At 65.1% G+C, this 57671-nt stretch carries 46 protein-coding genes and 3 pseudogenes (1 of these 49 cut by a window edge); 22 read left to right on the top strand and 27 right to left on the bottom strand.

Annotated features, from left to right (window positions below; all coding sequences use genetic code 11):
- Positions 1–51 precede the first annotated feature (51 nt).
- The 3 genes from GGD65_RS01910 to GGD65_RS01900 are packed head-to-tail and all read right to left on the bottom strand — an operon-like array spanning position 52 to position 4659.
- A complete protein-coding gene (locus GGD65_RS01910; protein ID WP_183234270.1) occupies positions 52–1701 on the bottom strand; it encodes an acyl-CoA synthetase in 1650 nt (549 codons plus the stop codon).
- Between the two features lie 21 nt (positions 1702–1722).
- A complete protein-coding gene (locus GGD65_RS01905; protein WP_179730469.1) occupies positions 1723–3612 on the bottom strand; it encodes a TRAP transporter large permease subunit in 1890 nt (629 codons plus the stop codon).
- A gap of 15 nt (positions 3613–3627) precedes the next feature.
- Positions 3628–4659 (bottom strand): TRAP transporter substrate-binding protein, encoded by a 1032-nt coding sequence (locus GGD65_RS01900; RefSeq protein WP_183234269.1) that lies wholly within the window; start codon positions 4657–4659, stop codon positions 3628–3630.
- A gap of 413 nt (positions 4660–5072) precedes the next feature.
- Between GGD65_RS01900 and GGD65_RS01895 the strand changes: the two are divergent.
- The 7 genes and pseudogenes from GGD65_RS01895 to GGD65_RS01865 all read left to right on the top strand — a co-directional run.
- Positions 5073–6080: pseudogene (locus tag GGD65_RS01895) on the top strand (4Fe-4S binding protein); the annotation flags it as partial.
- 22 nt (positions 6081–6102) lie between these two features.
- The gene (gene nosZ, locus GGD65_RS01890; RefSeq protein WP_183234268.1) at positions 6103–8049 is read left to right on the top strand and encodes a TAT-dependent nitrous-oxide reductase; all 1947 of its coding nucleotides are present in this window, start codon (positions 6103–6105) and stop codon (positions 8047–8049) included.
- 42 nt (positions 8050–8091) lie between these two features.
- Positions 8092–9429 (top strand): nitrous oxide reductase family maturation protein NosD, encoded by a 1338-nt coding sequence (locus tag GGD65_RS01885; RefSeq protein WP_210316870.1) that lies wholly within the window; start codon positions 8092–8094, stop codon positions 9427–9429.
- Positions 9426–10346 carry an ABC transporter ATP-binding protein gene (locus tag GGD65_RS01880; RefSeq protein WP_183234266.1) on the top strand — a complete coding sequence of 307 codons (921 nt, stop codon included), beginning with the start codon at positions 9426–9428 and terminating at the stop codon, positions 10344–10346. Before GGD65_RS01885 ends, GGD65_RS01880 begins: the two co-directional genes overlap by 4 nt.
- Positions 10343–11170, top strand: coding sequence for an ABC transporter permease (locus GGD65_RS01875; protein WP_092258191.1), 828 nt, complete (start codon positions 10343–10345; stop codon positions 11168–11170). Before GGD65_RS01880 ends, GGD65_RS01875 begins: the two co-directional genes overlap by 4 nt.
- A complete protein-coding gene (locus tag GGD65_RS01870; RefSeq protein ID WP_018320461.1) occupies positions 11167–11739 on the top strand; it encodes a nitrous oxide reductase accessory protein NosL in 573 nt (190 codons plus the stop codon). Before GGD65_RS01875 ends, GGD65_RS01870 begins: the two co-directional genes overlap by 4 nt.
- Complete coding sequence (locus tag GGD65_RS01865) at positions 11736–12731, top strand: FAD:protein FMN transferase (protein WP_183234265.1); 996 nt, start codon at positions 11736–11738, stop codon at positions 12729–12731. The genes GGD65_RS01870 and GGD65_RS01865 overlap by 4 nt, the downstream gene beginning before the upstream one ends.
- A 9-nt stretch (positions 12732–12740) precedes the next feature.
- Here the strand turns inward: GGD65_RS01865 and GGD65_RS01860 are convergent, their stop codons facing one another.
- The 5 genes from GGD65_RS01860 to GGD65_RS01840 form a co-directional block, all read right to left on the bottom strand.
- Positions 12741–13568 (bottom strand): hypothetical protein, encoded by an 828-nt coding sequence (locus GGD65_RS01860; RefSeq protein WP_183234264.1) that lies wholly within the window; start codon positions 13566–13568, stop codon positions 12741–12743.
- A gap of 85 nt (positions 13569–13653) precedes the next feature.
- Complete coding sequence (fsrB, locus tag GGD65_RS01855) at positions 13654–14943, bottom strand: siderophore utilization protein FsrB (protein WP_183234263.1); 1290 nt, start codon at positions 14941–14943, stop codon at positions 13654–13656.
- 56 nt (positions 14944–14999) lie between these two features.
- On the bottom strand, positions 15000–16994 hold the full coding sequence (locus GGD65_RS01850; protein ID WP_183234262.1) for a TonB-dependent siderophore receptor: 1995 nt from the start codon (positions 16992–16994) through the stop codon (positions 15000–15002).
- 626 nt (positions 16995–17620) lie between these two features.
- On the bottom strand, positions 17621–19618 hold the full coding sequence (locus GGD65_RS01845) for a primary-amine oxidase (RefSeq protein ID WP_183234261.1): 1998 nt from the start codon (positions 19616–19618) through the stop codon (positions 17621–17623).
- A gap of 15 nt (positions 19619–19633) precedes the next feature.
- Positions 19634–20824, bottom strand: a complete 1191-nt coding sequence (locus tag GGD65_RS01840) for a serine hydrolase (RefSeq protein WP_183234260.1) — start codon at positions 20822–20824, stop codon at positions 19634–19636.
- A gap of 181 nt (positions 20825–21005) precedes the next feature.
- Between GGD65_RS01840 and GGD65_RS01835 the strand changes: the two genes are divergently transcribed.
- Entirely contained in the window at positions 21006–21992 is a 987-nt protein-coding gene (locus GGD65_RS01835; protein WP_183234259.1) for a helix-turn-helix domain-containing protein, read from the top strand.
- Positions 21993–21998: 6 nt separating this feature from the next.
- Here GGD65_RS01835 and GGD65_RS01830 read toward each other — a convergent pair whose 3' ends face one another.
- From GGD65_RS01830 to GGD65_RS01815, 4 genes are all read right to left on the bottom strand, one after another.
- A complete protein-coding gene (locus GGD65_RS01830; protein ID WP_183234258.1) occupies positions 21999–22664 on the bottom strand; it encodes a methionine ABC transporter permease in 666 nt (221 codons plus the stop codon).
- The gene (locus GGD65_RS01825) at positions 22654–23805 is read right to left on the bottom strand and encodes a methionine ABC transporter ATP-binding protein (protein WP_183234257.1); all 1152 of its coding nucleotides are present in this window, start codon (positions 23803–23805) and stop codon (positions 22654–22656) included. The genes GGD65_RS01830 and GGD65_RS01825 overlap by 11 nt, the downstream gene beginning before the upstream one ends.
- A 238-nt stretch (positions 23806–24043) precedes the next feature.
- Positions 24044–25516 carry a DASS family sodium-coupled anion symporter gene (locus tag GGD65_RS01820; RefSeq protein WP_018320451.1) on the bottom strand — a complete coding sequence of 491 codons (1473 nt, stop codon included), beginning with the start codon at positions 25514–25516 and terminating at the stop codon, positions 24044–24046.
- A 111-nt stretch (positions 25517–25627) separates the two neighbouring features.
- The gene (locus GGD65_RS01815; RefSeq protein ID WP_183234256.1) at positions 25628–26434 is read right to left on the bottom strand and encodes an enoyl-CoA hydratase/isomerase family protein; all 807 of its coding nucleotides are present in this window, start codon (positions 26432–26434) and stop codon (positions 25628–25630) included.
- A gap of 121 nt (positions 26435–26555) precedes the next feature.
- Between GGD65_RS01815 and nthA the strand changes: the two genes are divergently transcribed.
- From nthA to GGD65_RS01800, 3 genes are read left to right on the top strand one after another with little or no spacing between them, the layout of a single operon-like run.
- Positions 26556–27191: a nitrile hydratase subunit alpha gene (nthA, locus tag GGD65_RS01810; protein WP_018320449.1), complete on the top strand. Its 636-nt coding sequence runs from the start codon at positions 26556–26558 to the stop codon at positions 27189–27191.
- On the top strand, positions 27188–27850 hold the full coding sequence (nthB, locus tag GGD65_RS01805; protein ID WP_018320448.1) for a nitrile hydratase subunit beta: 663 nt from the start codon (positions 27188–27190) through the stop codon (positions 27848–27850). The genes nthA and nthB overlap by 4 nt, the downstream gene beginning before the upstream one ends.
- Entirely contained in the window at positions 27847–28227 is a 381-nt protein-coding gene (locus GGD65_RS01800) for a nitrile hydratase accessory protein (RefSeq protein ID WP_183234255.1), read from the top strand. Before nthB ends, GGD65_RS01800 begins: the two co-directional genes overlap by 4 nt.
- A gap of 111 nt (positions 28228–28338) precedes the next feature.
- On the opposite strand, the gene queC is transcribed toward GGD65_RS01800, so the two are convergent.
- On the bottom strand, positions 28339–29049 hold the full coding sequence (queC, locus tag GGD65_RS01795) for a 7-cyano-7-deazaguanine synthase QueC (RefSeq protein WP_183234254.1): 711 nt from the start codon (positions 29047–29049) through the stop codon (positions 28339–28341).
- 163 nt (positions 29050–29212) lie between these two features.
- Between queC and GGD65_RS01790 the strand changes: the two genes are divergently transcribed.
- Together GGD65_RS01790 and mazG are read left to right on the top strand one after the other, a co-directional pair.
- Entirely contained in the window at positions 29213–29779 is a 567-nt protein-coding gene (locus tag GGD65_RS01790; RefSeq protein ID WP_183234253.1) for a hypothetical protein, read from the top strand.
- A 103-nt stretch (positions 29780–29882) separates the two neighbouring features.
- Positions 29883–30737, top strand: coding sequence for a nucleoside triphosphate pyrophosphohydrolase (mazG, locus tag GGD65_RS01785; protein ID WP_183234252.1), 855 nt, complete (start codon positions 29883–29885; stop codon positions 30735–30737).
- Positions 30738–30895: 158 nt separating this feature from the next.
- On the opposite strand, the gene hflX is transcribed toward mazG, so the two are convergent.
- The 4 genes from hflX to GGD65_RS01765 form a co-directional block, all read right to left on the bottom strand.
- Positions 30896–32278, bottom strand: a complete 1383-nt coding sequence (hflX, locus tag GGD65_RS01780) for a GTPase HflX (protein ID WP_183234251.1) — start codon at positions 32276–32278, stop codon at positions 30896–30898.
- Positions 32279–32289: 11 nt separating this feature from the next.
- Positions 32290–32538: an RNA chaperone Hfq gene (hfq, locus tag GGD65_RS01775; protein ID WP_007591126.1), complete on the bottom strand. Its 249-nt coding sequence runs from the start codon at positions 32536–32538 to the stop codon at positions 32290–32292.
- A gap of 312 nt (positions 32539–32850) precedes the next feature.
- A complete protein-coding gene (locus GGD65_RS01770) occupies positions 32851–34221 on the bottom strand; it encodes a sigma-54 dependent transcriptional regulator (RefSeq protein ID WP_018320442.1) in 1371 nt (456 codons plus the stop codon).
- Between the two features lie 18 nt (positions 34222–34239).
- Positions 34240–36636: a PAS domain-containing sensor histidine kinase gene (locus tag GGD65_RS01765; protein ID WP_179730487.1), complete on the bottom strand. Its 2397-nt coding sequence runs from the start codon at positions 36634–36636 to the stop codon at positions 34240–34242.
- A gap of 246 nt (positions 36637–36882) precedes the next feature.
- On the opposite strand from GGD65_RS01765, the pseudogene GGD65_RS40050 reads away from it, so the two are divergent.
- A pseudogene (locus tag GGD65_RS40050) lies at positions 36883–37484 on the top strand (CoA-transferase).
- Between the two features lie 59 nt (positions 37485–37543).
- Here GGD65_RS40050 and fabI read toward each other — a convergent pair.
- From fabI to GGD65_RS01735, 4 genes and pseudogenes are all read right to left on the bottom strand, one after another.
- Positions 37544–38332, bottom strand: a complete 789-nt coding sequence (gene fabI / locus GGD65_RS01750) for an enoyl-ACP reductase FabI (RefSeq protein ID WP_018320440.1) — start codon at positions 38330–38332, stop codon at positions 37544–37546.
- Positions 38329–39544: pseudogene (locus tag GGD65_RS01745) on the bottom strand (acetate/propionate family kinase). The gene fabI and the pseudogene GGD65_RS01745 overlap by 4 nt, the downstream one beginning before the upstream one ends.
- A gap of 5 nt (positions 39545–39549) precedes the next feature.
- Positions 39550–40509 (bottom strand): phosphate acetyltransferase, encoded by a 960-nt coding sequence (locus tag GGD65_RS01740; RefSeq protein ID WP_018320438.1) that lies wholly within the window; start codon positions 40507–40509, stop codon positions 39550–39552.
- Positions 40510–40537: 28 nt separating this feature from the next.
- On the bottom strand, positions 40538–42754 hold the full coding sequence (locus GGD65_RS01735; protein WP_183234250.1) for a DUF3141 domain-containing protein: 2217 nt from the start codon (positions 42752–42754) through the stop codon (positions 40538–40540).
- Between the two features lie 179 nt (positions 42755–42933).
- Between GGD65_RS01735 and GGD65_RS39935 the strand changes: the two genes are divergently transcribed.
- Complete coding sequence (locus GGD65_RS39935; protein WP_177237179.1) at positions 42934–43080, top strand: hypothetical protein; 147 nt, start codon at positions 42934–42936, stop codon at positions 43078–43080.
- Between the two features lie 206 nt (positions 43081–43286).
- Here the strand turns inward: GGD65_RS39935 and ntrC are convergent, their stop codons facing one another.
- The 3 genes from ntrC to dusB are packed head-to-tail and all read right to left on the bottom strand — an operon-like array spanning position 43287 to position 46906.
- Positions 43287–44729 carry a nitrogen regulation protein NR(I) gene (ntrC, locus tag GGD65_RS01730; protein ID WP_028144677.1) on the bottom strand — a complete coding sequence of 481 codons (1443 nt, stop codon included), beginning with the start codon at positions 44727–44729 and terminating at the stop codon, positions 43287–43289.
- Positions 44730–44738: 9 nt separating this feature from the next.
- Positions 44739–45908, bottom strand: coding sequence for a nitrogen regulation protein NR(II) (locus GGD65_RS01725; protein ID WP_092258633.1), 1170 nt, complete (start codon positions 45906–45908; stop codon positions 44739–44741).
- Positions 45905–46906, bottom strand: coding sequence for a tRNA dihydrouridine synthase DusB (gene dusB, locus GGD65_RS01720; RefSeq protein WP_183234918.1), 1002 nt, complete (start codon positions 46904–46906; stop codon positions 45905–45907). The genes GGD65_RS01725 and dusB overlap by 4 nt, the downstream gene beginning before the upstream one ends.
- Before the next feature lie 280 nt (positions 46907–47186).
- Between dusB and GGD65_RS01715 the strand changes: the two genes are divergently transcribed.
- Positions 47187–48368: a bifunctional 2-C-methyl-D-erythritol 4-phosphate cytidylyltransferase/2-C-methyl-D-erythritol 2,4-cyclodiphosphate synthase gene (locus GGD65_RS01715; RefSeq protein WP_183234249.1), complete on the top strand. Its 1182-nt coding sequence runs from the start codon at positions 47187–47189 to the stop codon at positions 48366–48368.
- A gap of 3 nt (positions 48369–48371) precedes the next feature.
- Complete coding sequence (locus GGD65_RS01710; RefSeq protein ID WP_018320432.1) at positions 48372–48980, top strand: CinA family protein; 609 nt, start codon at positions 48372–48374, stop codon at positions 48978–48980.
- A gap of 9 nt (positions 48981–48989) precedes the next feature.
- Here the strand turns inward: GGD65_RS01710 and GGD65_RS01705 are convergent, their stop codons facing one another.
- The 3 genes from GGD65_RS01705 to GGD65_RS01695 all read right to left on the bottom strand — a co-directional run bounded on the left by GGD65_RS01705 (position 48990) and on the right by GGD65_RS01695 (position 53154).
- Positions 48990–49808 carry a class I SAM-dependent methyltransferase gene (locus tag GGD65_RS01705; protein ID WP_246783179.1) on the bottom strand — a complete coding sequence of 273 codons (819 nt, stop codon included), beginning with the start codon at positions 49806–49808 and terminating at the stop codon, positions 48990–48992.
- 18 nt (positions 49809–49826) lie between these two features.
- Positions 49827–52217, bottom strand: coding sequence for a TonB-dependent receptor (locus GGD65_RS01700; RefSeq protein ID WP_183234248.1), 2391 nt, complete (start codon positions 52215–52217; stop codon positions 49827–49829).
- A gap of 160 nt (positions 52218–52377) precedes the next feature.
- Complete coding sequence (locus GGD65_RS01695) at positions 52378–53154, bottom strand: mechanosensitive ion channel family protein (protein ID WP_104463736.1); 777 nt, start codon at positions 53152–53154, stop codon at positions 52378–52380.
- A 945-nt stretch (positions 53155–54099) separates the two neighbouring features.
- Between GGD65_RS01695 and GGD65_RS01690 the strand changes: the two genes are divergently transcribed.
- The 5 genes in view from GGD65_RS01690 to GGD65_RS01670 are tightly spaced (at most 8 nt apart) and all read left to right on the top strand, a layout consistent with a single transcriptional unit that may run on beyond the window.
- Positions 54100–54807 (top strand): c-type cytochrome, encoded by a 708-nt coding sequence (locus tag GGD65_RS01690; protein ID WP_179730492.1) that lies wholly within the window; start codon positions 54100–54102, stop codon positions 54805–54807.
- Positions 54808–54815: 8 nt separating this feature from the next.
- Positions 54816–56072: a cytochrome c gene (locus GGD65_RS01685; protein WP_409333929.1), complete on the top strand. Its 1257-nt coding sequence runs from the start codon at positions 54816–54818 to the stop codon at positions 56070–56072.
- 7 nt (positions 56073–56079) lie between these two features.
- Entirely contained in the window at positions 56080–56256 is a 177-nt protein-coding gene (locus GGD65_RS01680) for a hypothetical protein (protein WP_018320427.1), read from the top strand.
- Entirely contained in the window at positions 56253–56819 is a 567-nt protein-coding gene (locus tag GGD65_RS01675) for a cytochrome C oxidase subunit II (RefSeq protein ID WP_183234247.1), read from the top strand. The genes GGD65_RS01680 and GGD65_RS01675 overlap by 4 nt, the downstream gene beginning before the upstream one ends.
- Positions 56806–57671, top strand: partial view of a b(o/a)3-type cytochrome-c oxidase subunit 1 gene (locus GGD65_RS01670; protein ID WP_183234246.1) — the 5' portion only. The gene runs 757 nt beyond the window's last position; 866 of the gene's 1623 nt are visible here — the first part of the coding sequence; it begins with the start codon at positions 56806–56808; its stop codon lies off the right edge, out of view. Before GGD65_RS01675 ends, GGD65_RS01670 begins: the two co-directional genes overlap by 14 nt.

The raw sequence follows: 57671 nt of genomic DNA, 5'->3' as shown, positions 1-57671 counted from the left end.
TGTCTTCCGCCCGCCACGTGCTCGTGCGGGCGGAAGACTCTCAGACGATGTTCAAGCCGTTATCGCCTTCACTGATCCCACTTCGTTGCGCAGCAGGAATTTTTGAATCTTGCCGGTCGAAGTCTTCGGGACCGGTCCGAACACGACGGCTTTCGGCGTCTTGAAGCCCGACATGTGGCTGCGGCAGAACGCGATGATGTCGGCTTCGCTCGCGCTGGCGCCGTCCTTCAGCTCGACGAAGGCGCAAGGCACTTCGCCCCACTTCGGATCGGGCTTTGCGACCACGGCGGCGAACAGCACGGCCGGGTGCTTGTAGAGGATGTCCTCGACCTCGACGGAGGAGATGTTCTCGCCGCCGGAAATGATGATGTCCTTGGAGCGGTCCTTGATGATGACATAGCCGCGCTCGTCGAGCACGCCGAGATCACCGGTGTGAAACCAGCCGCCCTCGAAAGCTTCCTTGGTCGCCTTCTCGTTCTTGAGATAGCCCTTCATCACGATGTTGCCGCGGAACATGACCTCGCCGATGGTCTCGCCGTCGCGCGGCACCTCTTGCATCGTCTTCGGATCGATGACGGTGACGCCTTCCTCGAGCGGGTAGGGCACGCCCTGCCGGCGCTTCATGCGTGCGCGTTCGGCGGGCGGAAGCTCGTCCCAGCCGGGCTGCTCGGCGCAGACGGAGGCGGGGCCGTAGACCTCGGTCAGGCCGTAGACATGGGTCAGCTTGATGCCGATGTTCTCGGCGCCTTCGAGCACCGCGACCGGCGGCGCGGCACCTGCGATCAGGCCGACGACCCGGCGCGCCGCGTTGCCTTTGGGCGCATCGGGTGCGTTGATCAGCGTGTTGTAGACGATCGGCGCGCCGCACATGTGGGTGACGCCGTGCTGCTTGATCAGCTCGAAGATCCTGGTCGGCTCGACCTTGCGCAGGCAGACATTGATGCCGGCGGATGCCGCGATGGTCCAGGGAAAGCACCAGCCGTTGCAGTGGAACATCGGCAGCGTCCAGAGATAGACCGGATGCTGGCCGAGATTGCCGGCAAGGATGTTGCTGACGGCGTTGAGATAGGCGCCGCGATGATGGGTGACGACGCCCTTGGGATTGCCGGTCGTGCCCGAGGTGTAGCTCAGCGCGATCGCGTCCCACTCGTCCTGCGGCAGGATCGCCGTGAACGCAGGATCGCCTTCCGCGACCGCGGCTTCATATTCGATCTCGCCGATGCGACTGCCGCCTTTGAATGATGCGTCGTCGACGTCGACGACGAATGGCTTTGGCCCGCTCATCTGCGCCAGCGCATCGCTGATCACGCCCGAAAACTCGGGATCGACCAGGATGATCTTGGCGCCGCCATGGTCGAGCTGGAATGCGATCGAAGGCGCATCGAGGCGGATGTTCAGCGCGTTGAGCACAGCGCCGGTCATCGGCACGGCAAAATGCGCTTCGTTCATCGCCGGGATGTTCGGCAGCATCGCCGCCACGGTATCGCCGACGCCAATGCCCTTGCGCGCGAGCCAGGACGCAAAACGCTTGCAGCGCTCATAGGTCTGCGCCCAGGTGAAGCTGCGGCCCTCATAGACCGTGCTGACATGATCGGGATAGACGGCGGCGCTGCGCGCTAGGAAGCTTAAGGGGCTCAGCGGCACGTAATTGGCGGGCGTCTTGTCGAGGCCGATATTGTACTGGTTCTGCCGCTCACTCATCGACACCCTCCGTCAAACGCCTCAAAGGAATCCGATCGAGATCCACGGGAAGATCGCGACGATGATCAATCCCACCAGCAGCGCCAGCAGATAGCCCCAGATCGGGCGGATGCCCTCGGCCGGATCGACGCGTCCGATGGCGCAGGCGGCATAATAGCCGACGCCGAAGGGCGGGGCGAATAGTCCGATTCCCATAGCGAGAATGATCACCATGGCGTAGTGCACCTCGTGCACGCCGACGGCCCGGGCGATCGGAAACAGCAGCGGCCCGAACAGCACGATCGCCGGGATGCCCTCCAGCACGCTGCCGAGGATGGTGAAGGCCAGGATCGAGACGGCGATGAAGGTCGCCGCTCCCCCGGGCAATCCGGTCATGGCCGCCGCCAGCGAGCGCGAGAAGCCTGATTGGGTCAGGCCCCAGGCCATGCCGGTCGCCGTGCCGATAATCAGCAGAATGGCGCCCGACAGCGCCGCGGTCTCGACCAGCATCGGAAACAGCCGCGACCAGTCGAAGCGGCGGTAGACGAGGAGGCCGACCAGGGCGCCATAGACGATGCCGATGGTGGAGACCTCGGTCGCGGTCGCGATGCCCTCGACCACGGCGTAGCGGATCACGAAGGGCAGTGCGAGCGCGGGCAGGGCGATGACGAAGGTCTTGCCGATCTCGCCACCGCTGGCGCGGCGGACGTGACTCATGTCCTCGTGGCGGTAGCGCCACCACACCAGCATGCAGAGCGTGATCGCAAGCACGACGCCGGGCAGGAGGCCGCCGGTGAACAGGGCGGCGATCGACACGCCGGTGACCGAGCCGATCGTGATCAGCACGAGGCTCGGCGGAATGGTTTCGGTCTGGGCTCCGGTGGCTGCAAGAAGCGCGACGAGATCGCCGGGCCTGGCGCCGCGCTGTTTCATCTCCGGAAACAGCACGGGCGCGACGGCCGCCATGTCCGCGGCCTTGGCGCCGGATATGCCCGAGACCAGGTACATGGCGCCGACCAGCACGTAGTGCAGGCCGCCGCGGACATGGCCGAGCAGGCTCGCCAGGAACGCCACCATGGCCCGCGCCATGCCGGTCATCTCGATCAGCAGCCCCAGGAACACGAACAACGGCACCGAGAGCAGGATGAGGTGGCTCATGCCCTCGTCCATCCGCCCGACCAGCACCATGACAGGCGTGCGCGTGGTCAGCGCGAGATAGCCGAAGATCGCAAGGCCGAACCCGAACGCAATGGGAACGCCGGCGAACACGCAGAAGCCGGCGACGCCGACGAAGAAGATGACGAGGTTGAGATTGCCGAGCGGCCGCAGCAACGGCTCCGCCAGCCAGAACAGGCCGATGATGACGGCAACGCTGACGACGGCAGCTGCGACCATCCGGTAATCGGCCGCGCGCAGCAGCCGCAGCAAGGCAAAGGCCGCCATCAGCCCGATGCCGGCCGGCAGCGCGGCGGCGCGCCACATATTGGAGATCTGCAGCGCCGGCGTCGTGATGTAGCTTTCCTCGTAGGCGTAGTCGCAGGCGGGCCAGACGATCAGGACCAGGAACGCCAGCGCCGCTGAGGTCGCGACCAGATCGAGATAGGCCCGCATCGCAGGCTTGGCGCTGGCGACGACCGCCGTCATGCGCATGTGCTCGGAGCGGCGGAACGCAACCGCCGCGCCCAGCATGGCCAGCCACAGGAACAGGATCGAGGCGAGCTCGTCCGACCAGATCAGCGGCCGGTGCAGGCCGTAGCGCGCGACCACGCCGGCAAACAGGATCACGATCTCGGCGACGACCAGGATCGCCGCCGGGATTTCGACGACGAGACCGAGCGCGCGCTCGACCGAACCCAGCACGGAAGGTCGGCGAGGGGACTGAAACGCCGCCTCGCCCGCCACTGCGGTCACCTCGACCTCGACATGAGCCATGATGGCCCCAACGCGTTACGACAGCTTGCCGACGGCCTTTTCCAGGAGGTCCCAGGCCTGGTCGCCATACTTCCCCTTCCACTCGGCATAGAAGCCGGCGGTCCGCAGCTTGTCGCGGAACGGCGCCACTGTGGGCTGATTGAAGGTCAGGCCCTTGGCCGCGAGCTCCTGCTGCAGATTGGCATTGAGCTTGGCGGTGTCCTCACGCTCCTTGACGGCAGCGGCATTGATGTTCTTGGCGACGATGGTGCGCACGTCCTGCGGCAGCTTCTCCCAGGCTCTGCGGTTCGCCAGGAACCAGAAGCCGTCCCACATGTGATTGGTCAGCGAGCAGTATTTCTGCACCTCGTAGAGCTTGGCGGTCGAGATGATCGCCAGCGGGTTCTCCTGGCCTTCGACGATCTTGGTCTGGAGCGCCGAATAGACCTCGCTGAAATTGATCGAGGCGGGCGCCGCGTCGAACGCCTTGAACATCGAGGTCCACAGCGGCGACACCGGCACGCGGATCTTGAAGCCCTTGAGGTCGTCAGGACCGGTGACCGGCTTGCTCGACGAGGTGGTCTGGCGGAACCCGTTGTCCCAGATCTTGTCCATCACCTCGAGGCCGGCCTTCTTGATCTCGCCGCGGACATGGGCGCCGAGGTCGCCGTCCATGGCCTTCCAGACCGTGTCGTAGTCCGGGAACGCGAAGCCGATGCCGTTGATGGACGCCGCCGGCACCAGGGTCGACAGGATCAGGCCGGACAGCGTGAAGAACTCGACGCCGCCCGAGCGGATCTGGCTCAGCATGTCGGTGTCGGACCCGAGCTGGTTGTTCGGGAAGATCTGGAGGTCGAACTTGCCGTTGGTCTCGGTCTTGATCGCCGCCGCCATCTCCTTGGCGCGTACGTTCAGCGGATGGGTGTCCGGTAGGTTATTGGCGTATTTGTAGGTGAACTCGGCGCTCTGGGCGCGGGCCACATGGGGCGCACCGATGCCGCCCAAGACCGCGGTCGCGGCGGAGGCCTTAAGAAGCGTGCGTCGGGAAAAGCGCGTTGAAAAGACCATGGGTCTGCTTCCTCGGAAGGTTTGTTGTTGTTCTGAGATGCAAACCTATACGGACGGAAGGCCTGAAGGTCATCTGCGATCTCGCGAGGCCTCGCTTATTGCAGCCGGACAAGGTCCCGGCAATATCGGCTTTCGCAGAGATGGGCCGGATTCAAAATCTGAAAAACAACCCCATGCACAGTAGCCGCCGAGAACCGGGGCGGCGTCGAGGCCCGGACCGAAAAATGCACCTGGGCGAAGGTGCGGTGGCAGGAATTTCGGCTAAATATTTGATCTGATTGTATATAAATATATTCCATAATATACCTTATGCGAATTATGGATTAGGCCTTGAGATTCTTCTTCGATGATTTGTCGCCGCTGACGTGTCAAAGTCATCGCGCGTGCCCACATCTGTCAAGGCCAGCGAAAAGGAGGCGGACGAACCTCTGTGGATGCGGATCTGGCGGTCGAGCACCGTCTCGATCGGCATCACCGCGTTCATGCTGGCCGTCCTCACCGGCATCTTCTTCTTCCAGAACCTGCTGGTGCGCCGACCGGTGTTCTACACCTGGGTGCGGCGGGGATATCTCGCCCTCGTTCTGGTCTGGCTCGGCTGGTACGCCAACGCGCAGCTCTCCGTCGTCAACGTCGTCACCTTTACCAATGCGCTGGTGACGGGCTTCCGCTGGGAATTTTTCCTCGCCGCTCCATTGATCTTCATTCTGTGGGCTGCAACGGCCGGCGGGCTTCTGTTCTGGGGCCGAGGTCCGTTCTGCGGTTGGCTGTGTCCCTTTGGCGCGCTCCAGGAGCTCACCAACACGGCCGCGAAATGGCTGAAGGTGCCCCAGATAACGGTGCCGTGGGGGCTGCACGAACGGCTATGGCCGATCAAGTACATCATCTTCCTCGGTCTGTTCGGCCTGTCGCTCTATTCGGTCGACATGGCCGAGCGGTTCGCCGAGGTCGAGCCGTTCAAGACCGCGATCATCCTGAAGTTTTCGCGAAGCTGGCCGTTCGTCGCCTACGCAGTCGCCCTGCTCGTCATCGGCCTCTTCATCGAACGCTTCTTCTGCCGCTACCTCTGCCCGCTCGGCGCCGCGCTCGCGATCCCCGGCCGCATCCGGACGTTCGAATGGCTCCGCCGGTGGGAAGAATGTGGGTCACCCTGCCAACGCTGCGCCAAGGAATGCCCGGTGCAGTCGATCCATCCTGAGGGGCACATCAACGTCAATGAGTGCATCTACTGCATGCATTGTCAGGAACTCTATTACGACGATCACCGCTGCCCGCACATGATCCAGGTGCGGCTCAAGCGCGAGAAGTTCGCGGCGATGTCCTCGCCCGCGATGCGCCCAGGCGGCAAGGGTCCAGCGACTGTCATCACCGCCGGCGGCAAACCTGTCGGCGTTTCACCCGTCGCAACTCCACCCCCAAACTGAACCGAAAGCCGAGGAGGCAATCATGAGTGAAAACGAAAAGGCAAAGGGCGTCAGCCGACGAACCGTGCTGGGAACGACGGCGGCCGCAGCGGGCGTGGGCCTGGCTGGCGGAGCGGCGGTCAAGGACGGCGGCTTCGTCACGTCCGCGGACGCGCAGACCAAGAATGCTGCTCCGAAAGCGCCGGCGGCACGGCCGGCCGTGCAGAAGACCGAGGTCGCGCCCGGCGAGCTCGACGAATATTACGTGTTCTTCTCGAGCGGCCAGTCCGGCGAGATGCGAATCGTCGGCCTCCCCTCGATGCGCGAATTGATGCGTGTTCCGGTGTTCAACCGGTGCAGCGCGACCGGTTGGGGCCAGACCAATGAAAGCCTCAAGGTTCTGACCGAAGGCATGCAGCCCGCGACCCGCGAATTCCTCAAGAACCGCGGCGGCACGTTCATGAACGGCGACCTCCACCACCCCCATATTTCGTTCACGGACGGCACCTATGACGGTCGCTATGCCTACATGAACGACAAGGCCAACAGCCGCGTCGCGCGGGTGCGGCTCGACATCATGAAATGCGACAAGATTGTCGAACTGCCGAACCAGCACACGGTCCACGGCCTGCGTCTGCAGAAATATCCGCGCACGGGCTATGTGTTCGCCAACGGCGAGGACGGCGTGCCCTTGCCCAATGACGGCAAGGTCCTCGACGATCCCAAGCAGTATCACTCCATCTTCAGCGCGATCGACGGCGAAACGATGAAGGTGGCCTGGCAGGTGATCGTCAGCGGCAACCTCGACAATGTCGACGCCGACTACCAGGGCAAGTATTGCTTCGCGACCTGCTACAACGGCGAGGAAGGTGTCACGCTCGCGGAGATGACCGCCAGCGAGCAGGACTGGGTCGTCATCTTCAACATCAAGCGGATCGAAGAGGCCGTAAAGAAGGGCGACTTCAAGGAAATGAACGGCGTGCCCGTGATCGACGGCCGCAAGGGGTCGGCCTACACGCGCTACGTTCCGGTCTCGAACAATCCGCACGGCATGAACACGGCTCCGGACGGCATCCACATCGTGGCGGCCGGAAAGCTCTCCCCCACCGTGACCGTGATGGACGTGCGCCTGTTCGACCAGTTGTTCGACGACAAGATCAAGCCGCGCGACGTCGTCGTCGCCGAGCCTGAGCTTGGCCTCGGCCCGTTGCACACCGCCTACGACGGCAAGGGCAACGCCTACACGACCCTGTTCCTCGACAGCCAGGTCTGCAAGTGGAGCATCGACCTCGCCAAGCGGGCTTTCAAGGGTGAGAAGGTCAACCCCATCATCCAGAAGCTCGACGTCCATTATCAGCCGGGCCACAACCATAGCTCGATGGGCCAGACCAAGGAGGCCGATGGAAAATGGCTGATCTCGCTGAACAAGTTCTCGAAGGACCGCTTCCTGAACGTCGGGCCGCTCAAGCCTGAGAACGATCAGCTGATCGACATCTCCGGCGATCAGATGAAGCTGGTGCATGACGGCCCGAGCTTCGCCGAGCCGCATGACGCGACCATCGTCCACCGCTCCAAGATCAACCCGATCTCGATCTGGGATCGCGCGGATCCGATGTTTGCGGATGCGGTCAAGCAGGCCAAGGCGGACGGCATCAACCTGGAGGCCGATTCGAAGATCATTCGCGACGGCAACAAGGTGCGCGTCTACATGACGTCCACCGCGCCAGCGTTCGGCCTCGAACAGTTCCAGGTCAAGCAAGGCGAGGAAGTCACCGTCTTCATCACGAACATCGACGCAGTCGAGGATCTCACGCACGGCTTCTGTATCGTCAACTACGGTATCAACATGGAGATCGGGCCGATGGCCACCTCGTCGGTGACCTTCACGGCCGACAAGCCGGGAGTCTACTGGTACTACTGCTCCTGGTTCTGCCACGCCATGCACATGGAGATGAAAGGCCGGATGTTCGTCGAGCCCAAATCGGTTTGAAGTCGGTCTGATCGGAGCGACCTCGTGGGTCTGTTGTCACGCATGTTTCCGGCGGCGCTGGTCGCCGCCGGATTGTCCGGCTTCGCCGATGCGGAGACCTTGACGGCTGCGCCTGGGCAGCCGCTGCAAGCGGTGCTGGATGGCGCGCGCGCCGGCGACGTCATCGAGCTTGCTCCCGGCGAATATCACGGCTCGATCCGGATCGACCGTCCCCTGGAGCTGGTCGGGAGCCGAGGCGCGGTGCTCGACGGCGACGGCTCCGGCAACGTCATCACCGTCAGCGCGCCCGACGTCACAATCCGCGGCGTGACCATCCGGGCATCCGGCCGCGATCTGCAGCAGATGAATTCCGGGATCTTCCTGCAAAAGACCGCGGAGCGCGCCAAGATCGAGGACAACCACCTGGTGGGAAACCTGTTCGGCGTCTACGTGCACGGCGCAAGGGGCTCCCGGGTCGTCCGCAACGAGATCGAGGGACTGCGCGGCGGGCGCCTCAGCGAGGCAGGCAACGGCATCTCACTGTGGAACGCGCCCGACGTCACCATCGCGAACAACATGTTCCGCTACGGCCGCGACGGCATCTTCTCGATCTCCAGCAGCAAGGACCGCTTCATCGACAATCGCTTCGAGCAGGTTCGTTTCGCCGTCCACTACATGTACACCAACGACAGCGAGATCAGCGGCAACGTTTCGATAGGCAACCATGTCGGTTACGCCATCATGTATTCGAACCGTCTGGTGATCCGCGGCAACTCCTCAGATCACGACCGCGACTATGGGCTGCTCTTCAACTACGCGAACTATGCCCAGATCGAGGGCAACCGGGTCACGGGCGGCCCGCTCGGCTCGATGACACAGAGGGCGGAGGACGGTCCCGCCGACGAGCGAGGAATGCTTCCGCGGCAGGCACGGGACACCACTCTTAAGAGTGGCCCGGAGAAATGCGTGTTCATCTACAACACCAATCACAACAAATTCCGCAACAACTGGTTCGAACGCTGCGCCATCGGCGTGCACTTCACGGCGGGCTCCGAAGGCAACGAAATCACCGGCAATTCCTTCGTCAGCAATGCCAACCAGGTGAAATATGTCGGCACCCGGCACCTCGACTGGTCGACCGGAGGGCGCGGCAACTATTGGAGCGATAATCCGGCATTCGACCTGAATGGCGACGGCATCGCCGACACGGCGTACCGGCCGAACGACCTCATCGACCGCGTGCTGTGGACGGCGCCGGCTGCGAAGGTCCTGATCAACAGTCCCGCCGTCCAGGTGATCCGCTGGGCGCAGGCACAGTTTCCCGCGCTGCTGCCGGGCGGCGTGGTCGACAGCCATCCGCTGGTGTCGCCGCCGCGGACCCCGGTGAAGGAGGCACGATGACCAGCACGGTACGTGTCAGCGACGTCACCAAGGTGTTTGGCCGGGTCGAGGCCGTGCGCGGTGCGTCGTTCACGCTTGGCCAGGGCGAGCTGGTGGCCTTGATCGGGCACAACGGCGCCGGCAAGACCACGCTCATGAAGCTCATGCTCGGGTTGATCCGGCCGACCAGAGGCGCCATCGAGGTTCTCGGAGACAATCCCGCCGCCGGCGAATTCGCAGGCCGACGGCAGCTCGGCTACCTCCCCGAAAACGTCTCCTTCGACCCCGCCCTCACCGGCCGCGAGACGCAGGCCTTCTACGCCAGGCTGAAACGAGAGCCGGTTGCCAAGGCGCTGGAGCTGCTCGACGCGGTCGGACTCGGAGCCGCCAGCCGCCGCCGGGTCAACACCTATTCGAAGGGCATGCGCCAGCGGCTGGGGCTCGCGCAGGCGCTGCTTGGCGAGCCGCGCGTGCTGCTGCTGGACGAGCCGACCACTGGTCTCGATCCGGAGCTGCGGCAGACCTTCTACGACATCATCGCGCGGCTCGCGGCGCGCGGCGCGACCGTGCTGCTGTCGTCGCATGCGCTGACCGAGCTGGAGGAGCGCGCCGGGCGCGTCATCATCATGAACCGCGGCAACAAGGTCGCGGACGGTTCGATCGACGAGCTGCGTCGTCTCGCCCGGCTCCCGACCCGGATCCGTCTCAAGGTGGCTGGCCTCGCGCCCAGCGAGATGCCGGGCTGGGCTCCGCAAGACGCCACCTGCCGCCGGCTGAACGGCCACATCGTCGAGATCGACGCCGCGCCGGAGCGGAAGATCGAGCTGCTGCATCGCGCGACGGCCGCCGGCAATTCGGTCGAGGACGTCGACGTGGTCCCGCCCACCCTCGACGAGCTCTATGCTCATTTCCTCCGGCAATCGGAGCAGGCGCCATGAATGTCCTGATCATCGCCGCCAAGGAAGTCCACCAGGCCATCCGCAATCGCTGGGTGCTTGCCGCAACGCTCCTGCTCGCCGGGCTTGCCCTGTCGCTGACCTTTCTCGGCAGCGCGCCGACCGGAAACGTGGGTGTTCGCACCCTGGATGTGGTCATCGTCAGCCTGTCGAGCCTGACGATCTTTCTCGTTCCGCTCATCGCGCTTCTGATTTCCCATGACGCCATCGTCGGCGAGATGGAACGCGGAACGATGCTGTTGCTGCTGAGCTATCCGGTCGCGCGATGGCAGGTGCTGCTCGGCAAGTTCTTAGGCCACCTCGCCGTCCTCGCTTTTGCGACCTGCCTCGGCTACGGCGCGGCGGTCGGAGCGCTGGCGGCGACGGGCAGCCAGATCGATGGCGACAGTTTCCTGGCGTTCGCGGCGATGGTGGGCTCCTCGGTGCTGCTCGGCGCCGCTTTCGTCGCCATCGGATATCTGGTCAGCGCGCTCGTGCGCGACCGCGGAACGGCAGCCGGCATCTGCATCGGATTATGGCTGCTGCTGGTGCTGATCTACGACATGGCGCTGCTGGGCGTGCTCGCGCTCGATCAGGGGCGCAGCATCTCGGCGAGCGTGCTCAACGCCATGCTGCTGTCGAATCCGACCGACGCCTACCGGCTGATCAACCTGACCGGGTTCGCCAATGTCAGCACCTTCGCCGGCATGGCTGGCCTTGCCCAAACCACGTCCCTGACGATACCGGTCCTTCTGACCGCCCTGCTCTGCTGGACGCTGCTGCCGCTGGGGCTGGCCGCGCTCGCCTTCTCGCGGAGGGAGCTATGAGGCGCCGAACGATCCTCCTCGCCTTGCTCGTGCCGCTCGTGCTCGCCGGCTGCAACGAGAAGCAGGCCGCGAAGATCCCGCCGCCGCATCGGATGACCGCGGAGGACATCGGCCATTACTGCGGCATGAACGTGCTCGAGCACCCGGGACCGAAGGGCCATGTCTTTGCCGCGAGCCTGATCGAGCCCGTCTGGTTCTCGTCGGTGCGCGACACGATCGCCTTCACCATGCTGCCCGACGAGCCCAAGGACATTCAGGCGATCTACGTGTCCGACATGGGCAAGGCGCCTGAGTGGGACAAGCCCGGCGCCGACAACTGGATCGAGGCACGCAAGGCGCTCTACGTGATCGAGAGCCGGGTCAAAAGCGGCATGGGCGGTGACGAGGCCGTTCCGTTCTCGGACCGGGCGGCGGCCGAGAAGTTCGCCGGAGAAAACGGCGGCAGGATCGTCGGCTTCGACGAGGTGCCCCGGGACTATGTCCTGACGTCGGCGAATGCCGCCGGCGCCGTTGCGGCCGACGAAGCGGCCGAAGGGCCGCCGGGCGAACGATCGAGGAGAACGCCATGACGCGAACACTGACGCGCCGACGCTTCATCCGGATCAGCGCGGCGGCCGCGGGCCTCGGCGCGCTGGCTCCGGGACACTCCCTTCGTGCAGAGATCGCGCCGGTCACCTGGCGTGGCACGATGCTGGGCGCGGTGGCCACGATGGAGATCCACGACGAAGACCGCAGCCGGGCGGAGCGACTGATCTCGCTGGCCTGCGCCGAGGCGCGGCGGCTCGAGCGGCTGTTCAGCCTTTACCTGAACGATTCCGCCCTGGTCGCGCTGAACCGGACCGGTGTCCTGATCGATCCCGCCGCCGAAATGGTCGATCTGCTATCGACCTCGCAGCACTATTCCACGCTGACGGGCGGTCTGTTCGATGTCACGGTGCAGCCGCTGTGGGAGCTCTACGCCAGCCATTTCGCGCAGGATGACGCGGATCCGGCAGGTCCTGCGGCGGCCGCGATCGAGGCCGCGCTCGCGCGCATCGGCAGCAGCCGGCTGTCGATCAGCCGCGACCGGATCGTGATGCCCAAGGGCATGGCCGTCACCCTGAACGGGATCGCGCAAGGCTACGTCACGGACAAGGTGGTCGACCTGCTGCGGGCGCACGGCATCTCTCGCAGCCTGGTCGACATGGGCGAGGCCCGCGCGATCGGCGCGCGTCCGGACGGACGGCCCTGGGAGATCGGCATCGCCGATCCCGACATTGCGGGTCACACGAAAGCGGTGCTGCCGATCGTCGACCGCGCCGTGTCCACCTCCGGCGGCTACGGCTTCCAGTTCGATTCCAGCGCGCGCTTCAACCATCTGTTCGATCCGCGATCGGGCGGCTGCGCTCTCCGCTATCGGAGCGTGACGACGGTGTCCCGCTGCGCGACCGCGGCGGACGCATTGTCGACGGCGTTCAGCCTGATGCCGGAAGATAAGATTCGATCGCTCTTGCCGCATGTCGACATCGACCGCGTGCATCTGATCAATGGTGCCGGCCAATCGATCGAATTGTCGGCGTAACCTTGCGCGCTACTGCAGTGGCAGCAGCTCCAACTGGCTCTGCGCCTTCTTGACGGCCGCGGCGTACCAGCTCTGGCTCGGCGCTTCCCTGGCGAAGCATTTCGTGTAGGCGTCCATGGCCTGATCCTCGCGGGCCATGTCGCCGCGCGGGTCCTTCTTGTTGACGGGCTTCGCCATCATCTGCTTCCACACGCGCTCGCATGCCGGGATTTCGGCCGTCTTCACCGCGTTCGATGTGGCGAGGAAGTAGACCCTGTCGCCCTTGGTCGCGACGACGTCGATTTCATCCGGCGGTCCCTTGAGCCCGCCATTGCCGCGCAAGCCGAGCACGGCAACTGCAGCGCTCGCGGATGCGGGCTTTGTGATCGGCAGCTCGGCATATTTGGCGAAGGCGGCGTCCTGGATCGCATGATAATAGAAGCGGTCGGACTTGAACGCGGCGCCGCTCTCCTGCGGCATGCCGTCCTCGCGATGCTCGCGCAGCCAGTGCGCCAGAAGCGTACTCGTGGTTACGACGGCTTGCGTCTTGTAGCCTTCCGAGGCGAAGCTTAGCCCATCGAGATGGCCGAAGCCGATATCACTCTTGAAGAGCGTGTCGACGTTCGACTTGCCGTCTGCGGGGAGCCCCTTGATCGTGACCGGCCCCACCAGGCCGCGCAGCACGCCCGCCAGCTCCTTGAGCCCCGCATCATGCTGCTTGTAGATCTCGTCGCTCTCCTTGGCACTCGAGAACTTTGCGATGTAGCGGTCGCGCAGGTCGAGATAGTGCTGCTCGGGCGTGGCCGCATGGACGGGCGTCGCCAGGACGAGCAGGCAGAGCAAGGCAAACGATTTCATTCGATGTCCGCGCACTGGGAGCGATCTCCAGTCTTTGTGCCGGCTGGAGGCGGGAAGGTTCATCCGCAACGACCGTGCGGGGGCCCTACTCCGCCGGCGTCAACTGCCGGGTCAGACGCACCGCCGCGGTCTCGCGCACGCGGATGCGGGCGCGGCGCTTGCGCCACCAGATCACGACGCCGGTAACCGACAGCGCGGCGACCACGAGCCCCATGATCGAGATCAGGATGCGGCCGAACAGTCCGACGATGCGGCCCGAATGCAGCGGAAATTGCGCCTGGACGAAGATGTCGGCGGCGGTACCGACCCAGGGCAGCCGCTCGCCGATCGGGCGGCCGTCCTCGCTGTCGTAATAAAGCTGCGCCGGGCCGACGCCGCCGGCGCCGTGGTCGTCGCCGGGGTGGAAGAAGGCGGCGGCATAGACGCCATGGGCCGGGCCGTAATTGACCGAGCCGACCGGGATCGTCCACCCCCGCGCCTTGCCGTCGGCGGCGGCGCGGGCGGCGATGTCGGCGAAAGTCACCTTGGGCTCGATGGGATCGTCGAGATCGCGATAAGGCCGCTGCTCATAGGGTGTCGGCGTGTAGTTCGACACCATCTTCATCAGCGGCGAGAACACCTCGAAATAGAGGTTCAGCGAGAACGCCGTGAAGGCGATGATGAACAGCACGCCCCAGGTCCAGAGACTGAAGGCGCGGTGGATGTCGAAATTGATCCGGTAGGCGCTGCCGGAGGTCTTGATGGTCCAGGCCGGCGCCCATCGCGCCCAGAAGCCGCGCTCGAGCTGGCGCGTGACGGCTGGCGCTCGCGCCGCCTTGGCGCGTCTGCGCGAGGGTAGTGTCAGGTAGAAGCCGACGAAGCAATCGATGGTCCAGATGATCGCGATCACGCCGAGCACGCGCATGCCCCAGCGATCGCTGCCCCAGAACTCCGGAATGTGCATCGTATAGTGCAGCTTGTAGAGAAACGAGACGAAATTCTCCCGCGTGACGGGCCACACCGCGCCCCAATAGCGCCGGCCCAGCTCCGCGCCGGTGTTAGGATCAAGGAAGACCTGATTGTAGTCGAGAGCGAAACGCTTGCCGGTCGCCGGATCGATCCGCGGCATGACGAAGAACCACAGCGAGTGGCCCTCCTCCGGCGTCATGAAGAGGTAGACGACGCGCGCGCGGGGATCGCGCTGCTCGATCATCTTGGCGAGCTCGATCGATGGGATCGCCGGGCCCTTGGTCGAGACGTCGAACAGATGGCTGTTCAAGACGTCGTCGATCTCGTGATCCCAGGAGATGATCGCCCCGGTGATGCCGGAGAAGAAAAGGAATCCGGCCGTGAGCAGTCCCGCCCAGCGATGCAGCTTGCCGAATATCGCTCTCATCGTCTTGCACTCTCATCCAGCAGGTCCGGCCCGCCATCGTCGGACCGTCTTCGATTTCACCAGCGATAAGTCAGCTTGCCGATGGCTTTCCGTCCCTCGGCATACATGCAGCCCGAAAGGCCGTAGCACGCCGCGACATAGCGCGTGTCCGCAAGGTTGGTGACGTTCAGCGACAGCCGCCAATTGTCACGGGTATAGGCAAGAAGCGCATCTAGCACTGTGGCCGATCCCACCTTGAAGGTGTTGGCATCATCGCCCCAGGTCGCGCCGACATAGCGAACGCCGCCGCCGAACTGCAAGCCCGCCAGCATGCCGTTCTGAAGGGTGTAGTCGCTCCACAGCGAGGCGCGGTTGAGCGGCACGGTGACCGGCGCCTTGCCGACATTGACCGGATCTTGCGTGACCATGGCATCGATATAGGCGTAGGCCGCCCGCAGATTCCAGCCGTCGGCGAGCGACATCGAGCCTTCGAGCTCGATACCGCGCGACTTCACCTGCCCGATCTGTTCGTAAAAGGTGGTTGCAGGCACGTACACAGCGACGTTGTCACGCGTCAGGTCGAAGGCGGCGAAGGTGAACAGCGCATTCCAGCCGACCGGTTGATACTTGACGCCCACCTCGTACTGCACGCCGGTCTCGGGATCGAGCATCTGTCCGGAAGGACTGGTCGCGAGCTGCGGCAGAAACGACTCGGAATAGCTGAAATAGGGCGCGATGCCGTTGTCGAAATTGTACATGACGGCAGCGCGGCCGGTGAAGGCCGAGGCGTCCTTCGATGTCGAAGTATCGGCCGGGGGCAGATTGGTGTCGAGCTGCGTCGTCACGAAGTCCTGGCGGCCGCCGAGCTGGAACGATAGCCGGCCGAGCTTGATCTGGTCCTGCGCATAGAGGCCGACCTGCGACTGCTTGATGCCCTTGTTGTCGTACATGCTGCCGAGGGCCCAGTCGTAACTGTAGACCGGGTTGAAGACGTTGATCTCCGGCGCTGACGTTGTGACGGCGAAGGCCGTATCGCGGAACGTGGTGTTGCGATAGTCGAGCCCGACCAGGGTGGTGTGGCTGAGGATGCCGGTATTGAACTTGCCCTGGAGCTGGTTATCCACTGCAAAGGAGTTGATGTAGGAGTTGCTATAGCTGCCGAAACGCCCCAGCTGCCCCGCCGCCTCGTCGGTGTATCCGGTGCCGTAGAAGGTCTTTTCCTCGTTGTGCTGATAGGCGTATCGCAGGTTCTGCCGGAACGTGATGTTGTCGGTGAAATTGTGCGAAAGCTGATAGCCGGCGGTCGCAATCTCGGTGTTGAACGCATTGAAGCCCGGCACGCCCGCGAAGAACGAGACCGGGATGGTGCGGCCGTTGTTCGGCCACACCGTGCCCGAGGCCGGCAGGAACTGAAGGCCCCACCCTGCCCGGTCGCGCTGGTAGTTGGCCAGCAGCGTGATGGTGGTGTCCTCGTTCGGCTTGAAGGTGACGGCGGGCGCGATGAAGACGCGGTTGTCCTTGGTGAAGTCGACCTGGGTCTGGCCGTCGCGGACGACGCCGGTGAGGCGCCACAGCACGGTGCCTTCCTTGTTGGCGGGGCCGCCCATGTCGAACTGGCCCTGGTAGCGGTTGAAGCTGCCGCCGGAGATCGAGACCTCGCCGAACTGCTGCGCCGTCGGCAGTTTTGTCACGTAGTTGAGAATGCCGCCGGTGCCGCTGCCGCCATACATCGCCGATGACGGTCCCTTGAGCACCTCCAGGCGCTCGGCCCCGTAGGGATCGAGGCCATTGAAGTGCACGTAGTTGCTCGAGGGGATCCGCAGGCCGTCGACGTAGAGACCCGACATGGTCGTGTCGAAGCCGCGGATCTGGAGAGCGCCGAAGCGGGTGTCCGAGCCGCCATTGACGTCGCCGCTGACACCGGCGGTATAGCGCAGCGCCTCGCCGATCGAGACCGCGCCCTGATTCCTGACCTGGTCGGTGGTGACGACGGAAACCGACTGCGGAGTTTCGATCAGCGGTGTATCGGTTTTGGTGGCCGTACCGCTCCGCGTGGCGACGAAACCGCGCACCGGACCATTGGCACGTTCGCCCGTTGCGCCGTTCGATGATGCCGACTGGGTCGGCGCGGCGGCTTGCGCAGGCGAGCGACGATTGGCGCGAGAGGTGCGTGTCGCCGCCCTTCGCGACGAAGCAACCCCCGCAGGACGGGCGCGCTGAACCGGCGCGTCGACGGTGACAGCGGGAATTTGGGTCTGCGCCTCCACGGAACCAAAGGGAACCACGAGCGAGAATGTGCTGACTGCCCCGAGCAGCAGCACACGAATCTGTCGACGACGCGCGCGTTCACGCGAAGAAAGTTGGTAGTCGGTCACGTCTTTCGAGGCCCCACGCACTGCCGGCTTTGCCGGTATCATTTTTGGTGCCCCGCCCTAACTCAGGCGGTTTCGGAGTGCGATAGGAACGAGGTTAGAATCTCTCCAGAGGCGTGCGCGGCGCGTGCGACGAATGCGCTCATGCCGAATTGCCGCGTCCGGTGCCACGCAGCCGTCGTGCCCCACAGATTTGGAATGCTTCTAGATCGAAACGCTCCCTCACCATTCGGCAATGGCTGGAAACGATCAGCCTGCTACCGCGCGAGAATCGCCAACTACGACGGTCGGCGCTGCCGGGAAATCCGATCGAGCTCGATCCGGCTCTATGACTTGCCGGCGCGACAACACGATTCGTCGGCAGTGTTGCTCGTGTGTGCCAGCACGCTGCGGCTGTTGCGGTCCGGCGGGATGTCGCCGGCCGCATTGGCGGCGAAAAAGCCGGTCGGCTTCAGCAGGAAGCCGGCATATTCCACTGGCATGATCGGGAAGTCCTCGGGCTTGCAGACATGGGTGTGGCCGAAAGAGTGCCACACCACGATATCGGCATTCTCGATGTTGCGGTCCTTCGCGGCATAACGCGGCAGGCCATCGCCGCCGGCATGGACGTTGGGATAATCGCCGCTTGCGTATTTCTCGGCCGGATCGAATGCTGTCACCCAGACATGCTTGGTGGCGAAGCCGCCGCGCTTGCGCACGTAACTGCCCTCCTGCGCCAGCATCAGCGGGCTCGGATTGACGACGAGCTTGTAGGCGGGAGCATTGCCGACCGAGTTGGTCTCATTGGGATTGCTGATCTTCCAGAACCGGCCGGTTTGGCCATTGGCGATGCCCGCCGCGTCATGCTCGCGCGACAACACCCGCGTCGTGGTGTCGAAGACGTTGCCGTGCGGATTGTCGTCACCCCAGGGCCGCGGCACGAAATCGTGCTCAGTGACGGTGTTGCCGCCGCCGTCGAGATCCATGTGCAGGCGCACGTTGAAGAAGTGCTGGTGCGTCGGTCCGCCCAGATTGTCGTCGACCATGCCGCCCCATTTGTACGTCTCGCCAGATCGCACCGCGGCGGTCTGGATGATGCCGGTCAGCTTGGTCTCCAACTGGATCGTGCCGTCCTGGTAGAGATACCAGTAGAAGCCGTAATCGTAATTGCCGACGGTCGCGAAAAACGAGATCACAAGCCGCCGCGAGCGGCGGACCTCGAACAGGCCGTTGCGGAACTCATAGTGCTTCCAGGCGATCCCATAGTCTTCCTCATGCATGCAGATGGCGTTCTGCATGACAAAGGGCTCGCCCTTGCTGTCGGCGGCCGGCACGTCGAAATAGCGGATGTTGCCGAGACAGTCGCAGCCGAGCTCGAGCGCGTTGGCAAGCATGCCGAGGCCATATTCGCCGGCATCGAACGCCGATTTCCAGAAATGGTTCGCGGTCGGATCAGCATAAGGCACCACCATCTCGGTAACGCTGGCGCGATGGATCAGGGAGCGCTTGCGCGCGCCGTCCTGGTAGGCGAGCTGATGCAGCACGAGGCCCTCGCGCGGCGTGAAGCCGATGCGAAAGCTCCATTTTTGCCAGTCGACCTTCCAGCCATCGACGCGAAAGCTCGCGCCCTCGGGCTGCTCGATATGCAGCGGCTTGATGTCGGTGCGCGGGTTCTTGACCTCGTGCGCGCCATAATTTCGCTTCTTGCGCGGAATCGGCACAATCGGATCCTCATCGGTGAGGTCGATGACCTTGCCGCCGATCAGGTCAACGACAGCGACCACGCCCTCGATCGGGTGCGCATAGCCGTTGTCCTGCAAGTGCTCGCGAAAATAGCTGACGGCACGCACGATACGGGCACCACGCTCGAACTCCTTGTCGAAGAAACCCGACGAGAACGGATCGACCTGGACCAGTTCGATGTCCTTGTCGGAAAGCCCGCGCCGCACCATCGCCGCCCGCCAGCCCGGATCGGCCTTGACCACGGCCTCGCACTTGAAGAATTCCTCCAGCATCACCGGCGGCTGCCCATAGGGCGCCTCGCGGTTCGGGACGACCTTGCGCCCGACGATCTCGCCACGGCCGAGATCGACGATATGCTCGATGGTCTCGCCCGTGGCGACGTCGAGCGTCAACGCAAAGGCACGGCGCCCTGCCCCACCCGCGGCCAGCTCCTGCTTGGTCGGCTCCTCCAGCCGCACCGCCGGGAAGCGGCAGTTCTCCGGCGAGGCCACGGCGGCGCGCACCAGCGTGCAGGCGGCGGTGATCTCCTCGGCCGTCAGCGGATCGAGCGGATGCGGCTCCGCGGTCTCTGTTTGCGATTTGGCTTTGACGGTATCGAGCATGGGGATGTCCAGAAATCAGGCGAGATGCGCGGTGATGGCGCTGAAGGCGGCGAACCAGCGCTGGTCAATCGGCACGTCCATCGCCTTGGGCTGGGTCGCGAGCTTGACGATGACGGTGTCCGAGTCGAGGTCGACATAGAGGTGCTGGCCGTGAATGCCGATCGCGGTGAGCGCGTTGCGCGACGGATCGATCGTGAACCATTTGCTGCGGTAGCGCGCGCCCGGGAAGAACTCGGCGAGGTCGCCGTCGGCCCAGGCTTTGGGATCGCCGTTCTCGCGGATGTCGTCGATCCACCAGCCCGGCACCACCTGCCGCCCCTCGACCACGCCGCGGCAGCGGATCATCTCGCCGAAACGGATGAGGTCACGCGCGGTGACCGAGATGCCGCCGGCGATGCGGCCCATGCCGTGGCTGTCGAGCGTGAGCGAGCCGTCGTCCTCCGCGCCCAGGGGCTGCCAGAGATATTCGGAGAGGATGCGATGGTAGGGCATCCCGCAGGCACGCTCATAGACCCAGCCGAGCACCTCGGTGTTGGGCGAGACGTAGTGGAACACCTTGCCGTGTGGCTTGCCGGTGCCGCGCAAGGTTGCGAGATAGGCGCGCTGGTGGCCTGCCTCGACGCCCGGCGGCGGCACGTCCCAGCCCGAGGAGAACCGATAGCGCGCAACGTCGCCGGCGGGGTCCTCGTAATCCTCCTCGAACTTGATGGCGACGGCCATGTCGAGCAGGTTGCGGACAGTGCAGCCGGCGTAGACCGACGTCTCCAGCTCCGGCACGTAGCGCACCACCCTCGCCTCGGGATCGAGCAGCCCGCGCGCGGCCAGCACGCCGCCGAGCGTGCCGGCGATCGCCTTGCTGATCGAGCAGATCAGATGCGGCGTGGTCACGCTCATGCCGTCGCCGTACCATTCGTGGATCAGCGTGCCCCGGTGCATGACGAGGAGCGTATCGGCAAACGTCTCGCGGAGCGTGGCTTCGATCGTGGTCTCTTTGCCATCAGGCGCGGTGAAAGCGAGTTTTGCCAGTTCGCGCGGCGCGCTTCGCATCAGCGTCGGCTGGGCCGAGCGGCGGATCTCTGCGGTCGGCAGCACTTCACGGGTGTGGGTAAAGCCCCAGCGGATCGCGGGAAAGCTGCGCCAATTGGCGCGCGTCACCTGCGCCTCGGGCGCGGGCGGGCTGCCGCGCATGATCTCGGTCGGTCGCATCTCGATCCCTCCGCAAAGCGCTGTCCCGGCTGCGATGTCGGAACGGCAGGACCGAAGCCTGCACCGCGGCGCCATCGGGCGTTATCGAGATCCGGCAATATTTTGCTGGACAGCGCCTATGGCCGTGCCAGTCTGGCGTGGTTCTTGCCCGCTGTCGGGTGGTGAATTTCGACGTGTCGTCATGCCCTTAGGCGCAACTCTTCCGACTCTGGACTCGGCTGTCGGCCTGTTTCAGGCCAGCAGTACCGATGTCGACGAGCATTGCGCTTCGCTCGGTCGCTGGCGGCTCAGCTACGACCAGATCAGCGCCGGAGCCTTCAGGGGCAGCTTCACCCAACTCTCCTTGCCCCAGCTTGACGTCTTCTGCGAGATCACCAGCCAGCAGGTCCGCCAATACGGCCAGCTGGGGGCCGACAGCTTCGGCATCGGTCTGCCCTGGCACGGTGACGGCGAGGTCAATTGCAACGGCGCCAGCGTTGCAGGCGCCCAGGTCATCGCCTGCATCGACGCCGAGGTCGATATGTGCACGCCGAAATCATTCGAGCTGCGCGGTGTCGTCGCCAGCGCGGCGCTGATCGAGGAGCTTGCCGCCCGGCTCGATATCGAGCTGCCGCGTGCGGTCTGGCACCAGTTGCGGGTGATCGAGATGGCGCAGGCACCGGTCGCGCGATTGCGCGCTCACCTTGCCGCGATCCACGAGACCATCTCGACTGCCCCCGAACGGTTCGACGATCCGGCCGTCGGGCAGGTGCTGGAAGACGCCCTTCTCGTCGAGATCATGGACATGCTGCCGACCGCACGCCCCAGCGATCCCGGCCGCAGCGCCGCGGCGCGCAAGCGCACGGTCGATCGTGCGCGGGCGCTGATGCATGGCAGCGGCGATCGCTCGCTCTCGCTGCTGGAGGTCTGCAAGGCGGTCGGCGCCAGCCCGCGCAAGCTCGGCTATTGCTTTCAGGAGGTGTTGGGCACGAGCCCGATGCACTATTGGCGGGCGATGCGGCTGAACCGCGTGCGGCGCGATCTCAAGCGCGCCGGCGGCACCGATGCCTCTGTCTACGACGTCGCCGTGCAGCACGGCTTCTGGCACTTCAGCCAGTTCTCGCTCGACTACAAGCGCCACTTCTCCGAAAAGCCCTCGGAGACACTGCGGCGCGCGAGGTGTACCTGATCCGGCTCAGCGATGCCGCAGCCGGCGATTGACCCGGCGCGCCAGATAATCGCCGGCGCTCTGGACGAGCTGCACCAGTGCGATCAGCACGACGACGACAGCCAGCATCATCTCCGGCATGAAGCGCTGATAGCCGTAGCGGATGCCGAGATCACCCAAGCCACCGCCACCGACCGCGCCGACCATCGCGGAGTAGCCGAGCAGACTGACCACCGCGAGCGTCAGTGCCAGCAGAAGTCCCGGCAGTGCCTCGGGGATCAGCACCTTGAACACGATCTGAAGCGGCGAGGCCCCGAACGAGGACGCCGTCTCGATCAGGCCGCCATCGACCTCGCGGATGGCACCTTCGACCAGACGCGCGATGAACGGCGCCGACGCGATCGTCAGCGGCACGATTGCGGCGGTCGATCCGATCGAGGTCCCCGCAACGAAGCGCGTGAACGGGATGATGGCGACGACGAGGATGATGAAGGGCGTGGACCGCGTCGCATTGACGACGATGCCGAGGACGCGATTGACGATGGGAGCCGCGAACAGCTCCCCTTTCCGGCTGGTTGCGAGGAAAACGCCGAGCGGAAGGCCGAAGGCGGTGCCGAGCAGCGCCGCGATGCCGACCATGTACAGGCTCTCGAAGGTGGCCTGGACGATCAGGTTGATGAGTTCAGGCGACATAGCCGAGATGCTCCGCCGGGAATTGATGTTGAGAGAGAAAGGCGAGCGTGCGCGCCGTCGCGTCCTCGCCGCCAGAAATACCGAGAGGAATGCCGAGAACGAGCGAGCCGACATGCTGGCCGCCGATCTCGTCGATGCGCGCCGCCAGCAGCGACACGTCGAGGCCGAGCTCGCGGGCGAGCCGCGCGACCAGGGTGTCGCCGGCCCCTGCCCCGCGCACCCCGAGGCGGATCACGGCCTGCCCGCCGGCGGACGGCTCCGCCACGATCCGGCTGGCAAGCGAGACGGGCAAGCTATCGCCGGTCACCTCGGCCAGGAAGGATTGCGTGATCGGATGCTTGGGGTGGGTGAAGATGTCCGCGACATGGCCGCTTTCGACCACATGGCCGGCGTCGAGCACCACGACGTCCCGGGAGAGCTGGCGCACCACGGACATTTCGTGGGTGATCAATACGATGGTCACCCCGAGCTCGCGGTTGATATTCGCGAGCAGATCGAGGATCGCGCGCGTGGTCTGCGGATCGAGTGCCGAAGTCGCCTCGTCCGACAGCAGCACGCTCGGCCGCGTCGCCAGCGCCCGCGCGATGCCGACGCGCTGCTTCTGGCCGCCGGAGAGCTCCGACGGATAGCGGTCATGCTTGTCGGCGATGCCGACAAGCGCGAGCAGCTCGGCAACGCGGGCCCTGATATCGGCCTTGGACCAGCCGGCGATCTCGAGCGGCAACGCGATGTTGTCCGCTGCCGTGCGCGACGACAGCAGGTTGAAATGCTGGAAGATCATGCCGATCGAGCGCTGCGCCAGCCGCAGCTCGCGCCCCGCCAACGCGGAGATGTCGCGGCCGTCGACGATCACGCGCCCCGTGGTCGGCTTCTCCAGCCCGTTGATGAGCCGCACCAGGCTCGACTTGCCGGCGCCGGAGCGGCCGATCACGCCGGTGATGGAACCGCGCGGGATCGCGAAGTCGATGTTTTGCAGCGCGTTGACGCCGGGCTTGCCGCGATAGGCCGGATAGGTCTTCGAGATGCCGGCGAAACGGACCATCGCGTCCGGCTCAGCTGCGGCAGGTGAAATCGCTTCACACCTCTCGATCGGCTGTCCGACCGCGAGCGATTGGTGGGCATTCATGGAAGCGGCCTTCATGCACAATAGTTCGCTTGCCCGCCGCCGTTGGGGCGTACGGGAACCGGGTCGCGTCGAGCGACGGGGGTGAAATCGCGGTGAGGGTTCGCGAGGAACGCGCTGCACCGCAGCACGCACCATCGCTCCTTTCAGGACTGTGTTGCAATGTCAGATATTTGGAAGGAGTTGGACGAAGTTTTCCCAAACCCTCCCCGGAGAAGAATATTCCTCCACCGGGGCTATCAGCGCCCCACCCGGCTCATCCCATCTGCAACCAGGGCAGCACGATCAGCAGGAGCCCGGCGAAATAGAGCAGTCCGAAGATCAGGCCAAAACCCCAGAATTGGCCCTTTCCGATATAGCCGCTGCCGAAATACATCGGCGCCGGTCCGGTCGCGTAAGGCGAGATCACGCCCATCAGGCCGAGCGAGTACATGCAGAGCATCGCGAGTGTCGTGACCGGCAGATCGGGGATGCCCGATCCGACCGCGAGCACGACGGGCAGCACGGCGGCGGCATGCGAGGTGATGCTCGAGAAGAAATAGTGGATCCAGAAGAACAGCGCGACCAGCAGCAGCATCGCGGTCGACGGCGACAGCCCGGCAAGCGGTTTTGCGTATTCGGTCGCGAACCATTTGATGAAGCCGATCTCGTTGAGGCCGGAGGCCAGCGTCAGCAGCGATGTGAAATAGAAGAACACCTCCCAGGCGCTCTTCTCGCTGACAATGTCGGCAAACTCGATCACGCCGGTCACCAGCATCAGGGAGATCACGATGAACACGACGGTGGTGGCATTGACGAAGTTCGAGCCGAGCACGGGAATGTGGATGTCCGGGCTGGAGCCCGCGATCCACAGGAACATCGCGAGCACGATCAAGCCGAGCATGATCCACTCGTTGCGCGACATCGGGCCCATGGCGCCGAGCTCTTTCGCGGCCCATTCGGAAATCTCAGGGCTGCTTTTCACCTCCGGCCGGCACACCAGATAGCTGAGCAGCGGCACGAGCACCATCAGCAGGATGCCGAGCGGCGCGAAGCCGAGAAACCACTGGCCCCAGCTGACCTCGACCCCGGCGGTCTTCTTGGCGATCGCCAGCGCCGCCGCGTTGGGCGCAAGCGCGGTGAAGAACAGCGAGCTCGTGACGGCGGTCGCGGCAAAGGCCGTCCACATCACATACGTGCCGATCCTGCCGGCGGTCGGCCCCGGCTCGGAGCCATAGATGCGCGGGATGTTGCTGATGATGGGATAGACGATGCCGCCGCTGCGCGCGGTGTTCGACGGCGTCGCCGGCGCGAGCAGGAAGTCGGACATCGCCACGGCATAGCCAAGGCCGAGCGTGTTGCGGCCAAGGCGCTGCACCAGCACCAATGCAATGCGCCGGCCGAGCTGGCTCTTGCGATAGCCGATCGAGAACACGAAGGCGCCGACGATGAGCCAGACCGTGCTCTCGGCAAAGCCCGCCAGCATCCAGCGCAGCGACTTGGTCGGATCGGGGTCGATATAGCCGGCAACGCCCGCGACCGTGAGACCGATGAAGCCGACCGCGCCCACCGGCATCGATTCCAGGATGAGCCCGGTGATGACGGCCGCGAACACGGCGAAATAGTGCCACTGATTGACGTTGAGCCCTGCAGGCACCGGCCACAGATAGATCACCAGCCACACCGCGAGCGGCGCGACCAGTTTCCAGCGAAAGCCTTTCGCCTCCGGCGCCTGCGAGCTAGCAGTCATGGACCCTCCCCTCGATCGTCGTTGCCTGTGCGGCCGGTGCGCCCAGCCTGCTCTTGTCCCTGCGCCGCGTATAGGGACTGCCGGTTGTGCGATCAATGGCCGGGCATAGATCTAGCGCCCCTTGAAGCGCGGCTTGCGGCGGCCCAGGAACGCCTCGACGCCCTCCTTGTGATCTTCGCTGAAGCCGGCGAGCGCGAACTGGTCGACGTCCATGTGGCTGGCGAGATCGTCCAGCGCATGCGCAAGCCGGTTGACGGTGAGTTTCGTCATCGCGACCGAGAGCGGCGGCTGCGCGGCGACCTTCCGGGCGAGATCCATGGCGGCCTCGAAGGCATGGCCGGGATCGACCACCTGCTCCACCAGGCGCCATTCATGGGCCTCATCCGCTGAGATGCGCTCATCAGCCAGGATCACCGCCTGCTTGGTGCGGGCGGGCCCCATCAGATGCAGCATGCGCGGTATGCTCTGCCAGCTCATGTTCATGCCGAGCCCGATTTCCGGCACGCGCAGATGTGCATCGCGGCCCATGATGCGGAAGTCGAGCGCGACGGCGAGGGCCACACCGCCGCCGACACAAAAACCCTCGATCGCCGCGATCGTGATCTGCTCCATCTCCTGCCAGGCGTGCGTTAGACGCGGCCCGAGCTTGAGGTGCCGCCGCAGCGTGCCGAGGTCCATCTCCTTGCGCGAGCGCCCCTCGGCGTCCTTGAGGTCGAAGCCGGCGCTGAATGCGCCCGAGCTGCCGGTCAATACGACGACCGACGTCGCGGCATCGTCCTCGAAGCTGCGCGCCGCCGCGGTCAGCTGCCGCAATGCCTCGGGTGACAGTGCATTGATGCCGTCACCCCGATCGAAACGCACCACCGCAATCCGCCCCTCGGGCCCGAGGCCCCTTTCGATCTTCACGTAGTCCGTCACCAACGTCTCCCCGTCTGCTCTGCCGCGATGCTAGCCTACATCCGGCCTCACGAATATGGGACCCGGATGCGCCGCAGCGGATACTCGACAGGCCTGGGCCGTTGCGCCTATCTTCGACGTCATGAGCCACGATCACGACCATCACCACCACCACGATCACGACCATTCCGAGCTGTCGGAGACCGAGCTGCGCGTGCGCGCGCTCGAGACGATCCTGACCGAAAAAGGCTATGTCGAGCCCGCCGCGCTCGACGCCATCATCCAGGCCTACGAGACCAAGATCGGCCCGCACAACGGCGCACGCGTCGTCGCCAAGGCCTGGACCGATCCGGCGTTCAAAAAAGCGCTGCTGGAGGACGGCTCCAAGGCGATCGGCACGCTCGGCCATGTCAGCCGCGTCGGCGATCATCTCGTCGTGGTCGAGAACACGCCCGCGCGTCACAACATGGTCGTGTGCACGCTTTGCTCCTGCTACCCCTGGGAAATGCTGGGCCTCCCGCCGGTCTGGTACAAGGCGGCGCCCTACCGCTCCCGCGCGGTGAAGGATCCGCGTGGCGTACTCGCCGATTTCGACGTCACCCTGCCGAAGGACATCGAGATCCGGGTGTGGGATTCCACCGCCGAGACGCGCTTCCTGGTGCTGCCGATGCGCCCCGCGGGCACGGAGGGCTGGAGCGAGGAGCAGCTCGCCGAGCTCGTCACGCGCGATTCCATGATCGGCACCGGCTTTCCCAAGACGCCCGGAGCGCCGTCATGAACGGCGTGCACGACATGGGCGGCATGGACGGTTTCGGCAAGGTCGAGCCGGAGCCGAACGAGCCGATGTTCCACGAGGAGTGGGAGTCCCGCGTACTGGCGATGGTGCGCGCGATGGGTGCGGCCGGCGCCTTCAACATCGACACCTCGCGCTTCTATCGCGAGACGCTGCCGCCGCACGTCTATCTGTCGAGCTCCTACTACAAGAAGTGGTTTCTCGGGCTCGAGGAGATGCTGGTCGAGAAGGGTTATCTCACCCGCGAGGAGGTCGCCGCCGGCCACGCGATGCAGCCGGCAAAGGCGCTCAAGCACGGCAGGTTCGATCTCGCCAATGTCGAGCGCGTGATGGTGCGCGGCAAGTTCGCTCGCCCCGCCCCGGCCCCGGCGAAGTTCAAGATCGGCGATCGCGTGCGCGCCAAGAACATCCATCCGGCCACGCACACGCGGCTGCCGCGCTATGTGCGCGGCCATGTCGGCGTGGTCGAATTGAACCATGGTTGCCACGTGTTTCCGGATTCGGCGGCGATGGAGCTCGGCGAGAACCCGCAATGGCTTTACACCGTGGTGTTCGAGGGCCGCGATCTCTGGGGCGAGGATGGTGATCCCACCCTGAAGGTCTCGATCGACGCGTTCGAGCCCTATCTGGATCCGGCGCAATGAGTGGTACCGCTGCTGCCGCAGCCACCGCGGCCATACCCAGCATTCCGCGCGATGACGACGGCCCGGTGTTCCGCGCGCCCTGGGAAGCCCATGCATTCGCGATGGCCTTGAGCCTGCACGAACGCGGCGTATTCACCTGGCCGGAATGGGCCGCGAGCCTGGCCGACGAGATCAAGCGCGCGCAGGCCGCCGGCGATCCTGATACGGGCGAGACTTACTATCTGCACTGGCTCGCCACGCTGGAAGGTCTGGTTGCGCGCAAGGGTGTCGCCTCGACGGAAACCCTGCACCGCTACCGCGATGCCTGGGACCACGCCGCGGATCGCACGCCCCACGGCAAGCCGATCGAGCTCAGGGACGAGGATTTTGCGGGGTAGTCACCTCACCCGTCATTGCGAGCGCAGCGAAGCAATCCAGAATAGTGCGACGACGGCAGTCTGGATTGCTTCGTCGCAAGGGCTCCTCGCAATAACGGCGGAGAAAGACGCCTACCTCCCCGCCACAAACTCCCGCCACCCCCTCGCCCGCAGGCTGCATGCCGGGCATTCCCCGCACCCATAACCCCACTCATGCTGCGCGCCGCGTTCACCGAGATAGCAGGTGTGGGAGTGCTCGCGGATGAGATCGACCAGCCCCTCGCCGCCGAGATCTTGCGCGAGCTGCCAGGTCGCGGCCTTGTCGATCCACATCAAGGGCGTATGCAGCTCGAATGGTCTGGCCATACCGAGCGAGAGCGCGGCCTGCATGGCGCGGATAGTGTCGTCGCGGCAATCGGGATAGCCGGAATAATCGGTCTCGCACATGCCCCCAACGATGTGCGTGATGCCGCGCCGATAGGCCAGCGCGGCGGCGAAGGTCAGGAACACGAGGTTGCGGCCCGGCACGAAGGTGTTGGGCAGACCGTCGGCGCCCATCGCTATCGCGACGTCGCGTGTCAGCGCCGTCTCGGAGACGGCCGCAAGCGTCGGGATCGACAGCGTGTGGCTCTGGCCGAGCTTCGTGGCCCAATCCGCGCGCAGCCCCTTGAGGCCGTCGAGCAGGCGGTCGCGGCAGGCAAGCTCGATGGCGTGGCGCTGGCCGTACTCGAACCCCAGCGTTTCCACGCGCGCAAAGCGGCTGAGCGCCCAGGCCAGGCAGGTCGTCGAGTCCTGGCCGCCGGAGAACAGCACCAGCGCGGTTTCGGAAGTAAACTCGTTCATTGGGCTTAACTAGTTCACTCCGTTCGCGCCAGCAATCCCGGGCTGCAATCGCCTGGACTGCGAGATTCGTTCCCCATCTTCGTAGAACCCTAGGACCCAATTGCCACGTGGCTCGCGTTACGGTAGTGTCGGTTGCTGCCGCACGCGCGAGACGATGTCAGACATGGGCTATTTGGACGGCTATTTCGAGAAGTGGAGCAGCGGTGGTTTCAAGACGACGGAAGACGGCCGCAGGCTGTTCTTCCCATGGGGCCCGAACCGCCGCGGCTACAGCATTGCCTCCGAGGAAGACTACCAGCGCCTCCGAGAGCAGATGAAGGCGTACCAGATCGCCGCCATGATCACCACGTTCTTCGCCATCCTGGTGCTGTACTACGTCGCCGGCTATGTTCTTTGGACGCTCATCGTCGCCGGCTTGATCTGCTCCCTCATAAACCTAACATCCTATCGCGTTTGGATGTGGCGACTCTTGCCTCGCCTGCAGGCCACGGAAGAGCAATTGTCCCGGCAAGAAAGCATGACATCCCTCGCGCGCGCCTATGGTGAGGAGGCGCTCTGGCGGCTTCAATTTGGGTCGATTGCCATGGCCGGGCTAAGCGCTTTGCTGCTCTTTGGCGAGCCAGCCAGCAAGATCCTCGCGCTGGTGGGGATCGCCTTCTTTGGATTTTGCGCGATCGTGTTTCGCCGCATGGTTATGCTTGAACAGCAGAGCCGAGCCCAGCAGGGCTGATCGGGGCCGACGGTCGGTGGAAATCGACAGACTTCATATCGTTTCGCTGGGATGAGCGACCGGGTTTTGGCATAAGGCCGGAAACTCGCAACTCCGGTGCCCAATGACCCCTTCCCGCGACATTTCCCGCCTGATCGAGATCATGGCGGCGCTGCGCACGCCGGTGACCGGCTGCCCCTGGGACCTCGAGCAGGATTTTGCGACCATCGCGCCCTACACGATCGAGGAGGCCTATGAGGTGGTGGACGCCATCAGCCGCCGCGATCTCGACGACCTCAGAGAAGAGCTCGGCGACCTCCTGCTGCAGGTGGTGTTCCACGCCCAGATGGCCTCGGAGCAGAACGCCTTTGCGTTCGGAGATGTGGTCGAGGCGATCACGCGAAAAATGATCCGGCGCCATCCGCACGTCTTCGCCGACAAGGACGGCAATCTCGCCTCCTCCCACGTCAAGGAAGTCTGGGACCGCATCAAGGCCGAGGAGAAAGCCGAGCGCGCCGCGCGCCGGCCGCCGGAGGACGCGCCATCTCACAAATCGCTGCTGTCAGGCGTGAAGGCCGGCCAGCCCGCGCTGACGCGCGCCATGGAGCTGCAGCGCAAGGCCTCCACCGTCGGCTTCGACTGGAACGACCCGCGCGCGGTGCTGCAAAAGATCCGCGAGGAAGCCGACGAGATCGAGGCTGCGCTCGACCGCAACGACAAGCAGGAGATTGCGGAAGAGACCGGCGACCTGATGTTCGCCCTCGTCAACCTCGCCCGCCATGTCGACGCCGATCCGGAGGCCGCCTTGCGTGCGACCAACGCAAAGTTCGAGCGGCGCTTTGCCTATATCGAGCGCGCGCTGGAAGCGCAGGGCCGGACGCTGGAGCAGGCCTCGCTGGCGGAGATGGACGCGCTGTGGAATGCGGCGAAGGGTGATGAGCAATCGGCGCAGGAACGGCGCAAGGAAGCGAGCCGCTAATTCTGCCGTCGTCTTGGCGAAGGACAATTCGTAGGGGCAAAGGCGCGCACTTCGCGCGCCGTGCCCACGCCTTTCAACAACGGGCAAATGGTGGGCACGGCGCACTCACGCGCCTTTGCCCACCCTACGAGGGCTGCGTTTGTCCGAGACGACAGCTGTTACGCAGGAAGGCGCGGCACCGCATCAAACCGCGACACCACGATGTCCCGCTTGGTCTCGTCTACCCGCACGGTCATATCAAAACGGCCGTCGTGCAGCTCTTTCGCCAGCACCTCGGCATTGCGGTGCAGCCAGCTGATACCGGCGCCATCGGCGGCGTCGATCGAGAGGTCGAGCGTGGTGCGTTTGGCCGCCAGCCGCTGCTCGATTGCGGCGAGCAGCGCGTCGACGCCCTCGCCTGACACGGCCGAGACCAGCATCGCCGGATGATCCTCCGGCCTGCGTGCGGCGATGTTCAGGAGCTCTTCGCGCTGCTCGGCATCGTAGCGGTCGATCTTGTTCCAGACCTCGATGATGCGGCCGGAATCATCGGGGTTGATGCCGAGCTGGCGCAGCACGGCGTCGACGTCGCTCTGCTGCGCCTCGGCATCCTCATGCGAGATATCGCGCACATGCAGGATGACGTCGGCCTCCAGCACCTCCTCCAGCGTGGCGCGGAAGGCGGCGACGAGCTGGGTCGGCAGGTTGGAGATGAAACCGACGGTGTCCGACAGCATCGCCTTGCCGCCATGCGGCAGGTTGAGGGCGCGCAGCGTCGGATCGAGCGTGGCGAACAGCATGTCCGCGGCCTGCACGTCGGCACGCGTCAGGCGGTTGAACAGCGTCGACTTGCCGGCATTGGTGTAGCCGACCAGCGCGACGACGCGATATGGCACGCGCTGGCGGCCGGCACGATGCAGTCGCCGCGTCGCCTGCACCTTCTTCAGCTCACCCTCGAGCTTGGAGATGCGCTCCTGGATCAGGCGGCGGTCGGCTTCGATCTGGGTCTCGCCGGGACCGCCCATGAAGCCGAAGCCGCCGCGCTGGCGCTCCAGATGGGTCCATGAGCGCACCAGGCGCGAGCGCTGGTAGTTGAGATGCGCGAGCTCGACCTGGAGCGAGCCTTCCTTGGTCTTGGCGCGGCGGCCGAAGATTTCCAGGATGAGGCCGGTGCGGTCGAGCACCTTGGCGTGCAGTTCCTTTTCGAGGTTGCGCTGCTGGATCGGTGCCAGCGCGCAGTCCATCACCACGAGCTCGACGTCGAGGCTCTTGGCCAGCGCCGCGATCTCCTCGACCTTGCCCTTGCCGATATAGGTCGCGGGCCTGATCTGGCTGATCGGCGTGATGATGGCGTCGGCAATGACGAGATCAATCGCACGCGCGAGGCCGGCGGCTTCATCGAGCCGGGCCTCGGCGTTGCGCTGGATATGAGTCTCCGATTGCGCGTCGGCACCGCCTGCGCGCACCCGCAAATAGGGGCCGATGACAAGCACCCGCCCCGTCTGCTTAGCCCCTGCCGACCGCGGACGGTCGGCATCCCCGTCGAAATTTCGGGGTTCCAATCAGATCACTCTCAAGCCGGCTGATCCTCGCCGCCTTCGAACAACTGGATCGGCGCACCCGGCATGATGGTCGAGATCGCATGCTTGTAGACGAGCTGCGAATGACCGTCGCGCCGAAGCAGTAGACAGAAATTGTCGAACCAGGTCACGATGCCCTGGAGCTTCACTCCGTTGACCAGAAAGATCGTCAGTGGCGTCTTGGTTTTGCGAACGTGATTAAGGAAGGTGTCCTGTAGGTTTTGTGCGCGGTCTGCCGCCATTGTTTTTTTCTCGCTTTGAGTTTCTTTTTATTGCGCCGGTTGCGGCCCTCTTTGTGAAGTTCGGAGCCTCTCCCGGTTGCCGTTCCTCATGAGATCCCCCTCGGAAGGAACAGCTGTGCAATTAGAGGACAGGTGGACCTATTAGGCAAGCCGCTTCACGCGGCAGCGGGCGCCGTATTGCCCCGAAAAACTACGGAAATCGATGAATTTCCTCGTTTTATTCAAAGGTGTCGCCGCAACGTCGCGGCGTTAGATCTTGTTCTGACGGCGTTTTCCCAATGCGAACCGGTACCCGCTTCGCACGAGCACGCGCTAGCCGACACCGAGCGCTTTCAACTTTCGATGCAGCGCCGACCGTTCCATGCCAACGAACTCGGCCGTGCGAGAAATATTTCCTGAAAAACGGCTGATCTGTGCAATCAAATAGTCGCGCTCGAACACCTCGCGCGCCTCGCGCAGCGGCAGGCCCATGATGTGCTCGCCATTGTTGCTGGTCGGCATCGCCGGCACCATGGAGCCGACGTCCTGCGGCAACATGTCGGCCGTGATGATGACCTCCGGCCCGCCGGCGGCGAGAATCATGACTCTTTCAACGTTGTTGCGGAGCTGGCGCACATTGCCCGGCCAGACATGCGATTGCAGCACCGCCATCGCGTCCTGGCCGATTTGCCGCTTGGGCAGGCCGCTACCGGCCGAGATCTGCTCCATGAAGTAGTCGATCAGTTCCGGGATGTCCTCGCGCCGCTCCGACAGCGCAGGCACGCGGATCGGCACCACCGAGAGGCGATGATAGAGGTCCTCGCGGAAATGGCCGGCCGCAATCTCCTCTTCGAGATTGCGCGCGGTCGAGGAGATGATGCGGACGTCGACCTGCACCTTGGCGGTGCCGCCGACGCGCTGGAACGATTGCTCCACCAGGACCCGCAGGATCTTGTTCTGGGTCTCGCGCGGCATGTCCGCGATCTCGTCGATGAACAGCGTGCCGCCATGGGCTTCCTCGAGCGCGCCGGGCTTGCGCGCCTGTTCGCCGTTGGACTGCTCCACGCCGAACAGCTCGTGCTCCATGCGCTCGGGCGTGATCGCGGCTGCGTTGATGACGACGAAGGGACCGTCGGCGCGGCCCGAGGCCGTATGCAACGTGCGCGCCGTCAATTCTTTGCCGGCGCCGGCGGGACCGACGATCAGGATGCGGCTGTTGGCCTTGGCCGCGCGCTCGATGGTCTGGCGCAACTGATTCATGCTCGGCGAGCGGCCGACGAGCTGGCTTGCGCTCGGCGCCAGCTGCTTCAGCTCCTTGACCTCGCGCTTGAGCCGCGAGTTCTCCAGCGCCCTGGTCGCGACCAGGATCAGCCGGTCGGCCTTGAACGGCTTCTCGATGAAGTCGTAGGCGCCGCGCTTGATCGCGGCCACCGCGGTCTCGATGTTGCCGTGGCCGGAGATCATCACGACCGGCAGGTCGGCATTGTCCTTTTTGACCTGCTCCAGGAGCTGCAAGCCGTCGAGCTTGGAGCCCTGCAGCCAGATGTCGAGGAACACCAGATGCGGCCGCCGGTTGGCGATTTCAGCCAGTGCAGAGTCGCTGTCGCGCGCAGTCCGCGTGACAAAACCCTCGTCCTCGAGAATGCCTGCGACGAGATCCCGAATATCGGCCTCATCATCGACAATCAGAATTTCACTTGCCATGGGTCGCGCCCTGTCTTGTCAGCTGCCTGTTGAGGCTTCGATTTTCGTTGAATCATTGGTCTTTTCAGCGGCCTCTTTGGTTTCGGCCGCCAGCTCTTTTGTTTCCTGCGCCGGGTCCTTGACAGGAGCGCCGGCCTCTTCGCCGGTTGCGTCCTTGACCGCGGCCGCCGGGGCCTGCTCGGCTCCCTCGGACTTCGCCGGCTGGCCGGAGACTGCGAAGCGCATCCGCATCCAGGCGCCGCGCTGGCCCTCGCGGAAGTCGGAAGCATCCTTCAGCTCGATGCGCCCGCCATGGTCTTCCAGCACGCGGCCGACGATCGCAAGGCCAAGGCCGGTGCCTTTGGCGCGCGTCGTGACATAGGGCTCGAGCAGCCGCGAGCGCGCGACCTTGGGCAGGCCGATGCCGTTGTCGATGACGTCGATCAGAACGTCCTCGCCCTCGCGCGACACGACCACGTCGATGCGGCCTTTGCCCAGTTCCTCCGGCGGGACCTGCTCGATCGCCTCGGTGGCGTTCTTGACGATGTTGGTGACGGCCTGCGAGATCAGCCGCCGGTCGAACTGGGCGCGGAGCGGATCGTCTTTGAATTCGGCCTCGATATCGATCTCGGGATGGGCGACCTTCATCAGGAACACGGCCTGCCGCACGGTGTCGGCGACGTCCTCGCCTTCCATCACCGGCTTCGGCATCCGTGCAAAGCGCGAGAACTCGTCGACCATGCGCCTGATGTCGTCGACCTGGCGCACGATGGTGTCGGTGCACTGCTCGAAGATCTGCTTGTCCTTGGCCTCGGTGATGCCCTTGCCGAATTTGCGGCGAATGCGCTCAGCCGAAAGCTGGATCGGCGTCAGCGGGTTCTTGATCTCATGCGCGATGCGGCGCGCCACGTCGCCCCAGGCCGAGGTGCGCTGCGCCGAGACCAGCTCGGTGATGTCGTCGAGCGTGATGATGTAGCTGTCATGCGGCTGGTTCTTCTCGGCGCTGACGCGGACCGAGAGATTGCGCTCGGTGCCGTCGCGGGTGATCGTGATCTGGCCCTGCACCAGACGCTGGCTCCCTTCCCGCGCCGCCTTCATCATCTCGTCCAGCTCGGGCAGCACGTCGGAAAGCGGATGACCAAGCGTCTCCGCCTCGGAGTGCCCGATCAGTTTCTCGGCCGAGCGGTTCAAAATGCCGACGCTGCCGGAAGCATCGACGCCGATGATGCCGGCGCTTGCGGAGGACAGCACCGCTTCGATGAAGCGACGGCGGCTGTCGATCAGGTCGCTGGCGTTGACGAGCTCATCGCGCTGGCTGCGCAATTCCTGCGTCATCTTGTTGAAGGTCTCGCCTAACTGCGCGAGATCGCCTTCCGACTGGTGCACCGGCACCTGGACATGGAGGTCGCCGGTCGAGACCGTGTGGGCCGCGTTCATCAGCCGCCGGATCGGCGAGACCAGTGAATTGGCGAAGTTCAGGCCGATCAGCACCGAGGCCATCAGGATGGTCAGCGCGATCACGGCGAACATCAGCGCAAATGCAACCTGGATGCCGAGCCGGCGCGACTCGATCTGGGCGTATTCGGCGACGCTGACCTCGGTCTGCTTGAGCTGATTGACGACGTTCGGATCAAGCGGACGGGCGACATAGAGGAAGGTGTCGCTGAAGGCGCGCAGCCGGATCACCGCGGCCACGAAGCTCGCATCGGGAAGGACCGCGATCTCGGGCTCTGACTCGTTGACGTTGCTGAGGAAGTCGGACGCGGGCGGCGAATAGGCGAGCCGCATGCCGGTGTCGGCGGATTCCAGGATATTGGTGTTCTTGTCGATGATCATCGCGCCCGGCAAATTGCGGGAACTGGCGCTGGCGCTCAGCATCTCCCGGAACGAGCGGCGATCCTGGTCGTAGAGCGGCCGGGCATGCGCGATGTCGTTGGCCATGCCGAGAATGTCGCCGCGGATCAGCTGCGCATGGTCCTGCATATAGGCCCGCGCGATCGTCAGCGAATTCTGGATCACCTCTTTGGTCGGGCCGGAGAACAGCCGGTCGAGGCCGCGTTCGATGGTGACGTTGGCGACGACGGCGACCAGCACCGCCGGCAGCACCGCCACGATCGAGAACAGGCTGACGACCTGGACATGGAGCCGCGCCGCCGCCCTGCCCCGCCGCCGCGCCAGGATCAGCTGCCAGAGCTCGCGGATGATGATCCCGACCAGCAACAGGATCGTGGCCGCGTTGGTCAGGTAGATCGAGCGGACCACCGCCGGCGTCGGCTCGATCGTGGTCAGGCCGGTCAGAACCAGAAAGGTCAGGAAGGCCGAGAGCAGCGCCAGCGCCACGGCAAAGGGCGCCAGCCAGCGCCGCGCCGACCAACGCCGGGGCTCTTCCGCTGGTGTCGTGTCAAAGTGTGCGGCCGAGGTGTCTGCGCTGGTCATTCCGGCAATGGTGGTGCTGAAAACGGGTCCGCGATGGGCGGATACTGATGTATTCGTACCACATTGTTGCCGAATTGCGACAATTCCGCGGCGCCCCCGCCGCGGCGGACCGGCGCATCCACAGCTCTGGCGCTGCGCGTGGCACCGGCATCGTCATTCGCGAACGAGGGCGAGCCTTGACGCAGATCAAGAGTGCGCGGTGGCCGCCCGCGCCAATGTGGCTCATGCCCGACCGGAGTTCCACCCATGAAGGCTGTGGCCGTTGAAGAAGCCGCCGTTGCGATGATTCCCGCTGGCGCCAGCGTGATGGTCGGCGGCTTCATGGGTATTGGAACACCGGAGCGCTTGCTCGATGAAATGGTCCGGCGGCAGAAGACCGGATTGTCGGTGATCTGCAACGATGCCGCACTGCCGGGCAAAGGCGTCGGCAAGTTGTTTGACGCATCGCTCGTGTCGCGTCTGACCGCGACGCATGTCGGGCTCAATCCCAAGGCCCAGCAGCAGATGCTGACGAACGAGATCGAGGTCGATCTTGTGCCGTGCTCGGCGGCCTCCAAGTCGACGCGCAGGGCCGCCTCGCCAACCGGATGATCCCCGGCAAGATGGTGCCCGGCATGGGCGGGGCGATGGACCTCGTCAGCAGCGCCAGGCGCGTCATCGTCGCCATGCAGCACGCGGCCAGGGGCAAGTCGAAGATCGTCGCCCAATGCACCCTGCCCCTGACCTCGGCGCGGTCGGTCGATCTCGTCGTCACGGACATGGCCGTGATCGGGCTTCTCCGGCGGCAGGGCGACGCTGCTGGAGACCGCGCCCGGGGTCAGTGTCGGCGAGGTCATCGCGCTCACTGAAGCCGAGCTCGCTCTTCCCGACAACGTCCCGGAAATGAACGTCTGATCCGTCGGCGGCCTCAATCGATGATGTGATAGCCGCCGTCGATATAGAGCACGCCGCCCGTGATCAGCTTGGCGCCGTCGAGCGCGAGGAACGCGGTGGCGTTCCCGACATCGTCGATGCTGACGAGACTGCGCGCCGGCGCCTTCGACTGCGCCTTGTCCATGAGCTCATCGAACTCGGGAATCCCCGAAGCCGCGCGGGTGGCCAGCGGACCCGGCGAGATCGCGTGCACGCGGATGCCCTTCGGGCCGAGCTCCGCGGCGATATAGCGGACCGAGGCTTCCAGCGCGGCTTTCGCGACACCCATCACGTTGTAATTCTCCACCACCATCTGGCTGCCGTAATAGGTCATGGTGAAAAGCGTGCCGCCGTTCTTCATCAGCGGCTCGGCGAGATGAGCCATCCGCAAGAACGACCAGCATGAGACATCCATGGTCTTGAGGAAGCCGTCACGGCCGACGTCGACGACACGGCCGTGCAGCGCTTCCTTCGGCGAGAAGGCGATGGAATGAAGCATGAAATCGAGCTGCCCCCATTCTGACGCGATGCGCTCGAACACCGCCTCGGTCTGCCCTTCGGCCATCACGTCCAGCGGCATGAAGATCGGCGCTTCCAGCGCCTGCGCCAGCGGCTCGACATGCTTTTTGGCGCGGTCGTTCAGATAGGTCACCGCGAGATCAGCACCCAGTGCACGAAACGCGCGCGCACATCCCCAGGCGATCGACTGGTCGTTGGCGATGCCGACGATCAGTCCCTTCTTTCCCTTCAGGGCCACCTTGCTTTCCGGAAATACTGGGATCATGACACCCTCTCAGGTCTCGTGTTGATCAACTGACCGTCCATCCAATAGCGATAGCGTGTGCTGTGCGATCATCAGCTCCTCGTCGGTCGGGACGACATAGACGGGGACGCGGCTGTCGGCTGCCGAGATCAGGGGCGCATGGCGGGCGTTCTCACCGGCATCGAGGCGGACGCCGAGCCAACCGAGCTGCTCAGCGATACGTGCGCGGATCGATGCCGAGTTCTCCCCGATACCGGCAGTGAAGACGAAGGCATCCAGGCCCTGCAAGGCCGCGGCCAGCATGCCCGCGTTGAGGCCGATCCGGTAGACGAAATGGTCGATCGCGAGCCGCGCACGCGGATCGGTGCTCGCTTCCAGCTCGCGCATGTCGTTGCTGACGCCGGAAAGCCCCTTCAGACCGCAGTCCCGATAGACGAAGTCCTGCACCTTCGCGGCCGGCATGCCCTTCTCGGCGATGAGATAGAGGATGACCCCGGGATCGATCTGCCCTGGACGCGTTCCCATCGGCAGCCCGTCGAGCGCCGTGAAGCCCATGGTACTCTCGACGCTGCGTCCCTCCTTGATCGCGCACATCGAGGCGCCGCTGCCGAGATGGGCAACGATGACCCGCCCCTTGGCGATCTCAGGCGCCACACCGGGCAGCGTCCGGGCGATGTATTCGTAGGAGAGCCCGTGAAAACCGTAGCGCCGCACACCCTCGGCATAGAGCTGCTGCGGAATCGCATAGTGATCGGCGACGAGATCATGCGTGCGGTGAAATGCCGTGTCGAAGCACGCCACCTGCGGCAGCCCAGGGAAATTCGCCAGCAGCGAGCGGATCGGCGCGAGATTGTGCGGCTGATGCAGCGGCGCCAAGTTGACAAGGCGTTCGAGGCGGGAGACGACGCCGTGGTCGATCAGGACCGGGCGGACATGGTCCGGCCCGCCATGAACGACGCGATGACCGACCGCGATCGGCGTAATCCGAAGCTCGTCGCGCAGCCAATTGCCGGCAACCGACATGGCGGCGGGCACATCGGGCACAGCTTCAACCGAATAGGCGCGATCGGCCAGCGCATCGCCGCTCGCACCGCTGGCGCGCAGGCGCGGGCGGCTGCCGATGCCATCCATTTGTCCCTTGATCTGACGCCGGAGCGCACCGTCGCCCAACGCCGAATAGACCTGAAACTTGACGCTCGAAGAGCCGGCATTGACGACCAGGATCGTGTCCATGGCGATCACGCGGCCACTGACGGCGCCTTCTGGCGCCGGGCGCGCGCGTAGAGCGCCGCCACCGCACAGGAGGCCATGCGCGCACGCGGCGTATCGGCGCGCGACGTCAGGACGACGGGTACCCGCGCGCCAAGAACAATGCCGGCACCATCCGCCTTGGCGAAATAGGCGAGATTCTTGGCCAGCATGTTGCCGGACTCCAGATCTGGAACGACCAGGATCTGTGCGCGGCCGGCGACCTCGGACTCGATGCCCTTGATGCGGGCCGCTTCCGGGTCGATGGCGTTGTCGAACGCCAGGGGGCCGTCGAGCACGCCGCCGCTGATCTGGCCGCGATCGGCCATCTTGCAGAGGGCGGCGGCTTCGATGGTCGAGGGAATTTTGGACGTCACGGTCTCGACCGCCGACAAGATCGCCACGCGCGGCGTTTGGCCAAACCCGGCGTGATTGTAGAGATCGATCGCGTTCTGGATGATGTCGCGCTTGGCATCGAGATCGGGAAAGATGTTGATCGCGGCGTCGGTGACGAAAATCGTCTCGGCATAGGCCGGGACATCCATGACGAAGACATGGCTGATGCGCCGATCCGTGCGCAGGCCGCCGGTCTTTGCCGTGACCGCGCGCATCAACTCGTCGGTGTGAAGGCTGCCCTTCATCAACAGCTCACCTCTGGCGGCATGGATGAGCTCGACGCCCTTGGCCGCGGCGTCGTCACTATGGGCGGCATCCACGATCTCGAAGCTTGATACGTCCAGATCGAACCTCGCGGCGGTGTCTCTGATCTTCCCTTCCGGCCCGACCAGGATCGGTCGAATGATCCCCGCGCTGGCGCTGTCGATCGCCCCGCGCAGCGAAGTCTCGTCGCAGGGGTGCACGACGACGGTCGGTGTCGGGGGCGCAGCCCTCGCCGCCGCGATCAGCCGGTCGTACTTGCCGCCGGTTTCGTGCGTCATATCGGTCGACATCAGGTCACTCCCGCTTTCGTCAACCACGCTACGACGCTCTTGCCTGGGGATCGAATGGCGCGACGTTCGACGTCATCTCGCCCTCTCCGTCCAGGCCAAATAACTCGGCGACTCGCCTCAGGCGATTGGCGCGCTCGCCGGTGATGTCCGCGCTTGCCGAGAGCACCTCGCACATCGCCTCGAAGGCCGCGCGCCGCTGGTTCATGTCCTCGGGCAACAACCTTGGAATGGCCGCCAAGGCGCCCTCGCGGTCGAGCAGCAGCATGAAGAACTGCTCGCGTACCAGCATCTTGAATGCGGACAGGGTCATCCGGGAGCCGGCATGGTCGCGCCTGACCTGGCGCAGCGCCTCGATGCTGCGCTCGTCCACCATGCCGCGCGCGGAGCCGACATAGAGCAGCGCGCGGATAGCAGCCTCCCGCAGGCCACCGTCACCAATCTTCGCCCTCAACTCCGCAATCCTGCTTTCGAGCATGGCGCGATGCTCGTCCGACATCTCACGGCGCCGCGTTGACTCGGCGTTGGGGTCGATGCCGACAGCGGCCTGGAGCGCAGGTGAGCCATAGACGTTGAGGAAGACGGTCTCGCTCAGCGCCTCCTGGGCATCGCGCCAGCTGTCGAGCGCATGCACAATCTGCTTCGACACATGCTCCTGGAAGGCCAGGAACGGATTGTCTTGCGACACCGGCCTGCGCTTCTCTTCGGCGCGATCGGCCGCCGCCTTCACCACGGACATCCATGGATTCTGACTGCTGAAAGCCTCATATTGCATGCGTAGCGGATGCATCTCGCGCGCCCAGTTGGCCGCCTGTGGCGTCACCATCTTCTTGATCCAGGGCTGCACGAATTTCTGATAGGCTGCAAGATTGAGCTCCGAGATGCGCTTGGCGGTGGCGAACCGCCGCTCATCCTCGGGGGAATTGCCGCCCATGGCCCGGATGTCGTCGAGCGTACGGGCCTCGCAACGCATTACCCATTGTCCCGTTGCAAGGTCGGCGTTGAGCGTCTCGCTGCCCCTCGCCTCGAACGTCGCCTCGTAGAGCCCGGGCGGGAGCACGTCGATCAGATCGATGTTGCTGGAGAACTCGGAATGCTCTTTCTTGGCGACGCCTCCGGACACGAAGATCCCGAGATGACCGATGCTTTCGTGGATGGTGTAAACGATGGTCTGGCCATATGCCCTGATCTCATTGACGTCGGCGTAGCAGTCGAGAATCCAGTCCAGCGCCTGCTGCGGCGGGGTGACGTTGTCGCCCTTGGAGCAGAACACCACGATCGGCGAGCGGATATTGCGCAGGTCGACCTTCTCCCCGTCCGACATTTCGATCCGGCCGGCGGCGAGGTTGTTGCCGATGAACAGCTCATCGACGATGAACTGGATCTCCTCGGCGTTGAGATTGACGTGCCCGCCCCACCAGCGTTCGAAGTCGAGATAGCGCTCGGCCTCGGTGTCGACTTTGGAATAGACGTTGTATTGCTTGGTCCAGAGTGTGTTCGAGGGGTTCTGGTTCTCGAAATTCTGCACCAGCCAGGCGCCGTCGAACTTGCCGGCACCGAGATCGCTCGTCAGCGCCGTCAGCCAGCTTCCGCCCAAGAGGCCGCCGGAATAGCGCATCGGATATTTGCCATGCACGCCCGCCCAATAAGCGAGCGGCGCGCCTGCGATGATCAGCGGTCCGAACAGCTCCGGCCGTAGCGACGCCAGGATCATGATCGCCCAGCCGGCCTGACAATTGCCGATGACGCAAGGCTTGCCGTCGGCGTCGGGGTGACGGCTGATGACAGTTTCAAGAAACTTCGCTTCGGCTCGCGCAATGCGCTCGATCGTCTGGCCGGGCATGGGTTCGGGCAGAAACCCGATGAAGTAGCAGGGATGTCCCGCCTTCATCGCGACACCGATTTCGCTGTCCGCCTTGAAGCCGCCGATGCCGGGACCATGGCCGGCGCGCGGATCGACGACGACGAACGGCCGCCGCCTCATGTCGATCGCGACATTCTTGGGCGGGATGATGCGTACGAGCGCGTAGTTGACAGGCTCGTCGAGTTTGCGGCCGTCCGTGATCAACTCGGCGGCATATTGCAGCACATGGGGCGCGGTCTGCGCGAGGTGCTCGCGATATTGGTCGCCGCGCTGGCGCATGATATCCAGAAACAACACGCTCCGCTGTCCGGCATCGACCAGATACTCCACGGCGGAGGCGACTAACTCCGACATGGGACCGGCAGGCGGCTTCAGATTTTCCATCGCAATCTGACCTCGTTGTGTGCGAGGCCACTCAAGGAGAGATGTCACCGGCGACGTTGACATAGGTCAACGGTCAGCGGTTTCCGGCATAGCGGGACGCCAGATCTTGGAACCTTCTAGAGGTAGATCGATAATGTCAGACGGGGGAACTGTTTCCGGCCATTCCGGCTTGACATGGCATGGATAGGTTCTTCCTCGCGATAATGGTTTCTGCCGTTCTGCTGCTGATCGTGGCGTCCGATCTGCTGGTCAACGGTCCCGGTCTGCAGGAGCCGACGACAGACGTAGCGCGCCTGATGCCGTCGACCGAGCGACTGTTCAGGTGATGGATCGCGGTCGCGGGCGACTGAATGCCTCACCCTTGTGTGACCGCGGAACATGTGTGACCGCGGAACATTTCGGCCCCATTCCGACTTCTGCTCACCGCGTCAGCCAAAACGGCCAGCGCGATCCGGACAGGCTCAGCTCCGCTTTGGTAGGGGGAGCTGAGCCACCGTCCGCGTAAACGCGTTTAGCGTTTGTCGCGAGGGAACTAGCCCCCGCTCCGATAGACCTGGATGTCGAGATCCCGGATCTTCTTGCGCAGCGTGTTGCGGTTGAGGCCGAGCAGGTCGGCGGCGCGGATCTGGTTGCCGCGGGTGGCGGCGAGCGCGGCCGTGAGCAGCGGCACCTCGATCTCCTTGAGGATGCGGTGATAGAGGCCGGGCGGCGGCACGCCGTTGGGAAAGCCCTGGAAGTGCGAGGACAGATAGGCCTCCACTGCGCCGCCGAGATTGTCGACGCCCTGCTGGACCGCGGCGCCCGGGCTGACCGAGGGCGGCGCGAGCTCGCCATCGATGACGGAAGCCGTGATCACGTCCTGCGGATAGAGCGCGGCGAGGCGCCGGGCGAGGTTTTCCAGCTCGCGGACGTTGCCGGGCCAGCGGTGCTGCTTCAGCCGCTCCAGCGCCAGCACGTCGAGCTTCTTCGGCGGCAGGCCGTCCTTCTCGGCCAGCGCGAAGAAGTGACGGATGAGATCGGGCAAATCCTCGATGCGCTCGCGGAGCGGCGGCAGCCGCAGCGGCACGACGTTGAGGCGGAAGAACAAATCTTCCCGGAACAGGCCCTGCTGGATCAGGACGCGCAGATCCTTGTTGGAGGCCGCGACGATACGCACGTCGGTCTTGATCGGGGTGCGGCCGCCGACGGTGGTGTATTCGCCCTGCTGCAGCACGCGCAGCAATCGCGTCTGCGCCTCCATCGGCATGTCGCCGATTTCGTCGAGAAACAGCGTGCCGCCCTCGGCCTGCTCGAACCGGCCGGAGGCGCGGGTGTTGGCGCCGGTGAAGGCGCCGCGCTCATGGCCGAACAGTTCGGATTCGATGAGGTCGCGCGGGATCGCCGCCATGTTGACCGCGACGAACGGGCCGTTGCGGCGCTTGCCGTAATCGTGCAGCGCGCGCGCCACCAGTTCCTTGCCGGTGCCGGACTCGCCCGTGATCATCACGGTGAGATCGGTCTGCATCAGCCGCGCCAGCACGCGGTAGATTTCCTGCATCGCCGGCGAACGGCCGACCAGCGGGATCGCCTCCATCTCGGCGTCCTCGTCCGGGGTCGAGACCCGCTCCTTCGGCTCGGCCAGCGCGCGGCCGACGATGGCAATCAGCTCCTTCAGGTCGAACGGCTTCGGCAGATATTCGTACGCCCCGCGCTCGGAGGCGCGGATCGCCGTCATGAAGGTGTTCTGCGCGCTCATGACGATGACGGGCAGATTCGGCCGCATCTTCTTGATCCGCGGCAAGAGGTCGAAGGCGTTTTCGTCCGGCATCACCACGTCGGTGATGACGAGATCGCCCTCCCCCTGGCTGACCCAGCGCCACAGCGTTGCGGCATTGCCGGTCAGCCGCACTTCGTAGCCGGCGCGGGACAGTGCCTGATTGAGAACGGTGCGGATGGCGGTATCGTCATCTGCTACGAGAATGCTACCTGCGGGCATCGTTAATCCTCATTTCGCCCCCTGTGACGCAGGCGACGGCTTCCCGGCAGAGTCGGCGCGACTGCTTTGATCGGCATGTTTCACCGATGTGGAATACATCGGCATCAGCACGCGGAAGGTGGTCTTGCGCGGCTGAGATTCGCATTCGATGATGCCCCCGTGATCGCCGACGATCTTGGCGACCAGCGCAAGGCCCAGGCCCGAGCCGGTCTGCTTGGTGGTCACGAAGGGATCGAACAGGTTGGGCAGAAGATCGTCCGGCACGCCTGGTCCGTTGTCCTTCACGCAGAATTCGAGCGGCAAGGATACCCGGGATTTTTGACCGGGGACTGACAGGCGCACGCCGGGGCGGAACGCAGTGGTGAGCTGGATCTCGGCGTCGGGGATGTCGATCAGGGCTTCTGCGGCGTTCTTCACGAGATTGAGGAACACCTGGATCAACTGGTCCTGGTTCGCCAGCACCGGCGGCAGCGAGGGATCGTAATCCTCGATGAAGCGGATGTTGCGGGCAAAGCCGGACTGCGCCAGCCGCTTGACGTGGTCGAGCACCGAATGGATGTTGACGGGGCCGCGCAATACGGGGCGCTCGTCGCCGAACACCTCCATGCGATCGACCAGCGTCACGATGCGGTCGGCCTCGTCGCAGATCAGGCGCGTCAGCATGCGGTCCTCGGACGAGGCCTGCTGCTCGAGAAGCTGCGCCGCGCCGCGGATGCCGGAGAGCGGATTCTTGATCTCGTGCGCCAGCATCGCGGCCAGCGCGATCACCGAGCGCGCCGCGCTGCGATGGGTGAGCTGGCGGTCCATCTTGTCGGCGATGGAGCGCTCCTGCAGCATCACCACGATATGGCCGGGCCGCTCGGTCAGCGGCGCGACATGCAAATCGACCTGGCGGTCGCCGCCCATGCGCGGCGTGCCCAGATCGACCTTGTATTCGTTGACCGGCGAATTCGACGAGCGCACCTGGTCGATCAGCGCCAGCAAGGGGCTGCCGAACGGCACCAGCTCTTTCAGCGACTGCCGCTTCAGGAACTGCGTCGAGATGTCGAAGAAGGCCTCGGTCGCGATATTGGCGGCGACGATCTTGCCGTCCGGCCCGATCATGAGCACGGGATTGGGCAAGGCATCCAGGATCGCGTCGCTGTCGGACGGCCGGCGATGTTCAGCGGCGGAGCTCATGCAGCAGCGCTCCATCCGAAGTCGTCGAAGGCATCCTGCAGCGACTGGTGGACGAGACGCGGATCTTCCGCGGTGAGGATCTTCTGGCGCCAGGATTTCAGCTTTTCGGCCGGCGCGCGGCTTACCTCGGCTGCGACATCGAGCGCCCAGCCCAGATGCTTGCGGGCATGCCGGAGGCCGATGCGCAGACCGTAGAGCGCGCAGACGCCCTCATAGAGCGTGCGGACATAATGCAGCTGCGTTTCCAGCGAGGGCCCAGCCTCCTCAGCCCCGCCCTGCAGGCGGCGGCCGATCTGACCGGGCAGCCAGGGCTGGCCCTGCGCGCCGCGGCCGATCATCACGGCGTCGGCGCCGGAGGCTTCGAGCGCCGCGAGCGCTTTCTCGTAGGAAGTGATGTCGCCGTTGACGACGAGCGGAAGGCAGGTGGCCTCGCGCACGGCGCGGATCGCATCCCAATCGGCCTCGCCCTTGTAGAACTGGCTGCGGGTGCGGCCATGCACCGTGACGAGCTTGACGCCGGCGGCTTCCGCGCGCCGCGCCAGTTCCGGCGCGTTGCGGCTGCGGTCGTCCCAGCCGAGCCGCATCTTCAACGTCACCGGCACCTTCACCGCCGCGATGGTCGCATCGATCAGGCTGACGGCATGGTCGAGGTCGCGCATCAAGGCCGAGCCGGACTGACCGCCGGTGACGTGGCGGGCCGGACAGCCCATGTTGATGTCGATGATATCGGCGCCTTCGGCTTCGGCGATCCGGGCGCCCTCCGCCATCCAATGCGCCTCGCAGCCGGCGAGCTGGACCACGTGCGGGCCGATGCCGGTGGCTTCGCAGCGCAACCGGGACATCCGGTGGCCGCTCGCGAGCTCATCGCTGGCAGTCATTTCGGACACGACGAGACCGGCGCCAAGCTCGGCGGCCAACCGGCGGACGGGCGAGTCAGTCACCCCCGACATCGGTGCCAGGAAGACCGGGGTGGCGACATCAATATCGCCTATTTTCAACGGCTTAGAGCCGGATACTGCCGAACCGGTCACGGGGTTCTCGTTGACTGGGCAGGGCCTCATCGCGCCTGCCATGACCTATCTTGCGCACAATTCTTGTGCAGTCAAGCGTCATGCCTACAGTTTAGACAATTCTACAAATCTTTCAAGTGCAGTGCAGCAAATTGCTGTTTCCAACAATCCGGGGAAACCCCCTTTTTTTGCGGGCCTGCCGTGCTAGAGGCATGCGGCAATCACCCCACTCCCCGACTCTCCATCACCAACTGAGTATTCGAGTCCTATGGCGAAATCACAACGCACCGCAGTCGTCCTCGTGGCAGCCGGGCGTGGACTGCGTGCGGGCGCCGGCGGGCCGAAGCAATATCGCGAGATCGGCGGCGTGCCCGTGATCTACCGCGCCATGGAAGCCTTCAGCCGCCACGCCGACGTGTTTGCGGTGCAGCCGGTGGTGAACCCTGATGACAGCGCCATCTTCACGGCCGCGGTCGCCGGGCTCGAGCACGAGCCGCCGACCAATGGCGGTGCGACCCGGCAGGCCTCGGTGCTTGCCGGCCTCGAGGCGCTGGTCAAGCACGCGCCCGACATCGTGCTGATCCACGACGCCGCCCGCCCCTTCGTCTCGGAAGGATTGATCTCGCGCGCGATCGAGGCGGCGAGCCGCACCGGCGCTGCCATCCCCGCCGTTCCCGTCACCGACACCATCAAGCTGACCGGCGATGGCGGCAATGTCGAGGGCACGCCGGACCGTGCGCGGCTGCGAATCGCGCAGACGCCGCAATCCTTTCGTTTCGACGTCATCCTCGAAGCGCATCGTCGCGCCGCGAAGGACGGCCGCAGCGATTTCACCGACGATGCCGCGATTGCCGAATGGGCGGGATTGACGGTTGCAACCTTTGAAGGCGATGTTGCCAATATGAAGCTCACCACTCCCGAGGATTTCGTGCGCGAGGAAGCGCGCCTGGCTGCCCAGCTCGGCGATATCAGGACCGGCACGGGCTACGACGTGCACGCCTTCGGTGAGGGCGACCATCTCATGCTCTGCGGCGTGCGCGTGCCGCACACCAAGGGTTTTCTCGCTCATTCCGACGGCGACGTCGGCCTGCATGCGCTGGTCGATGCCATCCTCGGCGCGCTCGCCGACGGCGACATCGGTTCGCACTTTCCGCCGAGCGATGCCAAGTGGAAGGGCGCCTCCTCCGACCAGTTCCTGAAATACGCCATCGAGCGCGTCACCCAGCGCGGCGGCCGCGTTGCAAATCTCGAGGTCACCATGATCTGCGAGCGGCCGAAGATCGGCCCGCTGCGCGACACCATGCGTGCGCGCATCGCCGAGATTTCCGGCGTCGACGTCTCGCGCGTCGCGGTGAAGGCGACCACCAGCGAGCGGCTCGGCTTCACCGGCCGCGAGGAAGGCATCGCGGCGACCGCGAGCGCCACCATCCGTCTTCCCTGGAGCGCCTAGGTCATGGGCGGCAGCGACGCACGCGCCCTCTCCCGCTCGCTGCTCGACCTGTGCCGGATGCGCAAGCTGACGATCGCGACGGCTGAATCCTGCACCGGCGGCCTCGTCGCCGGCGCGCTGACCGACATCCCCGGCTCTTCCGACGTGATCGATCGAGGCTTCGTCACCTATTCCAACGACGCCAAGCGCGCGATGCTCGGCGTCGAAGCCGGCACGCTCACGAACTTCGGTGCCGTCAGCAAGGAGACCGCGACCGCGATGGCGGTCGGCGCGCTGGAGCGTGCCGGCGTCGATCTCGCCGTCGCCATCACCGGCATTGCCGGCCCCGGCGGTGCGACGCCCGGCAAGCCGGTCGGTCTCGTGCATTTCGCCGTCGCAGCGCGCGACGGGCGCATCATCCACCGCGAGCACCGCTTCGGCGCGATCGGCCGCACCGCGGTGCGCGCCCGCTCGGTGGTCGAGGCGCTGCGCATGCTGATGGATCTGGCCCGCGGCCCGCAGCCCCAGGCCAAGCCGCGCCGTCCCGCTGCAAGCCGCCTGCGCCCGCGTGTGACGCGCTCGCCGCGCCGGCATGTGGCCAAACGACGGACGCCGCGGTCGCCGCGGGGCTGAGCACCCCGCTCACGGCTTGCGGGCAATCACGCGGATCGCAGCCAGATTGGCGCGATGCTGCTCGAACACCCGCCGCATCGCCAGCACCCGGCGCCGCGCCGCACGATCCAGCAGAAGATTCCTGGCGAGCCGGAAGGCGCCGACGAGGCCCTCGTCCTGCACCAGGCGCCGCGGCCGCAACAGATGCATCGGCGCGAATTCGACCGCCTCGATCTGAAAGCCGACGCTCTCCAGCAGCCCTCTCCATCCGTCGCCGGACAACGGACGCGCGCCGACATGGATAGCGCCGGAGAGCGCGCGGTCGATCTCCTGCCTTTGGCCGAACGGCATATTGTCCGGCGTCACGGTGAGCTCGTGGATGCCGTAACGTCCGCCGGGGCGAAGCAGCCGGAACGCTTCCGCCGCGATGCGGCGCTTCTGCTCCTGGGTCTGCATGCTCAGCATCGCCTCGCCGATCACGACCGACGCCGAACCGGCCGGCAAGGTCGTCCGATCGGCCGTGCCGACGATGACCGAGACATTCCGCCTCGCCGGCAGCTGCTGCCTCGTCCACGCCGCCGCCTGCGCATCGCGCTCGACGCCGACATAGGTTCGCGGGCCTCGCGCCAGGATCAGGCGCGCGGTGACGCCGAGCCCAGGCGCAAACTCGACGACATCGTCTTCCGCGCCGATCACCAGCCCGTGCAGCAGCGCGCGCGTCAGGCCAAGACCGCCGGGACGCAGCACGCGCTTGCCGAGCCGGGCCAGCAGCCAGTGACCCGGCATCTTCGCCACGTCGAGATCGCCTCCGGGCAGGTCGACCGGTGGCATCGTGTGGCCTGCAATCATGGGAGTCTCCTTTGCAAGTTAGAACCGCGCCCGGATGCCGCCGTAATAGCCGCGTCCGTCGCCGGGGATGAACGCGGCCTGGTCCGGTCGCGCCTGATCGACGATCAGGGTCGATGCGGCATAGGTCGCGTCGAACAGATTGGTGATCTCGCCGAACACCGAGAAGCGCTCGCTGATCCGGTATTCGGTACGCAGATCGGCGACCACGAACGGATCGGCAAACAACGTGTTCATGTTGTCGACCGGCATGTGGCCCGGGCTCCAGCGCACCACGCCTTCGAGCTTCCAGGCGTCGGTCGCCTGATATTGCAGGACCGCGTTGACGAGATGCGGCGGCGCGCCGGCCAGCCGGTTGTTGCCGCGCAGCGGATCGTTGTCGAAGCGGAAGTCCTGGTAGGTGTAGGCGACGCGGCCGGTCAGCCGCTGCGCGATCCTGACACCGAGGCCGATCTCGACGCCGAGATGCGTGGTGCGGTCGGCATTGAACGCTGCCATCAACGCGCCGGTGGAGTCGCGCAGGCTGAGCAGTTCGTTGTCGACCCAGGAATAGTAGCTGACCGCGTCCCACGACAGGATGCCGGCGCGGCCGCGCCAGCCGCCCTCAACGGTGGTGGCGGTCTGGGCCTTCAGATTGGGCGTCGCGAACGCAGCTGCGACGAGCCCCGGATTGCCCGGCGTCGGCCGCCCCGGGCTGCTGTTCGGCGTCCCGTTGATCGTCGCGAGCAAATCGTCATGTGACGGTGGCTCGAAGCTGCGGCTGACCGCGGCAAAGACGGTCTGGCCGGGCACGGGCCGGAAGGTCACGCCGAGGCTGGGGCTCCACGCCGAATAGCTGCGCGCATAGCTCGAGCTCTGCGTTGGCACTGCGCCATTCGGCAGCAGCATGGTCGGATTTGCCGGATTGTAGGCGATCGTCGGCCGCGTCGCACTCCGGTAGACGTCGTCATTGTCGCGCGTGGCGTGGCCATAGGCGATCGCCGGCGACACGGTGATCCGGTCCCAGATCGGTAGATTGAGGCCGCTATGCAGCGCCAGCGTCGTCGCATCGAGCCGACTCTCGCCGAACTTGGCGCCGGTCTGCCCGGCCTGGTTGATGAAATTCTCCCGATCCGCCGATCCCACCGAATATTGCGCGGTCGTTTCCACGAGCGGCAACGCCGCCGCGCTGTCGGGCTTGTAGGCGTAGCGGAACACGCCGGTCGCATCGTCACCCCGCGTGGCGCGGACGCCTGAGGAGATCGGAAAGCGGAACATGTCGTCGGTGTGGGTATAGCCGAGCGCCACGTCGAACAGATGCGCGTCGAACGTCGCAGTGGTTCGCGATCCCGCCACGAACTGCTCGGCCTCCCGGCGCGGCCTGTCGCGCACCACGTTGGGCCCCGGATTGATCGAGGTCGACGGCGGGATGAAGGTCGGCCCGGCAAACACCTGCCGCGGATTGGCCTGCATCGCGCTCTTGGTCAGCGGTCCCGCCACATCGAAGCCGAGATCGGTGTAGCCGATGAAGAAGCGCGTGCTGACATTCTCGGACAGCACGGCGCCGACATTGGCATTGAAACTGCTGCGCTCGGAGCTGTTGTAGTCGCGAAAGCCGTCACGACGGCTGAAATCGGCCTGCACCAGCGCGTCCACATTGTCTTTCCTGCCGCCGGTCTGCGCGCTGGCATTGATCTGGCCGAAGCTGCCGCCGCTGATTGCGGCCTGCGTGCCCGGCGAGGACGATCCCGTCGGCGACACGAAGTTCAGCGCGCCGCCGAGCACGGTGGCGCCGAGGCGGTTGGCCATGTAGCCGCGATAGACCTCGATGGCCTCAGCCTGCTGCGGATTGGCGAAGCCGACGATGTAGGAGCCGTCGGCGCGATTGATGGGCAAGCCGTTCTGCAGCACCAGCAGCCCGCGCTCGACCGGATTCTGCTGCAGGCCGGAGCCGCGGATCTGGATGCGCGGCTGGTCGTTGCCGCCGAAAAAATTCTGCACCACGACACCGGGAACACCGCTGAGGGCACGTGACACGGTCGGATTGCCCGTGGGTGAGAGATCCTCGCGCCGGACCAGCGCGACGCCGCCTGCGAGCGCTTCGAAGCGCTCCTGCACCGATGCAGCCGGGGCAGCATGCCCCGTAACCTCGTCGCCGGAATTGTCACCGCTGCGAGATTGCGGCTTGGCGGCGCCGCGCCGCGCCGCGACCCGCTCGCGAGATGCCGCCGGGGGCTTCGCCGCGCTCTTCGGCGCCTCCACCACGACAGGATCGAGCTGGACCGACGCGCCTGGCGCCGCCGATTGCGCCAGGCAAGCCTCCCCGGCGAGGGCCGGCAGCAGCAAGCCGGACGCAGTCCAGGACAGCAGCACCGCACCCTTCGTTCTACATGCGCGCCGCGAGCGCCCTCGCCCCAACGACGGATTCTTCATCTTGCTTCCCAAGTCCAGCCCCCACTTTCCACGCGGCGATGTGGTACGCCGTCGCGATCACGCGCGAACCTCGCCGCGCGCGGTCGGGATCTGGTTGCGCTGGAGCAAACAGCGCTCAGCTTGGAATTAGTTTCGTTCCAACTCGCCTCGGCTGAGGCGGCTATGCCGCCGCCAGCAGCGCGCTCGCATGGTCGAGCACCCGCTGCCTGACCGCATCGGCATCTGACGGATTCACCCTTGCGCTGACCGTCAATTCCACGACGGGCGCCGCGGGATCGGCGGCGATCACCTTCGACACATTGACCGACGGTGCGACACCCTTGGCGATGCGGGGATCGTCGCGCAGCTGTTTCAGGATCTGGTCTGCCAGCGCGTTGGCCGATCCGGCCCTGACCGGAAACGCAACCTTGACCTCGCCCGTGCCGGGATAGGCGCTGCGGTTGATGATGGCCGCGCCCCACACCTGCCCGTTAGGCAACAGGATCTGCGTGTTGTCGGGCGCGACCAGCTCGGTCATGAACAGCGACAGCGACTTTACCTTGCCCGCCTTGCCGGCGACCTCGACGTCGTTACCGATGTGAAACGGCCGGAACAACAGCAGCATCACGCCGGCGGCGAGATTGGAGAGCGTGCCCTGAAGTGCCAGACCAATGGCGAGCGATGTCGCGCCCAGCACGGCAACGAGGCTCGCGGTCTGAATGCCGAACAGCTGAAGCACGGCGATGCCGACCACCGCCAGCACGCCGTAACGTGCAAGGCTGCCCACGAACAAAGTCACGAGCGGGTCGACGCGATGCGTGACGCTCAACAGGCGCGTGACGAACCGCTGCATGGCGCCCGACAGGTACCAGCCGATCGCGAGCAGAAGGATCGCGTAAATCGCGTTCAAGCCATACAGGACGAGCGAGGCTTTCAACGTGTCGAAATTGATGGTCATGGCGGCTCCAACCCGGACAATCCGTTGCAAACTCACTGCGGCGCGAATTGATCCCGAAGGGAACACGGTCCCGTAGGGCGGATTAGCGAAGCGTAATCCGCCGCGTCTCTCGTCGCGGGACCAGAATGGCGGATTACGCCTTCGGCTAATCCGCCCTACGGCCTACAATGTCTTGCGTTGCCCGACGGGCAAAACACGCTAGCCGTAGGGCAAGGCGCGCTGGCGAAAAGATTCGCCTTTACAGAATTTCGGCTTTGTCGCATTGTCTCGCCACCTCACCCCGGTCAGAGGGGCGTATCGCGATCGTCACGAAACGTGGGGTGAGCTGCGGTGGACGTTCGTCACATCGGCGCGAGAGGCATTGCAGGGCGGGCAACCGTGAGCAACAGCCTATCGCGCACACGACCGGTGTGATCTGCGTACGGCAAAACCGTGTCGTCCTGACGCCCGGGGTCTGTGCGTCAAGTCTTGCGGTGATGTGTGGTGCCCGACCGGGTGCGCACGTCAGTCATCTGCAAGGCGACGGGGGCAATAGTGCATCGCTCCCCGGGGAGAGCTCGGCATAAGCCGTCAAACCACTGCGCAGGGAAGGCCGGGTTGTCCTGGCTACACCTGTATGCCGCTGTGCAGCTTCTTGTCACGCAGGATTCGCACAGTGGACCGCGGGTGCCAGCCGGCACCCGGTCTTCCCTGCGCCCTCTGACATCTGAGGGCGACATGACCAATGCAGGACTCGGGCAGGAACTGTCGCGAGACCGCAGTGTTATGCTCAGTTTTCGAAAAAAGCACGCAAGTTTGTCCAATTCGATCGGAATCGCGAATGCAGACGGCGCGACCAAACGTCATCACGCGTCTCCGATCTTGCGCGAGAAAATATTGGCGCAATAATGCCGCTCTACGTTGTGAGCCGGAATCAACCGGACCAGCATTTGGAGGGCGACGAAATTGTTCGCTCGCGCCGCGGCTTCAGTCGCCGTAACTATTACCTTGGCCACCATTGATGGTGCGGCCGCACAAACGGCCAACCAGCCTCCGGACACGATGGCGGCGCGGGTCGAGGCTTGCACGCCCTGTCACGGCAACAAGGGCGAAGGCACCAGCGACGTCTATTTCCCGAGGCTAGCCGGCAAGCCCGCCGGCTATCTCTACAATCAGCTGCTCGCCTTCCGCAGCGGCCGCCGCAAATATCCGCCCATGAACTATCTGCTGGAGTTTCTGCCCGATCCGTATCTGGAGGCAATGGCGGAATATTTCGCTGGCGAACATCCGCCGCTGCCGCAGCCGGCGCCGAGCGAGGTCAGCAAGGACGTGCTGGCGCTGGGCGAGCTGCTCGCCACCAGCGGCGATGCCAGCCGCAACATTCCGGCCTGCGTGAGCTGCCATGGCCCGGGACTCGCCGGCATGCAACCCGGCATCCCCGGCCTGCTCGGCCTGCGCGCCAATTACATCAGCGCCCAGCTCGGCGCCTGGCGCTACGGCACCCGCACGGCGAAATCGCCAGACTGCATGCAGCAAGTCGCAGGCCATCTGACCGAGGCGGACGTCACCGCGGTCGCGGCCTGGCTCGCGACACGACCGGCGCCCACGAACCCGGCCCCCGTGCCGAAAGGCACCTACGCGCTGCCTTTCGGCTGCGGTAGCCAGCCCAACTGACGAGGCGGATGATGGGCTCGAAACTGTCGACCGCACTGTTACCGATCAAGCTCCTGGCCCTCGCCGCGCTCACCACGGCCGCGCAGGCGCAGGACAAGAGCAGCGACATCATCGCCCGCGGTGAATATCTCGCCCGTGCCGGCGATTGCACGGCGTGCCACACCGCGCCGGAAGGCCGCCTGTTCGCCGGCGGCCGCGCCATGCCGACACCGTTCGGCACACTCTACACCTCCAACATCACGCCGGACCCGGATACCGGGATCGGCAAATGGAGCGCCGACGACTTCTACAAGACCATGCACAGCGGCCGTTTCCCGGACGGCGGGTTGATCTATCCGGCCATGCCGTTCGCGTCCTACACCAAGGTGACGCGCGCCGACAGCGACGCGATCTTCGCCTATTTGCGCTCGATCGCGCCGGTGAGCCAGAAGAACAAGCCGCACGAACTGCGCTTTCCCTACGACAACCGGCAGCTCATTCTGGGATGGCGCACGCTGTTCTTCAGCGAAGGCGAGTTCAAGCCCGATCCGAAGAAATCGGCGGAATGGAATCGCGGCGCCTATCTCGTCGAGGGCCTCGGCCATTGCGGCATGTGCCATTCGCCGATCAATGCGCTCGGCGGCACCTCGCAATCGGATGCCTTCAAGGGCGGCCTGATCCCGATGCAGAACTGGTACGCGCCCTCGCTGACGTCCAATCGCGAGGCCGGCCTCGGCGACTGGAGCATCAAGGACATCACCGACCTGCTCCAGACCGGCGTCTCCATGCGCGGCGTGGTCTACGGCCCGATGGCCGAGGTCGTGCACAACAGCCTGCAATATCTCAATGACGAGGACACCCGCGCGATGGCGGTGTACCTCAAGGGCATTGCGGAGCCCTCGCCTCCGCCGCCGGCAAGCTCGACGCTGCCGACCACCGAAAGCAGCCTGCTGATCAGCCTCGGCAAGACCGTCTACGACAAGCAATGCGCGAGCTGTCACGGCACGCAGGGTGAAGGCAAGCCGCCGCACTGGCCGCCGCTCGCCAACAACCAGTCGATCGAGATGCAGTCCGCGGTCAATCCGATCCGCATGGTGCTCAATGGCGGCTATCCGCCGGGCACCAAGGGCAACCCGATGCCCTACGGCATGCCGCCGTTCGCGGGCCTGTTGTCCGACAACGAGATCGCCGCCGTCGTCTCCTACATCCGCACCGCCTGGGGCAATCGCGGCACGCCGGTCTCGGCGCGCGAGGCCAACGAGCTGCGCTCCGCACCGCTGAACTGAGAATCACATGATCAACTCCGACCCGCCGACCAGCCCCGCGAGCGCCGACCAGGCCGTCGAGGAGGTCGTCGCGCAAGGCCCGTCCGGCGCGATCGTACTCGCCGGCATCGCCACCGCCTGCGTGGTCGCGATGTGGCTCGCCTTCTATCTGTTCGTCTTCCTGCCCCGCGGATCGCTGCAATGAGCGCAGAGGAAACTCATCACGACAGCGCCGAGGTCGCCGCCCGCGTCGAGCGGCGCTGGGCCACCATCGCCGTGATCATCATCGTGATGATGGCGCTGCTGGCGGCATTCGCCGGCATCCATCGCGCGACCATGCCGCAGCCGCGCGTCGAGATCACCGATCCCTCGCGCCTGCATCTGTCCGGCGAATTCGTCGAGAGCAATCTCGGCAGCGTGCTGCAGGCCAACGGCAATGTCACCGTGCGCGCGATCGGCCAGCAATATTCCTTCACGCCGGCCTGCATCGTGGTGCCCGCGGATACGCCGATCACGCTGCGGGCCACCAGCGCCGACGTCGTCCACGGCATCCTCATTCAGGGCACCAACGTCAACACCATGCTGGTGCCGGGCTACATCTCCGAGCAGCTGATGCGCTTCGCGAAGACCGGCGACTATCTGATGCCCTGCCAGGAGTTCTGCAGCTTTGGCCATGAGGGCATGTGGGGCAAGGTCAAGGTGATCGACAAGACCGAATTCGCCGATCGCGCGAAGGGTGGCGGGAGGCTGAGCTGTGTTGGTCAATAGGAAGCTCATCCTCGCCCATTTCTGGCTGGCCTTCGCCGTATTCGGCATCGCGCTCACGCTCGGCGCCTGGCAGATGTTCATCCGCAGCCCGATCGGCACGTGGCTCTCCAACCCCGAGCTCTATTACCGCTCGCTGACCGCCCACGGCACGGTGATGGGCTACGTCTTCCCGACCCTGGTGGCGATGGCCTTCGGCTACGCCATCAGCGAGTCCGCGCTGCAGCAGCGCCTGGTCGGTGTGCGCTGGGCCTGGGCCGGATTCTGGTTGATCGTGGCCGGCAGCGTCATGGCGGTGATCCCGATCGCGCTCGGCCGCGCCTCGGTGCTCTACACCTTCTATCCGCCGCTGATCGGCAACGTCTTCTATTATCTCGGCGTCGTCCTGGTCGTGGTCGGCTCCTGGATCTGGGTCGCGCTGATGTCGGTCAATCTGCGCGTCTGGCGCAAGGCCAATCCCGGCGCGCCAGTGCCACTCGCCATGTTCGCCAATGTCGCGGGCTCCTACCTCTGGGCCTGGACCGCGGTCGGCGCCGCGCTCGAGCTGCTGCTGCAGATCATTCCGGTTGCGGCAGGCCTCAAGGCCACCATCGATGCCGGCCTCGCCCGCGTCTTCTTCTCCTGGACGCTGCACGCCATCGTCTATTTCTGGCTGATGCCGACCTACATCGCCTATTACACCATCGTGCCGCGTGCGATCGGCGGCCGCGTCTATTCCGACTCGATGGCGCGGATCTCCTTCATCCTGTTCCTGGTGGTGTCGATGCCGATCGGCATGCACCACACCTTCGCCGATCCGCAAGTCGGCGCCGGCTTCAAGTTCATCCATTCGGCCTTCACCGCGCTGGTCGCGCT

Source organism: Bradyrhizobium sp. CIR18 (genome assembly GCF_014198295.1).
GTDB lineage: Bacteria > Pseudomonadota > Alphaproteobacteria > Rhizobiales > Xanthobacteraceae > Bradyrhizobium.
Note: the sequence above shows the minus strand (reverse complement) of the source record. Positions and strands in the feature narration are given on the sequence as shown.

Excerpts from the sequence above, each read along its gene's own strand:
- GGD65_RS01880 (WP_183234266.1), top strand. The coding sequence starts at position 9,426 with ATGACCAGCACGGTACGTGTCAGCGACGTCACCAAGGTGTTTGGCCGG.
- GGD65_RS01705 (WP_246783179.1), bottom strand. The coding sequence starts at position 49,808 with ATGATTGCAGGCCACACGATGCCACCGGTCGACCTGCCCGGAGGCGAT.
- GGD65_RS01885 (WP_210316870.1), top strand. The coding sequence starts at position 8,092 with ATGTTTCCGGCGGCGCTGGTCGCCGCCGGATTGTCCGGCTTCGCCGAT.
- GGD65_RS01735 (WP_183234250.1), bottom strand. The coding sequence starts at position 42,754 with ATGGAAAATCTGAAGCCGCCTGCCGGTCCCATGTCGGAGTTAGTCGCC.
- GGD65_RS01905 (WP_179730469.1), bottom strand. The coding sequence starts at position 3,612 with ATGGCTCATGTCGAGGTCGAGGTGACCGCAGTGGCGGGCGAGGCGGCG.
- GGD65_RS01820 (WP_018320451.1), bottom strand. The coding sequence starts at position 25,516 with ATGACTGCTAGCTCGCAGGCGCCGGAGGCGAAAGGCTTTCGCTGGAAA.
- GGD65_RS01825 (WP_183234257.1), bottom strand. The coding sequence starts at position 23,805 with ATGAAGGCCGCTTCCATGAATGCCCACCAATCGCTCGCGGTCGGACAG.
- GGD65_RS01700 (WP_183234248.1), bottom strand. The coding sequence starts at position 52,217 with ATGAAGAATCCGTCGTTGGGGCGAGGGCGCTCGCGGCGCGCATGTAGA.
- GGD65_RS01830 (WP_183234258.1), bottom strand. The coding sequence starts at position 22,664 with ATGTCGCCTGAACTCATCAACCTGATCGTCCAGGCCACCTTCGAGAGC.
- GGD65_RS01835 (WP_183234259.1), top strand. The coding sequence starts at position 21,006 with ATGCCCTTAGGCGCAACTCTTCCGACTCTGGACTCGGCTGTCGGCCTG.
- GGD65_RS01910 (WP_183234270.1), bottom strand. The coding sequence starts at position 1,701 with ATGAGTGAGCGGCAGAACCAGTACAATATCGGCCTCGACAAGACGCCC.
- GGD65_RS01675 (WP_183234247.1), top strand. The coding sequence starts at position 56,253 with ATGAGCGCAGAGGAAACTCATCACGACAGCGCCGAGGTCGCCGCCCGC.
- fsrB (WP_183234263.1), bottom strand. The coding sequence starts at position 14,943 with ATGAGAGCGATATTCGGCAAGCTGCATCGCTGGGCGGGACTGCTCACG.
- GGD65_RS01710 (WP_018320432.1), top strand. The coding sequence starts at position 48,372 with ATGGGCGGCAGCGACGCACGCGCCCTCTCCCGCTCGCTGCTCGACCTG.
- GGD65_RS01900 (WP_183234269.1), bottom strand. The coding sequence starts at position 4,659 with ATGGTCTTTTCAACGCGCTTTTCCCGACGCACGCTTCTTAAGGCCTCC.
- GGD65_RS01680 (WP_018320427.1), top strand. The coding sequence starts at position 56,080 with ATGATCAACTCCGACCCGCCGACCAGCCCCGCGAGCGCCGACCAGGCC.
- GGD65_RS39935 (WP_177237179.1), top strand. The coding sequence starts at position 42,934 with ATGGATAGGTTCTTCCTCGCGATAATGGTTTCTGCCGTTCTGCTGCTG.
- nosZ (WP_183234268.1), top strand. The coding sequence starts at position 6,103 with ATGAGTGAAAACGAAAAGGCAAAGGGCGTCAGCCGACGAACCGTGCTG.
- queC (WP_183234254.1), bottom strand. The coding sequence starts at position 29,049 with ATGAACGAGTTTACTTCCGAAACCGCGCTGGTGCTGTTCTCCGGCGGC.
- fabI (WP_018320440.1), bottom strand. The coding sequence starts at position 38,332 with ATGATCCCAGTATTTCCGGAAAGCAAGGTGGCCCTGAAGGGAAAGAAG.
- nthA (WP_018320449.1), top strand. The coding sequence starts at position 26,556 with ATGAGCCACGATCACGACCATCACCACCACCACGATCACGACCATTCC.
- GGD65_RS01725 (WP_092258633.1), bottom strand. The coding sequence starts at position 45,908 with ATGAGCTCCGCCGCTGAACATCGCCGGCCGTCCGACAGCGACGCGATC.
- GGD65_RS01790 (WP_183234253.1), top strand. The coding sequence starts at position 29,213 with ATGGGCTATTTGGACGGCTATTTCGAGAAGTGGAGCAGCGGTGGTTTC.
- GGD65_RS01870 (WP_018320461.1), top strand. The coding sequence starts at position 11,167 with ATGAGGCGCCGAACGATCCTCCTCGCCTTGCTCGTGCCGCTCGTGCTC.
- nthB (WP_018320448.1), top strand. The coding sequence starts at position 27,188 with ATGAACGGCGTGCACGACATGGGCGGCATGGACGGTTTCGGCAAGGTC.
- GGD65_RS01875 (WP_092258191.1), top strand. The coding sequence starts at position 10,343 with ATGAATGTCCTGATCATCGCCGCCAAGGAAGTCCACCAGGCCATCCGC.
- GGD65_RS01695 (WP_104463736.1), bottom strand. The coding sequence starts at position 53,154 with ATGACCATCAATTTCGACACGTTGAAAGCCTCGCTCGTCCTGTATGGC.
- GGD65_RS01740 (WP_018320438.1), bottom strand. The coding sequence starts at position 40,509 with ATGTCGACCGATATGACGCACGAAACCGGCGGCAAGTACGACCGGCTG.
- GGD65_RS01770 (WP_018320442.1), bottom strand. The coding sequence starts at position 34,221 with ATGGCAAGTGAAATTCTGATTGTCGATGATGAGGCCGATATTCGGGAT.
- GGD65_RS01845 (WP_183234261.1), bottom strand. The coding sequence starts at position 19,618 with ATGCTCGATACCGTCAAAGCCAAATCGCAAACAGAGACCGCGGAGCCG.
- GGD65_RS01800 (WP_183234255.1), top strand. The coding sequence starts at position 27,847 with ATGAGTGGTACCGCTGCTGCCGCAGCCACCGCGGCCATACCCAGCATT.
- GGD65_RS01860 (WP_183234264.1), bottom strand. The coding sequence starts at position 13,568 with ATGAAATCGTTTGCCTTGCTCTGCCTGCTCGTCCTGGCGACGCCCGTC.
- hfq (WP_007591126.1), bottom strand. The coding sequence starts at position 32,538 with ATGGCGGCAGACCGCGCACAAAACCTACAGGACACCTTCCTTAATCAC.
- GGD65_RS01765 (WP_179730487.1), bottom strand. The coding sequence starts at position 36,636 with ATGACCAGCGCAGACACCTCGGCCGCACACTTTGACACGACACCAGCG.
- GGD65_RS01865 (WP_183234265.1), top strand. The coding sequence starts at position 11,736 with ATGACGCGAACACTGACGCGCCGACGCTTCATCCGGATCAGCGCGGCG.
- GGD65_RS01715 (WP_183234249.1), top strand. The coding sequence starts at position 47,187 with ATGGCGAAATCACAACGCACCGCAGTCGTCCTCGTGGCAGCCGGGCGT.
- GGD65_RS01840 (WP_183234260.1), bottom strand. The coding sequence starts at position 20,824 with ATGCGACCGACCGAGATCATGCGCGGCAGCCCGCCCGCGCCCGAGGCG.
- GGD65_RS01685 (WP_409333929.1), top strand. The coding sequence starts at position 54,816 with ATGATGGGCTCGAAACTGTCGACCGCACTGTTACCGATCAAGCTCCTG.
- ntrC (WP_028144677.1), bottom strand. The coding sequence starts at position 44,729 with ATGCCCGCAGGTAGCATTCTCGTAGCAGATGACGATACCGCCATCCGC.
- mazG (WP_183234252.1), top strand. The coding sequence starts at position 29,883 with ATGACCCCTTCCCGCGACATTTCCCGCCTGATCGAGATCATGGCGGCG.